Source organism: Streptomyces arenae (assembly GCF_022343545.1).
Lineage (GTDB): Bacteria > Actinomycetota > Actinomycetes > Streptomycetales > Streptomycetaceae > Streptomyces > Streptomyces humi.
Window position 1 is genome coordinate 1 of the sequence record NZ_JAKQYH010000058.1, and the last position, 43117, is coordinate 43117.

Annotated in this window: 31 protein-coding genes, 1 tRNA gene and 1 pseudogene; 25 read left to right on the plus strand and 8 right to left on the minus strand. The window is 72.7% G+C overall.

Annotated elements, in window-relative coordinates:
* Window positions 1-528: 528 nt before the first annotated feature.
* Window positions 529-1791 carry a hypothetical protein gene (locus tag MB828_RS25835; protein ID WP_301650286.1) on the plus strand — a complete coding sequence of 421 codons (1263 nt, stop codon included), beginning with the start codon at window positions 529-531 and terminating at the stop codon, window positions 1789-1791.
* Here MB828_RS25835 and MB828_RS25840 read toward each other — a convergent pair.
* Window positions 1781-2761 (minus strand): ATP-binding protein, encoded by a 981-nt coding sequence (locus tag MB828_RS25840; RefSeq protein ID WP_301650287.1) that lies wholly within the window; start codon window positions 2759-2761, stop codon window positions 1781-1783. The genes MB828_RS25835 and MB828_RS25840 overlap by 11 nt on opposite strands.
* A 100-nt stretch (window positions 2762-2861) precedes the next feature.
* Between MB828_RS25840 and MB828_RS25845 the strand changes: the two genes are divergently transcribed.
* Window positions 2862-3686, plus strand: a complete 825-nt coding sequence (locus MB828_RS25845) for a Fic family protein (protein ID WP_301650288.1) — start codon at window positions 2862-2864, stop codon at window positions 3684-3686.
* A 380-nt stretch (window positions 3687-4066) separates the two neighbouring features.
* On the opposite strand, the gene MB828_RS25850 is transcribed toward MB828_RS25845, so the two are convergent.
* Window positions 4067-4891, minus strand: coding sequence for an HAD family hydrolase (locus MB828_RS25850; RefSeq protein WP_133023379.1), 825 nt, complete (start codon window positions 4889-4891; stop codon window positions 4067-4069).
* Between the two features lie 583 nt (window positions 4892-5474).
* On the opposite strand from MB828_RS25850, the gene ssd reads away from it, so the two are divergent.
* The 7 genes from ssd to MB828_RS25885 all read left to right on the plus strand — a co-directional run bounded on the left by ssd (window position 5475) and on the right by MB828_RS25885 (window position 10663).
* The gene (ssd, locus tag MB828_RS25855) at window positions 5475-6572 is read left to right on the plus strand and encodes a septum site-determining protein Ssd (RefSeq protein WP_133023378.1); all 1098 of its coding nucleotides are present in this window, start codon (window positions 5475-5477) and stop codon (window positions 6570-6572) included.
* The gene (locus MB828_RS25860) at window positions 6569-7774 is read left to right on the plus strand and encodes a TadA family conjugal transfer-associated ATPase (RefSeq protein ID WP_301650289.1); all 1206 of its coding nucleotides are present in this window, start codon (window positions 6569-6571) and stop codon (window positions 7772-7774) included. The genes ssd and MB828_RS25860 overlap by 4 nt, the downstream gene beginning before the upstream one ends.
* Window positions 7775-7846: 72 nt before the next feature.
* Window positions 7847-8707 (plus strand): type II secretion system F family protein, encoded by an 861-nt coding sequence (locus MB828_RS25865; protein ID WP_301650290.1) that lies wholly within the window; start codon window positions 7847-7849, stop codon window positions 8705-8707.
* Window positions 8704-9483: a type II secretion system F family protein gene (locus tag MB828_RS25870; protein ID WP_301650291.1), complete on the plus strand. Its 780-nt coding sequence runs from the start codon at window positions 8704-8706 to the stop codon at window positions 9481-9483. The genes MB828_RS25865 and MB828_RS25870 overlap by 4 nt, the downstream gene beginning before the upstream one ends.
* Before the next feature lie 58 nt (window positions 9484-9541).
* Window positions 9542-9721 carry a DUF4244 domain-containing protein gene (locus MB828_RS25875; protein WP_133023323.1) on the plus strand — a complete coding sequence of 60 codons (180 nt, stop codon included), beginning with the start codon at window positions 9542-9544 and terminating at the stop codon, window positions 9719-9721.
* On the plus strand, window positions 9708-10079 hold the full coding sequence (locus tag MB828_RS25880) for a TadE family type IV pilus minor pilin (protein WP_301650292.1): 372 nt from the start codon (window positions 9708-9710) through the stop codon (window positions 10077-10079). The genes MB828_RS25875 and MB828_RS25880 overlap by 14 nt, the downstream gene beginning before the upstream one ends.
* A 71-nt stretch (window positions 10080-10150) precedes the next feature.
* Window positions 10151-10663 carry an Rv3654c family TadE-like protein gene (locus MB828_RS25885; protein WP_301650306.1) on the plus strand — a complete coding sequence of 171 codons (513 nt, stop codon included), beginning with the start codon at window positions 10151-10153 and terminating at the stop codon, window positions 10661-10663.
* On the opposite strand, the gene MB828_RS25890 is transcribed toward MB828_RS25885, so the two are convergent.
* Entirely contained in the window at window positions 10605-13001 is a 2397-nt protein-coding gene (locus MB828_RS25890; RefSeq protein WP_301650293.1) for a DEAD/DEAH box helicase, read from the minus strand. The genes MB828_RS25885 and MB828_RS25890 overlap by 59 nt on opposite strands.
* Window positions 13002-13162: 161 nt before the next feature.
* Between MB828_RS25890 and bldG the strand changes: the two genes are divergently transcribed.
* The 11 genes from bldG (at window position 13163) to MB828_RS25945 (ending at window position 29886) form a co-directional block, all read left to right on the plus strand.
* On the plus strand, window positions 13163-13504 hold the full coding sequence (gene bldG / locus MB828_RS25895; RefSeq protein WP_010986038.1) for an anti-sigma factor antagonist BldG: 342 nt from the start codon (window positions 13163-13165) through the stop codon (window positions 13502-13504).
* Window positions 13505-13742: 238 nt separating this feature from the next.
* Window positions 13743-14177 (plus strand): ATP-binding protein, encoded by a 435-nt coding sequence (locus MB828_RS25900; protein ID WP_046733327.1) that lies wholly within the window; start codon window positions 13743-13745, stop codon window positions 14175-14177.
* A 328-nt stretch (window positions 14178-14505) separates the two neighbouring features.
* Window positions 14506-16911 carry a sodium-translocating pyrophosphatase gene (locus tag MB828_RS25905; protein WP_301650294.1) on the plus strand — a complete coding sequence of 802 codons (2406 nt, stop codon included), beginning with the start codon at window positions 14506-14508 and terminating at the stop codon, window positions 16909-16911.
* 280 nt (window positions 16912-17191) lie between these two features.
* The gene (locus MB828_RS25910; RefSeq protein ID WP_207920560.1) at window positions 17192-17821 is read left to right on the plus strand and encodes a small secreted protein; all 630 of its coding nucleotides are present in this window, start codon (window positions 17192-17194) and stop codon (window positions 17819-17821) included.
* Between the two features lie 210 nt (window positions 17822-18031).
* Window positions 18032-19561, plus strand: coding sequence for a class I SAM-dependent methyltransferase (locus MB828_RS25915; RefSeq protein ID WP_301650295.1), 1530 nt, complete (start codon window positions 18032-18034; stop codon window positions 19559-19561).
* A 236-nt stretch (window positions 19562-19797) separates the two neighbouring features.
* Complete coding sequence (locus tag MB828_RS25920; RefSeq protein WP_133023317.1) at window positions 19798-19995, plus strand: hypothetical protein; 198 nt, start codon at window positions 19798-19800, stop codon at window positions 19993-19995.
* 255 nt (window positions 19996-20250) lie between these two features.
* Complete coding sequence (topA, locus tag MB828_RS25925; RefSeq protein ID WP_301650296.1) at window positions 20251-23091, plus strand: type I DNA topoisomerase; 2841 nt, start codon at window positions 20251-20253, stop codon at window positions 23089-23091.
* 190 nt (window positions 23092-23281) lie between these two features.
* Entirely contained in the window at window positions 23282-26539 is a 3258-nt protein-coding gene (tmk, locus tag MB828_RS25930) for a dTMP kinase (protein WP_301650297.1), read from the plus strand.
* Window positions 26540-26771: 232 nt separating this feature from the next.
* Window positions 26772-27977, plus strand: coding sequence for a DNA polymerase III subunit delta' (locus tag MB828_RS25935; protein ID WP_301650298.1), 1206 nt, complete (start codon window positions 26772-26774; stop codon window positions 27975-27977).
* A gap of 108 nt (window positions 27978-28085) precedes the next feature.
* A complete protein-coding gene (locus MB828_RS25940) occupies window positions 28086-29702 on the plus strand; it encodes an alpha/beta hydrolase (protein WP_430381425.1) in 1617 nt (538 codons plus the stop codon).
* Window positions 29703-29809: 107 nt separating this feature from the next.
* Window positions 29810-29886 (plus strand) — tRNA-Thr (locus MB828_RS25945).
* Window positions 29887-30141: 255 nt separating this feature from the next.
* Here MB828_RS25945 and MB828_RS25950 read toward each other — a convergent pair.
* Together MB828_RS25950 and MB828_RS25955 are read right to left on the minus strand one after the other, a co-directional pair.
* Entirely contained in the window at window positions 30142-30831 is a 690-nt protein-coding gene (locus tag MB828_RS25950; protein WP_301650299.1) for a GAF and ANTAR domain-containing protein, read from the minus strand.
* Between the two features lie 82 nt (window positions 30832-30913).
* Window positions 30914-31315, minus strand: coding sequence for an ANTAR domain-containing protein (locus MB828_RS25955; protein ID WP_301650300.1), 402 nt, complete (start codon window positions 31313-31315; stop codon window positions 30914-30916).
* Between the two features lie 240 nt (window positions 31316-31555).
* Between MB828_RS25955 and MB828_RS25960 the strand changes: the two genes are divergently transcribed.
* Both MB828_RS25960 and MB828_RS25965 read left to right on the plus strand, forming a co-directional pair.
* Window positions 31556-32509 (plus strand): helix-turn-helix transcriptional regulator, encoded by a 954-nt coding sequence (locus MB828_RS25960; RefSeq protein ID WP_133023311.1) that lies wholly within the window; start codon window positions 31556-31558, stop codon window positions 32507-32509.
* A 194-nt stretch (window positions 32510-32703) separates the two neighbouring features.
* Window positions 32704-34845 (plus strand): SpoIIE family protein phosphatase, encoded by a 2142-nt coding sequence (locus MB828_RS25965; protein ID WP_301650301.1) that lies wholly within the window; start codon window positions 32704-32706, stop codon window positions 34843-34845.
* 22 nt (window positions 34846-34867) lie between these two features.
* Here MB828_RS25965 and MB828_RS25970 read toward each other — a convergent pair whose 3' ends face one another.
* The gene (locus MB828_RS25970) at window positions 34868-36016 is read right to left on the minus strand and encodes an FUSC family protein (RefSeq protein ID WP_301650302.1); all 1149 of its coding nucleotides are present in this window, start codon (window positions 36014-36016) and stop codon (window positions 34868-34870) included.
* A 453-nt stretch (window positions 36017-36469) separates the two neighbouring features.
* On the opposite strand from MB828_RS25970, the gene MB828_RS25975 reads away from it, so the two are divergent.
* On the plus strand, window positions 36470-36661 hold the full coding sequence (locus MB828_RS25975) for a hypothetical protein (RefSeq protein WP_301650303.1): 192 nt from the start codon (window positions 36470-36472) through the stop codon (window positions 36659-36661).
* Between the two features lie 271 nt (window positions 36662-36932).
* On the opposite strand, the gene MB828_RS25980 is transcribed toward MB828_RS25975, so the two are convergent.
* Window positions 36933-38402, minus strand: coding sequence for an aminotransferase class I/II-fold pyridoxal phosphate-dependent enzyme (locus tag MB828_RS25980; protein ID WP_301650304.1), 1470 nt, complete (start codon window positions 38400-38402; stop codon window positions 36933-36935).
* A 71-nt stretch (window positions 38403-38473) separates the two neighbouring features.
* Between MB828_RS25980 and MB828_RS25985 the strand changes: the two genes are divergently transcribed.
* Window positions 38474-38845, plus strand: a complete 372-nt coding sequence (locus MB828_RS25985; protein ID WP_301650305.1) for an STAS domain-containing protein — start codon at window positions 38474-38476, stop codon at window positions 38843-38845.
* Window positions 38846-38948: 103 nt separating this feature from the next.
* Complete coding sequence (locus MB828_RS25990) at window positions 38949-39245, plus strand: hypothetical protein (protein ID WP_343236195.1); 297 nt, start codon at window positions 38949-38951, stop codon at window positions 39243-39245.
* 60 nt (window positions 39246-39305) lie between these two features.
* Here the strand turns inward: MB828_RS25990 and MB828_RS25995 are convergent.
* Window positions 39306-43117, minus strand: a pseudogene (locus MB828_RS25995) (hypothetical protein); the annotation flags it as partial.

Consider the following 43117-nt stretch of genomic DNA (forward strand, 5'->3'; position numbering starts at 1 on the left):
GGCGGGGGTGTGGACGGGGGCGGGGGCGGGGGTGTGGACGCTGGGGTCGCCGAGGGGGTGACCGACGTGGTCGGGGACGTGGCCGGGGGCCGTGAGCGGTCAGCACGACTCCCGCGGTGGGGAGTTGCGGCTTCGGCGCGGGCCGGTCCCGGGGTCTCGGGGTGGGTGGGTACGCGGGCTGATGACATGTTTCCCGTCTCCTCCGGGCGGCGCGGTCGCGGAACAGGTGGGCCCCCTCGCCCGGGGGGCGGGGGCTCGGTCGCGGCCGTGGGTCACGGCGTACAGCGGCGGGATGGATCAACAATCGGTAAACGAATCGTAATGCAGAGTAAAGTCCAGGCATGGATTTTCTGCGCAAATGGTGCACATGTTCGCCCTCTTGGGTGAAGTGAGCAGTTCATCGGCTTGTCGTATTAATCCCTCTCTCGGTCCTATGCGACCTTGGCCGCGCTGTCGGCACATACCCGGCACACCGCCATGAAACGCCGTCATGGGCGTTCGCCGAGAGAAGGAAGAAGGTGGGCGGAATTGGCCGCCACCCAGAGGATCGCCGTCGGCGCCGTGGCCGCCGCGGCCTGTGCCGCGTCGCTGGCCGGTTGCGCGACCGGCACCAACTCCGAGAAAGGGGCGTCCGGGCCGCAGAAGGGAGCACCGGCGCCCCAGAACGTGGTCCGTCTGATCGGTGACGGTTCCACCGCCTACACCGGGGTGCAGCCGCATCTGCCCCGGCCGGAGAAGCTCAAGCCCGGTGAGAAGCCCCCGCAGTTCGTGGTGTTCTCCTGGGACGGCGCGGGCGAGGACAGCCAGAAGCTGTTCTCGCACTTCCGCAAGGTCTCCAAGGAGAACCACGCGACCATGACGTACTTCCTCAGCGGCGTCTACATGCTGCCCGAGGAGAAGAAGGACCTCTACCGCCCGCCGCAGCACTCGCCCGGCAGCTCCGAGATCGGCTTCAACGACGAACAGGGCATCACCGACACCGTCAGGCAGCTACGGCTGGCCTGGCTGGAGGGCAACGAGATCGGCACCCACTTCAACGGCCACTTCTGCGGCCCCGACGGTGGGGTCGGCGAGTGGTCGGTGGCCGAGTGGAAGAGCGAGATCGCCCAGGCCAAGCAGTTCGTCAAGACCTGGAAGACCAACACCGGGATGAAGAACGCCGCGCCGTTGCCCTTCGACTACGAGAAGGAGCTCATCGGCGCCCGCACCCCCTGCCTGGAGGGGCAGAAGAACTTCGTGAAGGCGGCGAGCCAGTTGGGCTTCCGCTATGACACCAGTGGCGTCAACAACCAGGTGTGGCCCAAGAAGAGGGAGGGGCTGTGGGACCTGTCCATGCAGCTCGTCCCCTTCCCCGGCCACTCCTACGAGCAGCTGACCATGGACTACAACTTCATGGTCAACCAGTCGGGCACCCGGACCCAGGGTGACCCCGACAAGTTCGACTACTGGGGCGACCAGATGCGTGACGGGCTGCTCCAGGGCTTCAACCGGGCCTACGACGGCAACCGCGCACCGCTCGTCATCGGCAACCACTTCGAGTCCTGGAACGGCGGCACGTACATGCGCGCCATCGACGACGTCGTCCAGAACGTCTGCAACAAGCCGGACGTGCGCTGTGTCTCCTTCCATCAGCTGGCCGACTGGCTGGACGCCCAGGACCCGCGGGTCCTGGCCCGGCTGCGGAGCCTGAACGTGGGCGAGGCCCCGCGGCAGGGCTGGGCGTCCTTCATGTCCGGCGGTCCCGCCCCGGCGCCGAAGGGGGTGCCCGGGGCGCCGGCGGTCAGGCAGTAGCCGCCACTTCCTCACCGAGCACGAAGCCGGGGTCGATCTGCGCGGCCAGGTCGGCCCCGGTGCGCTCGTTGCCCCAGGACAGGGCGTTCTTCAGGTGGAAGTGGGCCATCTGCCGGGTGTAGCGCTCCCAGTCCCGCAACTCGTGCGTCGCGTCAGCCGCGGCCTTGAGGCTGGTCAGGGCACGGGAGTTGGAGTCCTCCAGGAGCTCGAACCGGGGCGGCCGGCCCTTCTCCATGGCCCGCACCCAGTCCGAGTGCCCGACCGTGATCAGCAGGTCGTCCCCGACCTCCGCGCGGAGGAAGTCGATGTCGTCCTGCCCCTGCACCTTGTTGCCGACGACCTTGAGCACGACGCCGAAGTCCCGGGCGTACTCCTTGTACTGGCGGTAGACGGAGACTCCCTTCCGGGTCGGTTCGGCGACGAGGAACGTGATGTCGAAGCGGGTGAACATGCCGGAGGCGAAGGAGTCCGAACCTGCCGTCATGTCGACCACGACGTACTCGTCGGGGCCGTCGACGAGGTGGTTCAGGAACAGCTCCACCGCTCCCGTCTTGGAGTGGTAGCAGGAGACTCCGAGGTCGGCGTCCGTGAAGGACCCGGTGACCATCAAACGGACGGCGCCGCCGTCGAGTTCCACCGGTCGCGCACAGGCGTCGTACACCGGGTTGGGCTCCCGCACCCGGACCAGCCGCGAGCCCTCGCCGGGCGGGGTGGTCTTGATCATCGTCGCGGCGGAGGCGATACGCGGGTTGTTGCCCCGCAGGTAGTCCTTGATCAGGGACAGCCGCTCGCCCATCGCGGGCAGTGCGGCCGACTCCGACTCGTCGAGGCCGAGCGCGGGACCGAGGTGCTGGTTGATGTCGGCGTCGATGGCGACGACCGGCGCGCCGGCAGCCGCGAGATACCGGATGAACAGGGAGGAGAGCGTGGTCTTGCCGCTGCCGCCCTTCCCGACGAAAGCAATTTTCATGTTCACGAAGCGTAGTCGTCTGATAGCTGTGTGTGTCAGACGGAGTGAAGAAGACCACTCCTTCGTGGTGCCCGCGGTGCTGGTGCGTAGGGTCGTACTCATGAGTACGACAGGTGCGACCGCCGATCCGCTCGCGGCCCTGGGCGCGTTGCCCGGGGTGGCCGAGTCCGTGGAGTCCGTGCGCAAGGCCGTGGACCGGGTCTACGGGCACCGGGTCATGCGGCGCCGCAGCAACGCCGTCACCTCCGAGGCCGCGCTGCGCGGCGCCCGGGGCAGTGCCGCGCTCTCCGGCGCCGACTGGGCGCTGGAGGAGGTGCGGCGGCGGTCCGACTTCGGCGTCGACGATGAGGCCCGCGTGGTCGGCGCGGCCCTGCGGCTCACCGCGGAGGCGGGCCAGCTGCTCTCCATCTGGCGGCAGTCGCCGCTGCGGGTGCTGGCCCGGCTGCATCTGGTGGCGGCGGCGACCGACGGCGACGAGGTGGGCAGGCCGCGGCAGGCGGGCGAGCGGGTCGACGAGCCGCTGGTCGAGCTGCCGTTGCCGGACGCCGGCGAGGTGGCGGGGCGCCTGGAGGGCCTCTCCCAGCTGATCATCGCGGGGACGGAGGCCCCCGCGCTGGTGACGTCCGCGGTGGTACACGGCGAACTGCTCGCGCTGCGGCCCTTCACGACGGGCAACGGGCTGGTCGCGCGCGCGGCCGAACGGATCGTGCTGGTCGGCAGCGGTCTTGATCCCAAGGCGATCTGTCCCGCCGAGGTCGGCCACGCCGAGCTGGGCAGGGCCTCCTATCTGGCGGCCCTGGACGGCTACGTCTCCGGCACCCCGGAGGGGATGGCGGCCTGGATCGCCCACTGCGGGCGCGCGGTCGAACTCGGAGTCCGGGAGTCGACGGCGGTCTGCGAGGCGCTGCAGCGCGGCGCGGCGTAGGGTCCGCGGAAGCCTCGGAAAAGGGTTGCGGCGGTACGAGTACTCGTACCGCCGCTGGCATGTTCACCGGGTTACCAAGCGTCCTCGATGTGTCGCCCATCAGGTCGGGTGCTTTGCCCGTCACCTGGTGCGGCTGGCCCGTAATCGACGGGTCGACGTCGCGTGGGTGCTCGGTGTCCATGCTGGGTCCGTGGGGCCAAATGCGTATTAAAGGTGATCCTCTCGGATGTCCTTTGGTCTCGCGGGCCGCTAACCCCTTTGTACTGCAAGCCCGGAGCAAGCGGAAGCCCTGCCTACAGTTCTTTACTTTTACGTTCAAAGGCACGCGAAAAGGGCGTCGATCGGCCGAACGGGTGAATGCGGGAGCCGGGACGGCCGCGTCAGGCGACCGTGCTCCGGCGCCGGCTCGCGTACCAGACCAGTCCCGCGGTGGCGGCCGCCGCGCCTATGGCGGCCGCGGCGACCAGGGCCGGACGCGGAGGCGCGGAGATCCGCTGCTTGAGCCGTACCGGGCGGTGGAAGTCCAGGATCGGCCAGCCCTGCGCCAGGGCCTCGCGGCGCAGCGCGCGGTCCGGGTTCACGGCGTGCGGGTGTCCGACGGTCCGGAGCATCGGCACGTCGGTCGCCGAGTCGCTGTACGCGTAACAGCGCTCCAGGTCGTACCCCTCGGAGGCGGCCAGCTCGCGCACGGCCTCCGCCTTCGTCGGACCGTACGCGTAGTACTCCACCTCGCCCGTGTAGCAGCCGTCGTCGCCGACGACCATCCGGGTGGCCACCACCCGGTCCGCACCGAGGAGCTCGCCGATCGGCTCGACCACCTCCGCTCCCGACGTGGACACGATGACGACGTCCCGGCCGGCCCGGTGGTGCTCCTCGATGAGGGAGGCGGCCTCGTCGTAGATGATCGGGTCGATGAGGTCGTGCAGGGTCTCGGCGACGATCTCCTTGACCTGCTGGACATTCCAGCCGCGGACGAGATCCGACAGGTACGCGCGGGTGCGCTCCATCTGGTCGTGGTCCATACCGCCGACGAGGAACACGAACTGGGAGTACGCGTTGCGCAGCGCGCCCCTGCGGTTGATCAGACCGCCTTGGTAGAAGGACTTGCTGAAGGTGAGCGTGCTCGACTTCGCAATGACCGTCTTGTCCAGGTCAAAGAAGGCCGCTGTGCGGGGCAAGGAGTGGTTTTCCACGTCCCTGAGCATAGGCGCCCACCATTCGGCGTAAGGTGGGGCGCGTGGGTTTGCCTGAGAGGGCTCTCGGGTACACCATGGAAGTCACGGATCGTTCGCGACCGTGCTAACCCGGTCCGGCTCCTCCCCCCCCGAGTCGGCCGTGGAGACGACCCCCACTCTCCCCCCCGGTGGGGGTCGTCGCATGTCCGGATGGGTTTCTCCTCTCTCCCATGGGCCGTGAGGTCTTGGTCGGGCGGCTTCGGCCGCCCTTTTCGTATGTCCATGATCCGTCACGCTGGGTAGTCGTGGCGCTGCGCTGTGGATGTCGCACACCGCCCAGAACGGGGCTCACCGGTATGGGTGATGCCGATATTCACAAGCCCCGAGTTGTCCACAGTTTTGGACCAAGATCCACACGATTTCCGGGTTCGCTGCACCGTGATTCCTGTGCGCTCCGGCGGCGGCGAGTTCATGGCCGGTTCCGATTGCGGAGCGCCAATGGCCGGTTTCTACCGGCCGTGCATATGGAGGCCGCTTGCCGGTTCTTCACACGTTCGGGAATCGCGGGGCCGCAGGGGCCACGCGCCAGAACTCAGCCAAGGGGGAAGCTCACGTGGCCGGAACTGTCACCCAGGAACCGCCGTCCGCCGACTCGGGACGGCCCGGACGTCCGATGATCGTCACCGAGGACGCCGAACTCCTCGACGACCTGTTGCGCCTGTGCGCCGCGGCCGGTGCCAAACCAGAGGTGCACCACGGCCCACCGGAACGCGGCGGCGGCTGGGAGTCCGCCCCGCTCGTCCTGGTCGGCGACGACGCCGCAGGACGGGTGCGCGGGGCCGCGCGCCGGCGCGGGGTGGTGCTGGTCGGACACGACCAGGACGACCCCGACGTGTGGAAACGGGCTGTCCAGATCGGCGCCGACCACGTCCTCATGCTCCCCGACGGCGAGCAGTGGCTCGTGGACCGGATCGCCGACGTCGTCGAAGGAGTGGGCCGCCCGGCCCTCACCGTCGGGGTGATCGGCGGCCGGGGCGGCTCCGGTGCCTCCACGCTCGCCTGCGCGCTCGCCGTCACCTCCGCGCGGGAGGGACTGCGCACCCTCCTGGTGGACGCGGATCCGCTGGGTGGCGGAATCGACGTACTCCTCGGCGGGGAGACGGCCGAGGGGCTGCGCTGGCCGGCCTTCGCCGCCTCGCGCGGCCGGCTCGGCAGTGGCGCCCTGGAGGAGTCGCTGCCCGAACTGCACTCGCTGCGGATCCTCAGCTGGGACCGCGGCGACTGCGTGGCGATCCCGCCGCCCGCCGTCCGTGCGGTGCTCGCGGCCGCCCGGCGGCGCGGCGGCACGGTCGTCGTCGACCTGCCCCGCCGCCTGGACGACGAGACCGCCGAAGTCCTCACCCAGCTCGACCTGGCCCTCCTGGTGGTCCCCGCCGAACTCCGGGCGATCGCGGCCGCCGGACGGGTCGCTGCCACAGTCGGCATGGTCGTCCGCGACCTCAGGGCGGCCGTACGGGGGCCGTACGCGCCGGGACTGGACGACCGGGAGGTGGCCCGGCTGCTCGGCCTGCCGCTGGCCGGCGAGGTCCCCGTCGAACCGGGCCTGTCCCGTCCGCACCGGAAACCGCCTGGCTCGGTCGCGCGTGGACCGCTGGCCCGGTTCTGCAAGGACTTCTGGGAGCGGACCCTGGTCGAGGCGGGCGGCGCATGAGGCCCGGCACCGCGGTCGGGAACGGCCCGGCACCGCCGGACGGCGACGGCTCGGCCCTGCTGGACGGGGTACGGCGCTGGCTCGCCGAGAGCGGCGCCGAACCGACCCCCGCGCGGGTGGCGCAGGCGCTGCGCGCGCAGGGCCGGGTGCTCGGCGACGCGGAGGTCCTCGGCGCGGCCGAACGACTCCGCTCCGAACTGGTCGGCAGCGGCCCCCTGGAGCCCCTGCTCGCCGATCCCACGGTCACCGACGTCCTGGTGACCGCCCCCGACCGGGTCTGGGTGGACCGCGGCGGCGGCCTCGAACTGACCAGGGTCGCCTTCCCGGACGCGTCGGCGGTACGGCGCCTCGCGCAGCGGCTGGCCGCGGTGGCCGGCCGACGCCTGGACGACGCCCGCCCGTGGGCGGACGCCCGGCTGCCCGACGGCACCCGCCTGCACGCGGTCCTGCCCCCGGTGGCGATCGGCTGCACCTGCCTGTCCCTGCGGGTGGTACGGCCCCGGGCGTTCACGCTCGGCGAACTGGTCGCGGCGGGCACCGTTCCGCCCGGCGGCGACCGGATCCTGCGAGCCCTCCTGGCGGCCCGGCTGTCCTTCCTGGTCAGCGGCGGCACCGGCACCGGTAAGACGACCCTGCTCAGCGCCCTGCTCGGGCTGGTCGGCCCGGGGGAGCGGATCGTGCTCGCCGAGGACTCCGCGGAGCTGAGGCCCGAACACCCCCATGTCGTACGGCTGGAGACCAGACCCGCCAACCAGGAGGGCGCGGGCCTGGTCAGCCTGGAGGACCTGGTCCGGCAGGCCCTGCGGATGCGGCCCGACCGGCTCGTGGTCGGCGAGGTGCGCGGCCCCGAGGTGGTGCACCTGCTCGCCGCGCTCAACACCGGCCACGAGGGAGGCTGCGGCACCGTGCACGCCAACGCGGCGGCCGACGTACCGGCCCGCCTGGAGGCGCTCGGTACGGCCGCCGGGCTCGACCGGGCCGCCCTGCACAGCCAGTTGGCGGCCGCCCTGTCGGTGGTGCTGCACCTCGTGCGGGACCGGGCGGGCCGGCGGCGGATCAACGAGGTGCACGTGCTGGAGCGGGACTCGGCGGGCCTGGTGCGCACGGTACCGGCACTGCGCTGGGGCGCGGAGGCCTTCGCGCGCGAACGGGGGTGGGAGCGGCTGCGGGAGCTGCTTCGAAGTGACGTGAGTGGTGTGTGAGCCGGCGGGGGCTGAGATGGCCGCCCTGTCCGATGTGACGTGAGTGATCCGGGATGTGAAAGGAAGTTCGTGATGGGCGAGACAACGGTGGGTGCGGCCGTGGTGTGCGGCGGGGTCATGGCCTGGCTGCTGGCCGAGCGGCAGCGCGGGGTACGGCGGGCGCGACTGCTGCTCGCCGGCGGCGGGGTGGTGGCCACCGGACCGCCCTCCTGGGAGCGCGCGGTCGGGGAACTGCGGCGGCTGCACGGCCGTTGGCGGAGTGAGTGGTGGGCCCTCGCCGTCGGGCTGGCGCTCGCCTTGCTGGCCGGCTCGCCCGTTCCGGTCCTCGCGGGGGCCGCCGGGGTGCCGGTGCTGCGCCGGCTGCGGCTGGCCCGCCAGGCGCGACGCGCCCGGGAGGCACGCGCCGACGCGGTGATCGCGCTGTGCGGGGCGCTCGCCGGAGAGGTGCGCGCGGGACGGCAGCCCGGTGAGGCGCTGCCACGGGCCGCGCGGGACTCCGGGGGACTCGGCGATGCCCAGGGGGCCGTGGTCGCGGCCGCCCGCTTCGGCGGGGACGTGCCCGGCACGCTCGCGGTGGCGGCCCGGCAGCCCGGCGCCGAGGGGCTGTTGGGGCTCGCGGCCTGCTGGCGGGTGGCGGTCGACCAGGGCGCGGGACTGGCCGCCGGACTCGACCGGCTGGACGCGGCCCTGCGCGCCGAACGGGACCAGCGGGCCGACCTGCGCGCCCAGTTGTCGGGTGCCCGGGCCCCCGCCCTGATGCTGGCGGCCCTGCCCGTCCTCGGCCTGCTGCTGGGCTCGGCGATGGGTGCCGACCCGCTGCGCGTGCTGCTGCACACCGGGGCCGGCCTGGGCTGCCTGGTGGCCGGTACGGCGTTCGAGGGCGCCGGGATGTGGTGGGCGGCCCGGATCGTACGGGGAGCTGAGGCGCCATGAGCGCGGAAGTTGTCCACAGGCTGGGGGTAACGGTCGGGGTGCTGCTGGCCCTGGGCTGGTCGGCGTGGCGGACCGAGCGCGCGAGGCGCGGGCGTCGGACTCGGCGCCGGGTGGCCGCACTGCTGGCCCTCGGCACGCCGGCGCAGCACTCCGACGTCAGCGGCACGGTCCGCAGGTGGCTGCCGGTCGTCGGTGTGGTGTGCGGCGGCTGGGTGCTGATCGGCGGGATCACCGGAGCGCTGCTGGGGCTGGGCGCCGCCGTGGGGCTGTGGCGGTGGCGGCGCCGGGAGGGCGACGGGGACCGGGCGGCGCGGGCGGAGGCGGCCGAGGCCGCTCGCCAACTCCCGCTCGCCTCCGATCTCCTGGCCGCCTGCATCGCGGCCGGCGCGGGTCCGGTGGTCGCCGCCCAGGCCGTCGGCGAGGCCCTCGGCGGACCCGTCGGCGAAGGGCTCGCGCGGGGTGCGGCGGAGGTGCGGCTCGGTGGCGAACCGGCGCACGCCTGGCGGAGGTTGGCGGCGCTGCCGGGGGCCGCCGGCTTGGCCCGGCTGCTGGAGCGCGCGGGCGAGTCCGGGCTGCCGGCGGCGGTCCCCGTGGCCCGGCTCGCCTCGGACGCCCGCGCGGAGTGGGCGCGGGGCGCCACCACGCGGGCGCGACGGGCGGCGGTGCTGATCTCCGCACCGGTGGGGCTGTGCTTCCTGCCCGCGTTCATCGCCATCGGGGTCCTGCCCGTGGTCATCGGGCTGGCGGGCGGGGTGCTGCGAGGGGGTGGTGGCTGAGAGGGACGACAGCAGGCCGTCAACAGCAACTGATCTCAGAGGAGTCGAGGGAGTCGAGATGTACAGGAAAATGCGGAATCTGTTGCGCCGGGACGAGGGCATGGTCACGTCCGAGTACGCGATGGGGATCATCGCCGCCGTCGGGTTCGCGGCGGTTCTCTACGCGGTCGTGACGAGCGGGGAGGTCAGTGCGGAGCTCCAGGACATCGTGAAACGAGCCCTCAGTGCGCGGATGTGAGCGGTGGCGGGGCGCGGACCGGGGGTTCGTGACGGCGGAGGCGGCCGTGGTGCTGCCGGTGCTGGTGGCGTTCACGATGGCGCTGGTGTGGGGGCTGCTCGTGGTGGCCGCCCAGATCCAGTGCGTGGACGCCGCCCGCACCGGGGCGCGGGCCGCCGCGCGGCAGGACGCCGAGGACGAGGTGGTCGCGGTGACGAAGGAGGCGGCGCCGGACGGGGCGGCGGTGACGATCGGCCGGGAGGGCGACGAGGTCCGGGTGACGGTGGTGGCTGGGCCGCCGCTGCTGGGGGCGTTGCCGTTCGAGGTGCGGGAGTCGGCGGTGGCGTTGGCGGAGGGGCCGATGGGAGTGGCGCCGTGAGGGGCCGCGCGGTGTTCGGGCGGCTGCGGGCCGGTGGGGGCTGGTCGCGCAGTTCCCCGCGCCCCTTTGGGGTGCGTCCTGGCGGGGGTCGGTTCGAGAGGCGACGCTACTCGGATCGAGGGTCCGCCACCGTCTGGAGCGTGGGGGCGATCGCCGTGTTGTGCGTGGTGTTCGGCGTCGTACTGGGCCTTGGGCAGGCCGTCGTCGTCCGGCACCGCGCGGCCGGGGGCGCCGACATGGCGGCTCTCGCTGCGGCGGACCACTGGGCGGAGGGGACCGCGGCGGCCTGTGCCCGGGCCGACCGGGTGGCGCGGGCGCAGGGCACGCGGCTCACGCGGTGCGTGATCGTGGGGGACGTCTCGGATGTGACGGCGGCGTCAGGAACGAGGTTGTTCATGGCAGAGGTCAGGGCCAGAGCGGCTCCAGTCGGCGACGCCTGCAACGCGCCCCGAAGGGGCGCGGGGAACTGCGCGACCAGCCCGCACCGACCCGCAGCCGGCCGACAACCCCAGGCCCCGACGGCGCCTAGCCCTCCGGCGCCCCGTCCGGCGGCCCCTCCGGCGCCCCCTTCAGCAGCACCGTGAGGAGTCGCACCGCCCCCCGCTTGTGCAGCGGCTCGTTCCCGTTGCCGCACTTGGGGGACTGGATGCAGGACGGGCACCCGGCGTCGCACTCGCACGCCGCGATCGCCTCGCGCGTCGCCGTGAGCCACGCGCGGGCCGTGTGGAAGGCGCGCTCCGCGAAGCCCGCGCCACCCGGATGGCCGTCGTAGACGAAGACCGTCGGCAGGAGCGTGTCGGGGTGCAGCGGGATCGACACGCCGCCGATGTCCCAGCGGTCGCAGGTCGCGAAGAGCGGGAGCAGGCCGATGGAGGCGTGTTCGGCGGCGTGCAGGGCGCCGCCGAGGATCTCCGGGCTGATCCGGGCCTCGTCCAGCTGGTCCTCGGTGACGGTCCACCACACCGCGCGGGTGCGCAGCGTACGAGGAGGGAGGTCGAGTTTCGTCTCGCCCAGGACCTCGCCGGTGATGAGCCGGCGGCGCAGGAAGGAGACCACCTGGTTGGTGACCTCGACGGAGCCGTAGCAGAGGCGGCCGTCGCCCCAGGGGACCTCGACGTCGGTCTCCAGGACGGAGATGGCCGTGGTGTCGCGGGCGACCGTGGAGTACGGCGGCTCGGCCTGTTCGACCAGGGCCACCGAGTCCTCCAGGTCCAGGGACCGCACCAGATAGGTGCGGCCCTGGTGGAGGTGGACCGCGCCCTCGTGGACGGTGGAGTGCGCGGCGCCCGCGTCGACCGTGCCGAGCAGGCGTCCGGTGCCCTCCTCGACGACCTGCACCGGACGGCCGCCCTCGCCGCGGATGTCGGTCAGGTCGGCGGCCCGCTCCCGCCGGGTCCAGTGCCAGGCCCTGGTGCGGCGGCGCAGCAGCTTCGCGGCCTCCAGCTGCGGCAGCAGTTCCTCGCAGGCGGGGCCGAAGAGCTCCAGGTCGTCGTCGGTGAGCGGGATCTCGGCCGCGGCGGCGCACAGGTGCGGGGCGAGGACGTACGGGTTGTCGGGGTCGAGGACCGTCGATTCAACCGGTTGGTCGAACAGGGCCTCGGGATGATGGACGAGGAACGTGTCCAGCGGGTCGTCGCGCGCGACCAGCACCGCGAGGGCGCCCTGACCGGCGCGGCCGGCGCGGCCCGCCTGCTGCCACACAGAGGCCCTGGTACCCGGGTACCCGGCGATCAGTACGGCGTCCAGTCCGGAGACGTCCACGCCCAGCTCCAGGGCCGTCGTGGCGGCAAGCCCGAGCAGTTCCCCGGAGTGCAGCGCGCGTTCCAGGGCGCGCCGCTCCTCGGGGAGGTAGCCGCCGCGATAGGCCGCGACACGCCGGGCCAGGGAACGGTCCACCTCGGCGAGCCGTTCCTGGGTGATGACGGCGATCAGCTCCGCGCCGCGTCGGGAGCGCACGAAGGCGACCGAGCGCACGCCCTGCACGGCTAGGTCGGTCAGCAGGTCGGCGGTCTCCGCGGTGGCGGTCCGGCGGACCGGGGCGCCCTTCTCGCCGTGCAGCTCGGTCAGCGGCGGCTCCCACAGGGCGAAGACCAGTTCGCCGCGCGGGGAGGCGTCGTCGGCGATCTCCACGACCGGCAGGCCGGTGAGGCGGCGGGCGGCGACGGCCGGTTCGGCGGCGGTGGCGGAGGCCAGCAGGAAGACGGGGGAGGCGCCGTAGCGGGCGCACAGGCGGCGCAGCCTGCGCAGCACCTGGGCGACGTGCGAGCCGAAGACGCCCCGGTAGGTGTGGCACTCGTCGATGACGACGTACTTCAGCGACTTCAGGAAGGAGGACCAGCGCGGGTGCCCGGGGAGTATCCCGCGGTGCAGCATGTCCGGGTTGGTGAGCACGTAGTTGGCGTACTGGCGCACCCATTCGCGTTCCTCGTACGGCGTGTCGCCGTCGTACACGGCGGGGCGTACGGCGTTGCCGAGCGGATGTGAAAGTTCCTTCACGGAACGGCACTGATCCGCCGCTAGTGCCTTGGTGGGCGCCAGGTAGAGGGCGGTGGCACCCCGGCCGTTCGGGGCCTCGGAGCCCTCCAGGAGCGTGGACAGGACGGGCACGAGGTACGCCAGGGACTTGCCGGAGGCGGTGCCGGTGGCGACCACCACCGAGTCGCCGTCCAGGGCGTGCTCGGCGGCCAGGGCCTGGTGCTCCCAGGGATGCTCGATGCCGCACGCCCGTACGGCCGCGATCACCTCCGAGCGAATCCGGTCAGGCCAGACGGCATGCCGACCCGCGCGCGGGGGCAAGTGCTCCGTATGAGTGATGCGCGAAGCCCGGCTCGGCCCGGAGGCGAGCCGGTCCAGGACCGTGCCCGGAGCGAACCCGGACACGGCCGGAACCGGCGGTCGATCGGATCGGTGATTTATGGCCATCGGGACCGAGTGTGTCACCGGCGTGACGGACAATGGGGCCAAGGCGTCGTGCACGCCTGCCGTAAGTGATTGAATGCCATCGCGGCTGGCGAACGTCCCGAGGGTCGCAAGCCGAGGTGTCCCAAGGGGCGACCGCTCGATAGCAAGGTGCTGGAGGATCCGTGGACCTGTCCCTGTCGACCCGTACCGTCGGCGATCGTACGGTCGTCGAGGTCGGTGGCGAAATCGACGTATATACCGCGCCCAAGTTGCGCGAGCAGCTGGTCGAGCTGGTGAACGACGGGAATTTCCACCTCGTCGTAGACATGGAGGGCGTGGACTTCCTCGACTCCACCGGGCTCGGCGTGCTGGTCGGCGGCCTGAAGCGGGTGCGTGCCCATGAGGGTTCGCTGCGCCTGGTGTGCAACCAGGAGCGCATTTTGAAGATCTTCCGCATCACCGGCCTCACCAAGGTGTTCCCGATCCACACCTCGGTCGAGGAAGCGGTGGCGGCCACCGACTGACCCGGACCGGCCGACGCGTCCCGGACCGCCCATCGGTCCGCGGCGTCCGGCCGGTCCCCGGCACGGCCCTGTGCGCTTCGCGCGCGTGTCCGTGCCACCCCAGCCCGCTCGGGCCCGTGTGCCTGTGCCGGCAGCCGTTCACGGGTCGTGGTGCCCGTGGCGGACGCAATTCATCGGGGGGTCCGGGCACTCGGCGGCCCGGCCTCCCATCGCACGCCCGTAGTTCCGAGGGGGACGTATGGCCACCGTTGAACTCCGCTTCAGCGCGCTGCCCGAGCACGTCCGCACCGCCCGACTGGTGGCGGCGGCGGTGGCGCGCAGGGCCGGAGTGGACGAGGCCGTCCTGGACGAGGTCCGGCTGGCCGTGGGCGAGGCCTGTTCCCGGGCCGTAGGTCTGCACCAGGGCGCCGGCATCACCGAGCCGGTGCGGGTCGCGCTGATCGAGGACGAGAAGCAGTTCTCCATCGAGGTCGGCGACGACGCCCCCCGTTCCACTCCCGGTGACGGGGCATCCGGTGCCTCGGCGGAGGCGGACGTGGAGGCCGAGGAGGACGAGATGGGCCTCGCGGTCATCAGCGGCCTCGTCGACGACGTGGAGGTCACCGCCGGAGAGTACGGCGGCCTGATCCGTATGACCTGGCCGACCGTCCCGCCCGGGGTCGGGCTCACCTGAGAGCCACCCGACCGAAGACAGAAGGGCCCTGCGAGCAGGGCCCTTCTTCTTATTTTCCGCCGGATGTCATCCGGTCGCCGAATTCGTGAAATGATTCACGATCAATGCCTGGAAGATCGCCCGATAATTCGATCAAGCGTCGATTGCTCCACTGGTGATCGTCAATGCTTTTAGGGCGTTACCACTTTTGGGTTGGGTGGCATGACCTCGATCATTTGCTGAAGAGCACGAGAAGGCCAATTCCGTTTACCGTCCCCTGTTTAGATCACTCCGGGGTACCTAGAATCCGTCCACATCTTGAGCTCAGCCCAAGCGTCAAGGAGGACGAATGGCGGGGCTTTCTACCCCTCATCAGTTGGGCCACACCACAACCGTCGCGGCCGCGGTCCTGACCGACGACAACCGGGTCCTGGTGGCGGTCATCGCCGCCGTGGCGCTGGCCGCGCTCGTGGTCGCCTGGATCCTGGTCCGTCAGGTACTCGCGGCCGGCGAGGGCACCGACAGCATGAAGAAGATCGCGGCGGCGGTCCAGGAAGGCGCGAACGCCTATCTGGGCCGACAGTTGCGCACCCTCGGCGTATTCGCCGTCGTGGTGTTCTTCCTGCTCCTGCTGCTGCCCGCGGACGACTGGAATCAGCGCGCCGGCCGGTCGATCTTCTTCCTGATCGGCGCGGCCTTCTCGGCGACCACCGGTTATATCGGCATGTGGCTCGCCGTACGCAGCAATGTGCGGGTCGCCGCGGCGGCCCGCGAAGCCACTCCGGCGGCCGGCGAGCCGGAAAAGGATCTCACCGCCGTCTCGCACAAAGCCATGAAGATCGCTTTCCGCACGGGCGGCGTCGTCGGCATGTTCACGGTGGGGCTCGGCCTGCTCGGCGCCTCCTGTGTGGTGCTGGTGTACGCGGCCGACGCGCCGAAGGTGCTCGAGGGCTTCGGCCTCGGAGCAGCCCTCATCGCGATGTTCATGCGGGTCGGCGGCGGCATCTTCACCAAGGCCGCCGACGTCGGCGCCGACCTGGTCGGCAAGGTCGAACAGGGCATTCCGGAGGACGACCCGCGCAATGCCGCGACCATCGCCGACAACGTGGGCGACAACGTCGGCGACTGCGCGGGCATGGCGGCCGACCTCTTCGAGTCGTACGCCGTGACCCTGGTCGCCGCGCTGATCCTCGGCAAGGCGGCCTTCGGCGACTCCGGACTGGCCTTCCCGCTCCTGGTGCCGGCGATCGGTGTGCTCACCGCCATGGTCGGCATCTTCGCGGTCGCCCCGCGTCGCACCGACCGCAGCGGCATGAGCGCCATCAACCGCGGCTTCTTCATCTCCGCGGTGATCTCGCTGGTGCTCGTCGCGGTCGCGGTCTTCGTCTACCTGCCGGGGAAGTACTCCGACCTGGACGGCATCGGTGACGCGGCCATCCGGGCCAAGGACGGCGACCCGCGGATCCTCGCGCTCGTCGCGGTCGCCATCGGCATCCTGCTGGCGGCCGTCATCCAGCAGCTGACCGGGTACTTCACCGAGACCAACCGGCGTCCCGTCATGGACATCGGGAAGACCTCGCTGACCGGCCCGGCCACCGTGGTCCTCGCCGGTATCTCGGTCGGCCTCGAATCGGCCGTCTACACCGCCCTGCTGATCGGCCTGAGCGTCTACGGCGCGTTCCTGCTGGGCGGTACGTCCATCATGCTCGCGCTGTTCGCGGTCGCGCTGGCCGGCACCGGCCTGCTCACCACGGTCGGCGTGATCGTCGCCATGGACACCTTCGGGCCCGTCTCCGACAACGCCCAGGGCATCGCCGAGATGTCCGGGGACGTCGAGGGCGCGGGCGCGCAGGTGCTCACCAACCTGGACGCGGTCGGCAACACCACCAAGGCCATCACCAAGGGCATCGCGATCGCCACCGCCGTCCTCGCGGCGTCGGCGCTCTTCGGGTCGTACCGGGACGCGATCACCACGAACGTCCAGGACGTGGGCGCGAAACTGACCGGTTCGGGCTCCCCGTTGACCCTGTCGATGGACATCTCGCAGCCCAACAACCTGGTCGGTCTCATCGCCGGCGCGGCGGTCGTCTTCCTGTTCTCCGGACTCGCCATCAACGCCGTATCGCGGTCGGCTGGTTCGGTGGTCTTCGAGGTGCGGCGGCAGTTCCGCGAGCACCCCGGGATCATGGACTACACGGAGACGCCCGAGTACGGCAAGGTCGTCGACATCTGCACCAAGGACGCGTTGCGGGAGCTGGCCACGCCGGGACTGCTCGCCGTGATGGCGCCCATCTTCATCGGGTTCACGCTCGGCGTCGGGGCCCTCGGTTCGTACCTCGCGGGCGCGATCGGCGCGGGCACCCTGATGGCCGTCTTCCTGGCCAACTCCGGTGGCGCCTGGGACAACGCCAAGAAGCTCGTCGAGGACGGCCACCACGGTGGCAAGGGCAGTGAGGCCCACGCCGCCACGGTGATCGGCGACACGGTCGGCGACCCCTTCAAGGACACCGCGGGACCCGCGATCAACCCGCTGCTCAAGGTCATGAACCTGGTGTCGCTGCTCATCGCGCCCGCGGTGATCAAGTTCTCCTACGGCCACGACAAGAGCATCGGGGTCCGGATCCTGATCGCGGTCCTCTCGCTGCTCGTGATCGTCGGAGCGGTCTACGTCTCCAAGCGCCGCGGCATCGCCGTGGGCGACGAGGAGAACGCCGAACGGGTGGCCAAGCCGGCCGATCCCGCGGTGGTTTCGTAGGCGGTCTTACGACGCCCACCGGGACCCTCCCGAGAGGTCCCGGCCAACGAGCGGGCGGACGGCGCGTGTTGACGCGCCGTCCGCCCGTTCCGTGTTCCCGCGCCCGCGCACGGCTCCCGACGTGCGCGCCCTGTGCCCGAATTGCGGGACAAGAGTCCTGTGTGCGCCGTTTCGTCGTGAGCCTTCTCTCCCGCGAGCAAAACATCATAAAAGCGGACTAAAAGGTGCCGATCGTGAGGGTGGCGGCCCTCCGCCGTGTAGATTCCGGGGGCCGAGAGCCATGGAAGGGACCGATCCGGTGAACAAGAAGCTCGCGGCCGCACTGTCCGGCGGTGCGGTACTGGCAGGGGCGCTGTCCGGGTGCAGCAGCGGCGACAAGGGCCCCGACCCGAAGCTGATCGCCTGGGCCAAGACCGTGTGCGACGCGGTCCCGGCGCAGGACGCGAAGATCAAGGCGGCCAACGAGGCGATCGCTCAGACCGCCTCGAACACCACGAGTTCGCCCGCCACCATCCAGAAGACCGACTCCCAGGCCTTCCAGGACATGTCCGACGGCTACAAGGCGCTCGCCGCGGCCATCAGCGGTGCCGGGGCGCCGCCCGGGATCGACGACGGCGCCAAGCGCCAGCAGGACGTCGTCAAGAACCTCGACAGCCTCTCCGCGTCCTACGCCGACCTGAAGAAGAAGGTCGACGCGCTGAACACCAAGGACCAGGCGAAGTTCGCCTCCGGGCTGCACGACGTCGCCGCCCAGATGGCCGACCTGGAGACGCAGAACAAGAGCGGCACCCAGGCCCTGGAGGCGCTGGAGCAGGGCGAGGTCAAGAACGCGATCGCCGAACAGGCCAGCTGCAAGAAGGTCGCCACGACGTCGGGAGCCTCGGCCTCGGCCTCGTCGACCGCAGGCTGACGCCCCAGGGAACCCCCGGACCCGCTCCCGCCCCGGCCCACCACGGCCGCGCCGCGGTGTCGCGGCGGTTTGGGTCGTGGGCCGGATTCGCGGAGCCGCGGGCCCGGCGGTCGTGTGACGGCGCGGTGTCGTGGTCGGGGGTGTCGGCCGGTGGGTGGCGGTTCCGTGGGGGTGTGCTGAGGCCGCGTTGCCGGGTGGGGGCGGGCCACAATGGAGGGCGTGACTGACTCCGGCCTCGCCAACCTGCCCGCCTCCGACCGCCCCGACGTCGCCGCCCGGCTGCGCACCGCCCTGCTGGGCGCCTCCTTCACCGCCGACGGGCTCCTGGAACTGCTCGGCGCCCCCGCCTACGCGGCGCTGGCCCGCAGCGAGACGGTGCCCGCGCTCCGGGCCACCCGCGGGGACACGCCGCTGGAGACACTCGTACGGCTGTTCCTGCTCCAGCAACCCGTGCCGCACGCGCGCGCGGCGGACTTCCTGCCCGTCGGCGACCTCCTGGAGACCGGCTGGCTGACCCGTGCGGGCGGTGACGAGGTCGCCGCCTCCGTGGACGTCCGGCCGTACGGCGGGCCCGACGGGGAGGACTGGTTCATCGTGTCCGACCTCGGCTGCGCGGTCGGCGGAGCCGGCGGCATCGGACAGCGGAACGAAGAGGTCGTCCTGGGGGTGGGCGGCGCCTCCACGACGCTGGCCGGCATCACCGTCCGGGCGCCCGTCGCCGCCGCCCTCGACCTCGGCACCGGCTCCGGGATCCAGGCGCTGCACGCCGCCCGGCACGCCACGCGCGTGACGGCGACCGACCTCAACCCGCGCGCGCTGCACATCACGGCACTCACGCTGGCGCTGTCCGGCGCACCCGCGGCCGACCTCCGCGAGGGCTCGGTCTTCGAACCCGTCCGGGACGGCGAGACGTACGACCTCATCGTGTCCAACCCGCCGTTCGTGATCTCGCCCGGAGCCCGCCTGACGTACCGGGACGGCGGGATGAGCGGGGACGATCTGTGCCGCTCGCTCGTTCAACAGGCCGGGGAGCGGCTGACCGAGGGCGGGTTCGCGCAGTTCCTCGCCAACTGGCAGCACGTCGCGGGGGAGGACTGGCAGGACAGGGTCAGGTCGTGGGTGCCGCGCGGCTGCGACGCGTGGATCGTGCAGCGCGAGGTGCAGGACGTCAACCAGTACGCCGAGCTGTGGCTCAGGGACTCCGGCGACCACCGCGGGGACCCGACGGAGTACCAGGCGCGGTACGACGCGTGGCTCGACGAGTTCGAGGCGCGCAAGGTGAAGGGGGTGGGCTTCGGCTGGATCACGCTGCGGAAGACGGGCGCCGCTGTGCCTTCCGTCACCGTGGAGGAGTGGCCGCATTCGATCGAACAGCCGCTCGGTGACACGATCCGGGCCCACTTCGACCGGCTCGACTACCTCCGTGACCACGACGACGCCGATCTCCTCGAAGGGCACTTCAGGCTCGCCGTCGAGGTGGTCCAGGAGCAGGTCGGGCTGCCCGGTGCCGAGGATCCCGAGCACGTGGTGCTGCGCCAGCACCGCGGGATGCGCCGCGCGACCAAGGTGGACACGGTGGGCGCCGGGTTCGCAGGGGTGTGCGACGGCACCCTGAGCGCGGGGCGGATTCTCGACGCCATCGCACAACTGATGGGTGAGGACCCGGTGTTGCTGCGCGACCGTACCCCCGCGCAGATCCGGCTCCTGGTGGAGCAGGGGTTCCTGGAGCCGGCCGGCTGACGCGGGCTCCGCGTACGGTCCGGCGCGCTCGGCGGCCGGCAGGACACGCCGGAAAATGAAAAAGGCCGGAAAAATGTGGCCGAACGATCACCGAATCCCCGATCGACCGGATGTTCGAATGGAGGGCGGCTCCTCGTTCACCTGGATTTCTCCCACCGGCCGCCCGCCCGCCGCCCGCGCGTGCAAGTCTCCGCAGGCTGGGCAGTCGCGGACGGCAGGGAAGGGGCGCACGGGCCATGGAGAGCGGACCGGCGATCTTCGCGGGGGCGGTGTTCGCCCTGTTCGGAGGCGCGCTGCTGGTGTGGACCGGCGTCCGGGTCCGGCGTGGCGAACCCGTCGCCCAGGGGGTGGGACAGGTCACCTCGGCGGCCCTCGCGGGCCTCGCCGCGGTGGCGTCGCTGGCTCTCGGGGCGTACTGCCTGACCCGCCTGTGAGGGCTGCGCGCGGGTAAGGGGAGCGTGCCGCTCCGGGCTGGCCTGGGAGTGCGGCCGGGGACTCCGGGCGGCAGGAATGGCGGTAGTCGGGTTACCGTTCGAGTGGCCGTTGTGGGCTTTTCCCGTTTGACACGGGGGCGGGATGTACCGTCACACTCCGCAGCGTCACCAAGTGAGCGGACATCCGTGTCCGTGCCACGGCCCCGGGACCAAGGCCTGGGGAGGCCCCAGCGTCGACCGGAGAGAAGAGCGAAGTTGTCCCCGACCAGCGAGACCGCACAGGGCGGCCGCCGACTCGTCATCGTCGAGTCGCCTGCCAAGGCGAAGACGATCAAGGGCTATCTGGGCCCCGGATACGTCGTCGAAGCGAGCGTCGGGCACATCCGTGACCTTCCCAACGGCGCCGCCGAGGTGCCCGAGCAGTACACCGGCGAGGTCCGGCGGCTCGGCGTGGACGTCGAACACGACTTCCAGCCCATCTACGTGATCAACGCCGACAAGAGGGCGCAGGTCAAGAAGCTGAAGGACCTGCTGAAGGAGTCCGACGAGCTCTTCCTCGCCACCGATGAGGACCGCGAGGGCGAGGCGATCGCCTGGCACCTCCAGGAGGTCCTCAAGCCGAAGATCCCCGTCAAGCGGATGGTCTTCCACGAGATCACCAAGGACGCGATCCGGGCCGCCGTCGCCAACCCGCGCCAGCTCAACCAGAAGCTCGTCGACGCCCAGGAGACCCGGCGCATCCTCGACCGCCTCTACGGCTACGAGGTCTCGCCGGTCCTGTGGAAGAAGGTCATGCCGCGCCTGTCGGCCGGCCGTGTCCAGTCCGTCGCCACCCGGCTCGTGGTCGAGCGGGAACGCGAGCGGATCGCGTTCCGTTCCGCCGAGTACTGGGACCTGACGGGCACCTTCGCGACCGGCCGGGCGGGCGACCCGTCGGACCCGTCCTCGCTGGTCGCACGCCTCCAGGCGGTCGACGGCAGGCGTGTCGCCCAGGGCCGTGACTTCGACTCGCTCGGACAGCTGAAGACCGCGAACACCCTCCACCTCGACGAGGCGAACGCCCGCGCGCTCGCCGCCGCCCTGGAGAACACCCGGTTCGCGGTCCGCTCGGTCGAGTCCAAGCCGTACCGCCGCTCGCCGTACGCCCCGTTCCGTACGACGACCCTCCAGCAGGAGGCCTCGCGCAAGCTCGGCTTCGGCGCGAAGGCCACCATGCAGGTGGCCCAGAAGCTGTACGAGAACGGCTACATCACGTACATGCGTACGGACTCCACGACGCTGAGCGACACGGCGATCGCGGCCGCCCGTGCCCAGGTCACGCAGCTGTACGGGGCCGACTACCTGCCCTCCGCCCCGCGGACGTACGCGGCGAAGGTCAAGAACGCGCAGGAGGCGCACGAGGCGATCCGCCCCTCGGGTGATCGTTTCCGCACGCCCGCCGAGACCGGCCTGACCGGCGACCAGTTCAAGCTCTACGAGCTGATCTGGAAGCGGACCGTCGCCTCCCAGATGAAGGACGCGACCGGGAACTCCGTCACCGTGAAGATCGCCGGCACCGCCGCCGACGGCCGGGACGTCGAGTTCAGCGCCTCCGGCAAGACGATCACGTTCCACGGCTTCCTCAAGGCCTACGTGGAGGGTGCCGACGACCCGAACGCCGAGCTGGACGACCGGGAGCGCCGGCTGCCCCAGGTCGCCGAGGGCGACGCGCTGTCCGCCGAGGAGATCACGGTCGACGGGCACGCCACCAAGCCCCCGGCCCGCTACACCGAGGCCTCGCTGGTCAAGGAGCTGGAAGAGCGCGAGATCGGCCGCCCGTCGACGTACGCGTCGATCATCGGCACCATCCTCGACCGGGGCTACGTGTTCAAGAAGGGGACGGCCCTGGTGCCCTCCTTCCTGAGCTTCGCCGTGGTCAACCTGCTGGAGAAGCACTTCGGCCGGCTGGTCGACTACGACTTCACCGCCCGCATGGAGGACGACCTCGACCGCATCGCCGCCGGTCAGGCGCAGGCCGTGCCGTGGCTCAAGCGCTTCTACTTCGGCGAGGGCACTGCCGTCGGTGGCGCTGCCGACGCCGGCAACGGCGACGGGGATCACCTCGGCGGCCTCAAGGAGCTGGTGACGGACCTGGGTGCGATCGACGCGCGCGAGGTGTCGTCGTTCCCGGTGGGCAACGGCATCGTGCTGCGGGTCGGCCGCTACGGGCCGTACATCGAGCGCGGTGAGAAGGACTCCGAGGGCCACCAGCGCGCGGACGTGCCGGAGGACCTGGCGCCCGACGAGCTGTCCGTCGAGCTCGCCGAGGAACTGCTCGCCAAGCCGAGCGGCGACTTCGAGCTGGGCGCCGACCCGGAGACGGGCCACCAGATCATCGCCCGTGACGGCCGCTACGGCCCGTACGTCACCGAGGTGCTCCCCGAGGGCACCCCGAAGACCGGCAAGAACGCGGTGAAGCCGCGTACCGCGTCGCTCTTCAAGACCATGTCCCTGGACACGGTCACCCTGGCGGACGCGCTGAAGCTGATGTCGCTGCCACGGGTCGTCGGCGCCGACGCCGAGGGCCAGGAGATCACCGCGCAGAACGGGCGCTACGGGCCGTACCTGAAGAAGGGCACGGACTCGCGTTCGCTCACCTCCGAGGACCAGCTCTTCACGATCACCCTCGACGAGGCGCTGGCGATCTACGCCCAGCCCAAGCAGCGCGGCCGGGCCGCGGCCAAGCCGCCGCTGAAGGAGCTGGGCACCGACCCGGTCAGCGAGAAGCCGGTCGTGGTGAAGGACGGCCGCTTCGGGCCGTACGTCACCGACGGGGAGACCAACGCGACCCTGCGCTCCGGCGACAGCGTCGAGACGATCACCCCGGAGCGCGGCTACGAGCTGCTCGCCGAGAAGCGGGCGAAGGCGCCCGCGAAGAAGACGGCGAAGAAGGCGCCTGCCAAGAAGACGGCCGCCAAGAAGGCCGCGCCGGCGAAGAAGGCGGCGGCCAAGAAGACCGCGGCGAAGAAGACGACGACGGCCACGGCCGCGAAGAAGACGACCGCCGCGGCGAAGAAGGCGACGGCGTCTCCCCGGACGACAACCGCGGAGGACTGAGCCCGGCGGACAGGGGTGAGCCTCGCGGGCCGGCGGCCGGGAAAGCCACCGGGTTCACAGGGGTTCACGATCGTCACATCGGTCACATCGGCTTCGCAATGCGAACGCCCCGGCATCAACTTGGTGTCGGGGTGCGCGTACCTGTGGACGGTCGCGGCGGGCTGTCGGCGGCTGCCGATAGGCTGAAAGCATGACGCGAGCCGAGCAGCCAACGGCCCCCAAGACAGACCCCGACGACGCGCTGGTAGCGGATTCCCGCGAGCGCGCCGTCCGCTCGCTGTTGCGCCGACCAGAGTTGAGGCGGTTGTGGAGCGCCCAACTGGTGAGCGGCGTGGGCGACAGCCTGGCACTGCTCGTGCTGGTGGTGCTCACGCTCCAGGCGGCCATCGCCGAGGGCTCGTTCGGCGGCGGCTACCGAGGTGTGGCGTTCGCGGTGGCGATCGTCTTCGGGGTGCGCGTTCTCGCCACCCTGCTCTTCGGCGCGGTCCTGCTGGGCCCCCTCACCGCTCTGACCGCGGCCGACGGCCCGCTCGACCGCCGCTGGACCATGGTCGGCGCCGACGGACTCCGTGCCGTCCTGCTGATCATCGCGCCCCTGTGGATCGACTGGACACCCCAGAACGCCCCGGCGCTGCTCCTGGTGACCGCCTTCGTCACCGGGATCGCCGAGCGCTTCTGGACCGTCTGCCGGGAGAGCGCGGCCCCCGCGCTGCTGCCCGCCCCGCCCCTGGAGGGCGCGACGGTACGACCGCTGCCCGACCACCTGGACGCCCTGCGCCGGCTGTCGCTGCGCACCACCTTCCTGGCGGTCCCGGTCGCGGCGGCCGCGCTCGTCGCCGCCTCGCTGGTCAACAACCTGCTGGGCACCGGCATCGCCTGGTTCGCCCAGCACCAGGCCGCCCTCGCCTCGTACGTGGCGGCGGGCCTGTTCGCCGGATCCCTGTCGGTGCTGGTGTACCTGGAGGTGCCCGGCACCCGCACCCCGCGCGCGCGGTCGCCGCTCGAGGGCCTGCGCCGCCCCAGGACCGGCACCGGCACCGACACGGGCCGTACCGGCGTCATCCCGCTGCTGGTGCTGGCCTGCGCGGCCGTCGCCGGCGCGGTCTCCGCGGCCGTCGCCGTCTCCGTGCTGCACGCCAAGGACCTGGGCGGCGGCCCGGTCCTGTACGGCCTGCTGGTGCTCGCCCTGACCGGCGGCGTCGCCGTCGGCATCCGCACGGCGCCCCAGCTGCTGCCGACGCTCTCGCGCCGCCGGCTGCTGTCCCTGGCCATCGCCTTCACCGGTATCGCACTGCTGGCCGCCGGCCTGATCCCGGACGTCACCACCGTCCTGCTGGTCGTCGCGCTGGCCGGGATCGGCGCGGGCGTGGCCGCCAACACCGGGCACACCCTGCTCGACCAGGAGACCGAGGACTTCCGCCGGGCGCGCACGACCGAGCACCTGCACGCGGTGGTCCGGGTCGCCATAGCGCTCGGCGCGCTGATCGCGCCCCTGGTGGCCGCGCTGATCGGGCCGCACCGGCTGGAGAACGGCAAGTTCGTGTTCGCGCACGGCGGCGCCGCGTTCACCCTGATGCTGGTCGGCGCGCTGCTGCTGCCGGTGGCCGCGCTGGTGCTGGCCAAGGTCGACGACCGGGCGGGCGTACCGCTCCGCCTCGACCTGCGGGACGCGCTGCTGGGCGGCGACGACCCGGCCGAGGCGCCCACCGCCAACGGTTTCTTCATCGCCCTGGAGGGCGGCGACGGCGCCGGCAAGTCCACCCAGGCCGAGGCCCTCGCCGAGTGGATCCGCGCCAAGGGCCACGAGGTCGTCCTCACCCGCGAGCCGGGCGCCACCCCGGTCGGCAAGCGGCTGCGTTCGATCCTCCTCGACGTGTCGTCGGCCGGTCTGTCGCACCGTGCGGAGGCGCTGCTGTACGCCGCCGACCGCGCGGAGCACGTCGACACCGTGGTGCGGCCCGCCCTGGAGCGCGGCGCGATCGTCATCTCCGACCGGTACATCGACTCGTCCGTCGCCTACCAGGGCGCGGGCCGCGACCTGTCCCCGACCGAGGTGGCCCGCATCAACCGCTGGGCGACCGACGGGCTCGTACCGCACCTCACCGTCTTGCTGGACGTGCCGCCGGAGACCGCCCGCGAGCGGTTCACCGAGGCCCCCGACCGGCTGGAGTCGGAGCCCGCCGAGTTCCACGCGCGCGTGCGGGCCGGTTTCCTCACGCTGGCCGCCTCCGACCCCGGCCGCTACCTGGTGGTGGACGCGGGCCAGGAGGCCGAGGCCGTCACCACCGTCGTCCGGGCCCGCCTGGACACCGTGCTGCCGATGTCGGAGGCCGAGATCAAGGCCGCCGAGGAGGCTCGCAAGAAGGCCGAGGAGGAGGCCCGGCGCAAGGCCGAGGAGGAGGCCGCCCGCAAGGCCGAGGAGGAGCGCCTGGAGCGCGAGCGCCAGGAGCAGCTCGCCAAGCTGCGTGCCGAGGAGGAGGAGCGCAAGCGCCGCGAGCTGGAGGAGGCGCAGCGCAGGGAGGCCGAACGGCAGGCGGAGGAGGCCCGGCTGCGTGCCGAGGAGGCGCGTAAGCGGGCCGAGGAGGAGCAGGCCCGGCTGCTCGCCGAGGAGAAGGCACGCGCGGAGGCCGAGGCCCGCCGCAAGGCCGAGGAGGAGCGGCGCCGCAAGCAGGCCGAGGAGGAGGCCCGGCTGCGCGCCGAGGCCGAGGAGCGGCGCCTGGAGAAGCAGCGCAAGGCCGAACAGGCCCTGGTCGCGGCCGAGCAGGCGCGGCGCGCCGCGGCGGAGGCGGCGGCAGCGGCGGACGTGGCCGCCCACCAGTCGGCGGCCCCGCAGCCGAAGGCCCCCGGCGTCACTCCGGAGGCGATGACCGTGCCGACGCCCGTGGTGCGGCCGGAGGGCCGGGACGACGAGACGAAGGTGCTGCGTCCGGTCCGGGACGAGCCGGCGCCCGCGGCCCGGGAGTCCGAGTCGGAGGTGACGGCGAAGCTGCCGCAGCCGCTGGTGCCGGCCGAGGAGCCCGGGGGAGCCACGGACGAGACCGCGGTGCTGCCTCCGGTGACCCCGGGCGCCGCGGACGAGACAGCGGTGCTGCCGCCCGTGGGCGCGGCCGACGAGACGGCGGTGCTGCCTCCGGTGCGTGACGGCGCCCCGGGGCCCGGGGACGACCCGGCGGACCGGGTGCCGCGCGGCTTCTTCCGGGACGAGCGGACGGGCGCCGGCCCCGACGGTTCCGAGGACCGCACGCGCGAGATGCCGCAGCTCGACGCCGACCACGGTGCCGGTGCCGAGGCTCCGGCCCGGCGGGAGCGTCCCCGGCCCGACTGGGCGGAGGAGACCCCGCTGGACGACCTGCCGTCGCTGGCGGACGAACTGCTGGGGTCCTACGACGAGCAGGGGACCGACTCCGACGACGACCGGGGCCGCAGGGGCCGCGGGCGGCGCGGCTGAGGCACCGCCGCGCCGGGCGGTACGAGTGCGCGGGGGTGGTGCCTACGGGTGCCGCCCCCGTTGTCAGTGGGCGCCCGCACAATGGAAGCGGGACAGGGAAGCCGGACCGGACGCGTGTACCGGTGGCGTTTGTACGCGTGCAGCGGTGACGCCCGTATCGGTGAGGTTCGTTAGGTGATGTTGTTCGGTGGTGTTGTTCGGTGGCGTTTGTGAGGAAAGGGCGGCGTGACCCATGACCGTATGGGACGACCTCGTCGGGCAGGAGCGGGTGAGCGAGGTGCTCACCGCCGCCGCCCGGGACGCCGACGCCCTCGTCACCGCGGCGGCGGCCGACCGGCCGTTGCCCGAGTCGTCGAAGATGACCCACGCCTGGCTGTTCACGGGCCCGCCCGGCGCCGGCCGTGACCAGACGGCGCGGGCCTTCGCGGCCGCCCTCCAGTGCGTCAGCCCGGACCGCGCCCTCGGCGGCACCCCCGGCTGCGGGTTCTGCGACGGCTGCCACACCGCGCTGGTCGGCACCCACGCGGACGTCACGACCGTCGCCGCCGTCGGCGCCGAGATCCTGGTCAAGGACATGCGGGACACGGTCCGCAAGTCGTACACGTCCCCGGCGAACGGCCGCTGGCAGATCATCCTGGTCGAGGACGCCGAGCGGCTGAACGAGAAGTCGGCGAACGCCGTCCTCAAGGCGGTGGAGGAGCCCGCCCCCCGGACGGTCTGGCTGCTGTGCGCCCCCTCGCTGGAGGACGTGCTGCCCACGATCCGCTCCCGATGCCGTCACCTGAACCTGCGCACGCCGTCCGTGGAGGCGGTCGCCGACATGCTCGTCCGGCGCGAGGGAATCGAACCCGAGGCCGCCGCGAGCGCCGCCCGCGCCACCCAGGGCCACGTCGACCGGGCCCGCCGGCTGGCCACCGACCCGGCGGCCCGCGAGCGCCGCGCGGCCGTACTGCGGCTGCCGCTGCGGCTGGACGAGGTCGGTGCCTGCCTGAAGGCCGCCCAGGAGCTGGTGGACGCGGCGGGGGAGGACGCCAAGCAGCTCGCCGAGGAGATGGACGGCAAGGAGACCGAGGAGCTGAAGGCGGCGCTCGGCGCGGCCCAGGGAGGCAGGCTGCCGCGCGGCACGGCGGGCGTGATGAAGGACCTGGAGGACATGCAGAAGCGCCGCCGCACCAGGACCCAGCGCGACAGCCTCGACGTCGCCCTCACCGACCTCACCGGCTTCTACCGCGACGTCCTCGCCCTCCAGCTGGGCTCCAGGGTCGCGATCGCCAACGCGGACGCCGAGGACGTCCTGGAGCGGCTGGCCCGGGCCGGTTCGCCCGAGTCGACGCTGCGCCGGATCGAGGCGATCGCCGCCTGCCGGGACGCCCTGGACCGCAACGTGGCGCCGCTGCTGGCGGTGGAGGCCATGACGATGGCGCTGAGAGCGGGCTGATCGCCCCGGGGACCCGGTGCGCACGTATGCGGTTGACCGGGGTCACCCGTACGAGCCACGCTCGCGACGCACGGCACGGAGATCATTCCTCGGCGTTACGCTCGATTGATGCACATCAGGCGAATCCCCCGCCAGACCCGAAATCGCCCACGGCCCCACCGCACCCGGACTATGGCGGCCGCCCTGCTCTCGGCCGCCGCCCTCCTCGCCTCCGGATGCTCCGCCTCGAGGAGCGCGACCACGTCGACGGCGGCGACCGCGGCCGGTACCGCCCAGCTGGCCGCGCTGCCCCGGGCGACGCCGTCCGCGCTGGCGTCGTACTACGACCAGAAGCTCAGCTGGCGCGACTGCGGTGTCCCCGGCTTCCAGTGCGCCACGATGAAGGTCCCGCTGGACTACGCCAGGCCCGGCGCGGGTGACGTGCGGCTGGCGGTGGCCCGGAAGAAGGCCACCGGCAAGGCGAAGCCGCTCGGTTCGCTGCTGGTCAACCCCGGCGGGCCGGGCGGTTCGGCGGTGGACTACCTCCAGCAGTACGCCGGCATCGGCTACCCCGCCGAGGTGCGCGCGCGCTACGACATGGTCGCGGTGGACCCGCGCGGGGTCGCCCGCAGCGAGCCCGTCGAATGCCTGAACGGCAGGCAGATGGACGCGTTCACCGAGACCGACATGACCCCCGACGACCAGCGGGAGACCAACCAGCTGGTCGACGCGTACAAGAAGTTCGCGGAGGCCTGCGGGACGCATTCGGCGCAGTTGCTGCGGCACGTCTCCACCGTCGACTCGGCGCGGGACATGGACATCCTGCGGGGGGTGCTGGGCGACCCGAAGCTGAACTACGTGGGGGCGTCGTACGGCACGTTCCTCGGCGCGACCTACGCGGGGCTGTTCCCGGAGCGGGTGGGTCGGATGGTGCTGGACGGCGCGATGGACCCGTCGCTGTCCGCGCGCCGGCTGAACCTGGAGCAGACGGCCGGGTTCGAGACGGCGTTCCAGTCCTTCGCGAGGGACTGCGCCAAGCGCGCCGACTGTCCGCTCGGCGCCAAGGGCAGCACGCCGGAGCAGATCGCCGACAACATGAGGACGTTCTTCCAGAAGCTCGACGCACACCCCGTCCCGGCCGGCGACGCGGACGGCCGCAAGCTCACCGAGTCCCTGGCCACGACCGGCGTCATCGCGGCGATGTACGACCAGGCGGAGTGGGAGCAGCTGCGTGACGCGCTGCACGCGGCGATGAAGGAGAACGACGGCGCGGGCCTGCTCGCTCTCTCCGACAGCTACTACGAGCGGGACTCCGACGGCCGCTACTCGAACCTGATGTCCGCCAACGCGGCGGTGAACTGCCTGGACCTGCCGGCCGCCTTCACCGGCCCCGCGCAGGTCGAGAAGGCGCTGCCCGAGTTCGAGAAGGCGTCCCCGGTGTTCGGCCCGAACCTGGCGTGGGCCTCGCTGAACTGCGCGTACTGGCCGGTGCGGGCGACCGGGCAGCCGCACCGCATCGAGGCGAAGGGCGCCGCTCCGATCGTCGTGGTCGGCACCACCCGAGACCCGGCGACCCCCTACCGCTGGGCGCAGTCCCTGGCCGCCCAGCTCAGTTCGGCCCGCCTCCTCACCTACGTCGGCGACGGCCACACCGCCTACGGCCGGGGCAGCGCCTGCATCGACTCGGCGATCGACACCTATCTCCTCAAGGGCACTCCGCCGGCGGAGGGAAAACGCTGCTCATAGCCCCTGCGGCAGGCCCCGGAGCACCCGCTCCGGGGTGTGTTCGGAGCACCCCCGGAAACTGTGTAGACTTACCGACGTCGCTGATCGCACCATAGTGCGGGCGACGCGCCGCTTTAGCTCAGATGGCCAGAGCAACGCACTCGTAATGCGTAGGTCTCGGGTTCGAATCCCGAAAGCGGCTCCACCAAACCCCAGGGCACGCAGCCAGTGACCTGGGGTTTTTGCGTTCTTCTGGGGGATCGGCGTTCCTGGGGCTTCGGCCGGCCGGTCGTGACGTGTGAGATCGCCGATGTTGTTTGTGGGGTTGGAGGTGTGAGGCGGGGGTTCGGGGGTAGTCGGGGCGGGTTGGCGGGGGGAGCGGTGCTTCACCTGGGGAGGTCGGGTGCCGCCCCCCTGCCGGAAACGCGACCGGGTGCGCGGGTGACGGGGAGCGTGGTGTTCACGACAGGGCGCCTTCTTCGCAGACCCGGCGGGCCACCTCGCTCAGCTTGAGGTCGTTGGTCCGGGAGTAGCGGCGCATCACGTTGAACGCCTCCTCCTCGGTGAGCCGGTGGCTTCCCATGATGATGCCCATCGCCTCGCCGATGAGATGCCGGGTGGCGACCGCCCGCTCCAACTGGGCGTGCGTGCGGGCGGAGGAGAAGGCCACCGAGGCGTGGGACGCGAGCAGCACCCCCGCCAGCTCGCTGGTCTCGGTGAACGCGCCGGGCCTGTGGGAGTAGAGGTTCAGCGCGCCGAGGTCCTCGTCGCCGGTGAACAGCAGGAAGCCCATCATGCTGCCCACGCCGAGCTGGTGGGCCTGCGGGGCGAAACCGGGCCAGCGCTGCTCCGCCGTCGTGAGGTCGGGGATGCGGAAGACGCGCTCGCCGTGTGCGCTGTGCGCGGCGTCGAAGCAGGGGCCCTCGCCCAGCCGCTGTTGCAGCAGGTCGCTCTCGCCGACCAGCCGGTGGGTGGGGGCGACGGTCTCCACCTTCGCGTCGTGCAGTATCAGGATGCCGGCCGCGTCGCAGCCGTCCACCAGTTCGGTCGCCGACGCGGTGATGCGCTCCAGTGTGGCCTCCACGGTCTCCTGCGCCAGCAGGTCACGTGCCATGGTCGCCATCTGGTGCGCGAAACGGCTCCAGTCCACCCCATTCACCTCATCCTTCGCCCCGGCCGAAGCAGCCTCGTCTCCGCACTTCTGCCCACGTGCCGACCGAGAAGTCACCCGCTCAGCGAGGCTGTGCGTCGGTGCCGACGCAGCGCGTACCGGGCTCCGGGGGCCGCGCTTCCGGCTCCTCGGACGGGTGCCGCCAGGGCGTGAGGGCGGGCCTGGACGGAGTCGGGCCCGCGGCGGCCACCGCCTCCCGCAGGGCCGGGCCCGTCCGAGCCGGCAGCCGCCCGGAATCGGCCCACCGCAGGACGTCCGCCGCCACTTCCCGCAGCTTGACATTGAGGTTCTGGGAGACCTGCTGGAGCACGTCCCAGCTCTCCTGGCCGCCCAGGCCGTGCACCGCCCGCAGCACACCGATGGCCTGGTCCACGACGGCGTGCGAGACCAGCGCGTGGCGCAGCTGGTCGACTTCCCGCTGGAGTACCGCGATCTTGTCGTGCAGGTCCTGATGGCCCGTCATGTACGGCCGCTCCGCCTCTCCCGTGCCCACGAGCGGTGGTCCGCGCGATCCGGAACCCACATGTTCCGATCCACCCTCCGCCGCCGCGAGCGGCACCCACCAGCCGCGCAGCGAACGGTTTGACGAGCGGTTGTCCGGAAAACGAAAGGCCGCCGGTCCGGCCGGAACGGCCGTGTGCGACGACGGACCGTCGTAGCCTGCGAGGGTTGGACGAACCGTGGCCAAAGAGGTAGGGACCGCGTGCAGACGCTCACTTTCGACAGCGACGACCTGGGGCGCACCGAGGAGTTCCTCAGCCGCGCCTACGCCAGAATGCGCATCGGCAACGGCAGCAGCGGGACCAGCCGGGCCCGGATCGACCGCAGTGCCATCGACTCGGTCAGCGTCGACGAACTCGACCTGGACTTCGACATGAGCTACTCGGTCACGCCCCTGGGCCGGATCTGTCTGTGCGTCGTCCACGAGGGCACTATCGAGGACCACGCGTTCCAGGGGGTGCGGGACTCCTTCGGCCCCGGTGACGTGGTGTCCTTCGCGCCTCCCGAGCTGCCGTACGCGGGACGGATCTGCAGTGCCCGCTACAACATCACCATGCTGGACCCCGCGCTGCTGACACAGGTCGCCGCGGACGCGTCCGGGTCCGGGACGGTCCGGCTGACCGGGCACCGGCCGCATTCGCCGGCGGCGGCGGACCAGCTGCGGCAGGCGATCATCTACCTCCGCGACCATGTGCTGGCCGTGCCCGCCGTCGCCGACCAGCCGCTGGTCGCCGCCACGGCCGCCCAGCACCTCGCCGCGAGCGTCCTGGCCGCCTTCCCGAACACCGCGCTGACCGAGCCGACCGCCGCCGACCGCAGGGACGCCCACCCGGCCGCGCTGCGCCGGGCCCTCGCCCACATCGACGACCACGCCGACCAGCCCGTCACCGTCGCCGAGATCGCCGCCGCGGCCCATGTGACCGTCCGGGCGCTGCAGTACGCCTTCCGCCGGCACCTCGACACCACACCGCTCGCCCACCTGCGCAGGGTGCGGCTCTCCCACGTCCACCAGGCCCTGCTCGCCGCCGACCCCGGCCAGGGCGCCACGGTCACGGAGATCGCGGCCCGCTGGGGCTTCCACCACCCCGGCCGCTTCGCCGCCCTCTACCGCAGCTGCTACGGCCACTCACCGCACCGCACCCTCCACGGCTCCTGACCCTCCACGGTGCCCTGAGCCACCTCGCGGCTCCTGACCCTCCACGGCTCCTGACCCGCCGCGGCCCGCGGGGCGTGGCTCTCCCAGGGAGGATGGGTCGTTCTGTCCGGGGAACCCGGTATGCGGTACGGAATGGCACTGACCGGTGGACGGGTGCCCCGCCCGAGCCGGGCGGGTGATTCCTGGGAGGCGGCGTGAGCCGACGCGTGGCGCAGCACAGCGGCGCCACCGAGTCGCTGGACGCGGCCCTCCTGCAAGTGGTCCAGGAGAGCGCGGCCTCCAGAGGGCTGCTCTACGTCCTGCCGCCCGGCGCGGACGCGCTGTGGCTGACCGCGCTCACGGGCGGGCCGCGGGAGATGGCGGTCCCGTGGACCAGGGTCGGTCTGACCGACCGGGTGGCGGTGGCGGACGCGGTGCGCGACCGGCGGCTGGTGTGGGTTGGTGACATGGAGGAGATGGCGCGCCGCTACCCGCGTACGGCCCTCGTCCTGCCGTACGACTTCGCGCTGGCCGCCGGGCCCCTGCTCGCGGGGGACGCACCCGTCGGCGGCCTGGTGCTGCTGTGGCCGGGGGCCCACCCGCCGCGGCTCGGCGCCGGTGAACGCACCGCCGTCGAGGCGGGCTGCCGTCGCCTCGGCGAACTGCTCGGGCAAGCACCCGAGGAGCGTGTCCGCCCCGCCTCCCAGCCGCGCAGCCTGCCGCACCCCTCGTGGCCCCGCACGCCGCCCGCCGACGCCGGCGAACTGGCCGCGTTCATCGAGCGGCTGCCCGGCGGTGCCTGCGCCCTGGACGGGACCGGCCGGTTCACGTTCCTCACACCCGAGGCGGCCCGGATCCTCGGGGCGGACCCGGCCGACCTGCTCGGGACCCTCCCCTGGGAGGCGCTGCCGTGGCTGGACGTGGCCGAGGTGGAGGACCGCTACCGCCGCGCCGTGATGAGCGAACAGCCGACGTCCTTCACGGCGGTCCGGCCACCGGGCACCCTGCTCGTCTTCGAGCTCTACCCCGACCCGTGCGGCATCAGCGTCCGGATCATCCGGGCCGGTCTCGGCGCCGATCCGCTGCCCGAGCCGCCCCGCCTGGCGGCCGATCCGGCCGACTCCACCGCCGGACCCGGCCGGGCGAGCCTCCTGTACCACCTGATGCACCTGGCCGGGACCCTCACCGAGGCCGTCGGCGCGCAGGACGTGGTGAACCAGGCCGCCGACCAGCTGATGCCCGCGCTCGGCGCCACGGCGATGGCCCTCATGGCGCAGCGCGACGGCCGCCTGCGGATCCTGGGCCACCGCGGCTACGAGGCGGAGCTGATGGAGTACTTCGACGATCTCCAGCTCACCGAGGACACGCCCGCCGTGCGTGTGCTCGAGACGGGCGCCGCGGAGTTCTTCACCAGCTTCGAAGAGCTCCGGGAGGCCTACCCGCACGCCGTCCACCTGGACGGCAAGTCGTCCTGGGCGTTCCTGCCCCTCGTCGCCTCCGGCCGTGCCATCGGCTCCCTGGTCCTCGCCTACGACCGGCCCCAGCACTTCCCGCCCGCCGAACGGGCCGCGCTCACCGCGCTCGTGGGGCTGGTGGGGCAGGCCCTCGAACGCGGTCGTCTCTACGACACCCAGTACGCCGTGGCCCACCGGCTCCAGGGCGCCCTGCTGCCCCAGCGCCTGCCGTCCGTCCCGGGGCTGAGCGCGGCGGCCCGCTACCGTCCGGCCGGCCACGGACTGGAGGTGGGCGGCGACTTCTACGACCTGATCCGGCTGGACGACGACCGTGCCGCCGCGGTGATCGGCGACGTCCAGGGGCACGACATCGACGCGGCGGCGCTGATGGGCCAGGTCAGGACCGCCGTGCACGGTCACGCGGCCACCGGCGCCGCTCCCGGCGAGGTACTGGGCACCACCAACCGGCTGCTCGGCGGCCTCGACTCCGACCGGTTCGCCAGCTGCCTGTACGCCCACCTGGACCTCGCCCGCGGGCAGATCTGCCTGGCCAGCGCCGGCCACCCGCCCGCCGTGCTCCGGCACCCGGACGGCCGTACCGACGTACTCCGCGTCCCCGCGGGCCTCCTGCTGGGCATCGAGCGGCAGGCCGACTACCCGGCCGTCCAGCACCGGCTGCCGGCCGGTTCGGTCCTCGTCCTCTACACGGACGGGCTCATCGAGCACCCCGGCCTCGATCCGGACGACGCGGTCGCGGCCCTCGCCCGGCTCGTCGCCCGTACGGACCCCACGGACCTCGACCGGATGGCCGACCGGCTGCTCGACCACGCGGGCGATCCGGCCGACGACGTGGCCCTGCTCCTCATCCGCCCGGAACCGCCGGATGCCCCGGACGCCGGTTAGCGGGGGTGGGTGGAGGCGCCGGTCAGTCAGGGTGGGCGGCGGGTTCGGCGGGGTCCGGGCGGGCCCGTTCCAGAGCCGTGAGGACGTGTCCGGAGGCGGCTCGGAGCGCTGCCTGTTCGGTGTCGAGCGCACCGGGGGAGGCGAGGCTCCCGAGGAGTTCACGATGGGCCCGGCGGGCGCGGTCGAGGCCGTCCGACGCGTCGGGCCGGGCACCGGACGTACGGGGGTCGTCGGGGCCGCTCACCGCGAGGGCGGCGCCCCGCAGGAAGGCCAGGAGCGGGTCCAGGGCGTCCGGCGGCAGGGCGTCGGGGCGGGTCTCGATGTCCATGAGGGCGCGCATCAGGGCGAGCAGCCGGTCGGTGAGGTCGTACCAGGCGGTGTCCGGGACGGCGGGCCGCGGCGGCGCCGTCCGCCCGGGGTCCGTGCGGTGCCGCAACCGCCGCAGGGGGTTGAGCCGGAGGCTCTCGTCGGACCAGCGGCGGGCCGTCCGGAGGTCGGTGAGGACGTCGCCGAGCCAGCGGGCCCGGTCGTCCCAGTCGTCCGGTGCGTCCGCCGCCTCGCGGGTCGCCAGCCGGTCCGCGGCGTCGGTGAGGAGCCGGGCGCTCTCGGCGGCCAGCTGGCGGCGCAGCCGCCGGACCCGGCGGTCGTGGACCGGGGGCAGCACCAGAGCGTTGACGCAGAGGCCGACGGCCGCCCCGAGGGCGGTCTCCAGCAGCCGGTGCACGATGTCCATGGGCCCGTAGGAGCCGTAGGCGATGACGAACAGGGCGGCGGTGGGGGCGTAGAGACCCTGGGCGCCGAAGCGTGCGTACGTGCCCAGGAGGACGGTGGCGGGGAGGGCGAGCGCGAGCGCGGCCAGGGTGTCGCCGGTCACGACTCCCGCGAGGGCGGCCAGCAGTGTGCCCAGCATCACCACCGTGAACTGCTGAAGAGCGGCGACCAGGGAGCGGTACACGGTGTCCTGGACGAGGAACAGGGCGGTCCACGGCGCGAGGAGGGCGAACGGGGCGTGCCACCACCAGCCGGCCAGCGCCCAGGCGAGGACCGCGGCGGCCGCCGCCTTCAGCGACTGCACGGCGGTCTCCCGCTCCGGTCCCCGCTCGGTGACCGACCTGCGGATCGAGCGGCCGACCGTGCGCAGCTCGCCGAGGGTGAAGCCGACGAAACTCATGAACCCCTTCCTCATCGGGTTGGCCGGGACGGTGCCGTGGACGAGCCGACCCGCCGGAGGGCCGGCCGGATTCGTCCTGGGCGGCCGGATCCGCCGGGGGCGGACCAACCCTCGCGGGCGGGTGGACTCGGCGGGGGCGGACGGACCGTCGTGGGCGGGTGCACTGGTCGGGGCGTGCTCGCCCCGGTGGGTCGGTTACCTCGTCCGGGCGGCGCAAACCCGGCCGCGGTGCTTTTCGGACCGCCGCCGTGCGGCCGGGTCCCTGGGACGGAGGGCGTGTGATCGGGTCGCTCGGACGGGGGGCGTGTGATCGGGTCGCTGGGACGGGGGGCGTGTGATCGGGTCGCTGGGATGGGTGGGCGTGTGATCGGGTCCTGGGATCGGTGGGTCGGACGGGGGCTTCTGGGAACTCGGGACGGCGATCCCCTTCCGGAGCGGAGAAAGGAACCGGACATGTCCAATCCCCAGCAGCCCGAGCAGAGGCGCAGCCGCAAGGGCGGTGCCACCCCGCAGGACAGCGGTGAACTCAAGGCACGGCAGACCGAAGACACCGGTGAAGGCCACGCCCACGGCACCGACAAAGGGGCCAGGGGCGGCGGCGAAGGCGGCGGAGTGCCGCCGGACCAGCGACCCGATCACCCCTGAGCGGCCGACCCCCGCAACCGACTGACACGGCCCTCGTACCCCGAACCGGCGTCCGGGTCGACTCGTACCCCGATTCCGGCGTCCGGGGCGACTCGTGCCCCGAACTCGGTGTGCGGGCCGAGTGGTGGAGTGGCAGGGGTCCACCGCCTCGGCCCGGGCACCGGTCTGCTCGGCCTCGCCGTCGCCTGCCAGTCCCGGAGCCCTGTCCCGGACCCCGCGTCCGCTTCGCTGGAGCGACGCGGGGCTCGCGGTGCCGGAACGGGTGGTGGCGTCACTCTGTCACTACCCGGACGGTCTTCAGGTGGGGGTCGGCCGCGTCGGGGAGGTTCATGCCTGCCGCGACTCCGGTGGTCAGGTAGCGCAGCACCGGCTCGGTGAGGCGTTCGCCGGGGAGCACGGCGGGAATGCCGGGCGGGTACGGCGTGATCATCTCGCCGGCCACCCGCCCCGCCGCGCCGTGCGCGGGGACGTCCTCATGGTCCGCGAAGTACGCGTCGCGGGGCAGCAGGGCCTGGGTCATCCGCAGTTCGCCCGGGGCGGGTACCTCGACGCGTGGTGCGTCGCTCAACTCGGCCGCGTGGTCGGCGAGATCACGCAGCGCGGTGAGGAGCCGGGCGGTGGTGCGGTCGTCGTCGGCGTGGGTGAGCTGGGCGCTGATCCGCCGGTGGTCGAAGAGGTGCATGTCGAGCCGGTGGTGCTCGCGCAGCCAGTCCGCGGCCCGGTAGCCCGTGGTGCCCAGGGACCCGATGTCCATGACGACCGGCAGGGGGTCGAAGGCGGCGGCACGGCCGGGTCCGCAGAAGTCGTCGGCGTCGTTCACGTGGAAACCGTCGATCTTCTCGATGTCGGCGCGGGTGCGGTCCGCGAGCTGTAGCGCGTCGTCGATGAGGCGGTGGCCGTGCTGGACCATCTGCCGGCGCCAGCCGTCGATCCCCGCGTACAGCAGGACGTTGGGGCTGGTGGTGCCCAACAGATCGGCGCGGGAGGCGAGTTCGGCGGGGTCGAGCAGATCGCCCTGGAGGTGGAACACCGAGCCCTGTTCCAGGCCGCTGCCCATCTTGTGGATGCTGGTCACGCAGACGTCGGCGCCCGCGTCCATCGCCCAGGAGGGCAGCGCGTCGTGAAAGGGCAGGTGGGCGCCCCACGCCTCGTCGACGATCAGGGGCCTGCCCCGGCGGTGGCAGACCTCGGCGATGCCGCGCAGGTCGGCGGCCGTGCCGTACGGGGTGGGACTGGTGACGAGGGCGCCGTCCGCCTCGGGGTGCTCGGTGAACGCCTTCTCGTAGGCGGCGGCCGACGGGGGATGCGCGAGGTGGCGTTCCGGGTCCCACTCGGGTTCGACCCAGATCGGTTCGACGCCGGACAGGATGAGTCCGGCGATCACGGACTTGTGGGCGTCCCGGCCGACGATCAGGCTCCGGCCGTGACAGGTCACGGTGAGCATCGCTGCCTTGACGGAAAGTGAGCTGCCGCAGGTGGAGAAGAACGTGTGGTCCGCGTGCACGGCGTCGGCCATCAGCTTCTCGGCCCGCTCCAGCACCTCGCGCCGGGAGAGCCGGTCGTCGAGCCCCCCGCTGGCCAGTACGTCACCCAGGTACACGGCGTCGCCGAGGACCGCCCGCGCACGTGGGTCCGCACCGCGGGCCTGTTTGTGCCCTGGTGGGGAGAACCCCAGCTCATCGGCGTCGTGGTAGCGGGCGAGGGCGTCCAGAACCGGTGCTTCGTCGTGGTTGAGACCCATGGCCGCGGAGTTCCCAGGACAGCGGCCGCCATGCCGGTCGCCGTCCTGGGACGGCGCGGGATACTGGGGGTATGAGGCACTCGGCCGGGAGCGACGACGGCTCCGCCCGGGGCGGCCAGGGGCGCTCGGGGCCGCTCGAGGTGGTGCAGTACGAGTTCCGGGGCGTCCCGGTCCTCGTGGCGCACGGCGATTACGACCCGGCCTCGATCACGCCGCTGGCGGACGCCCTGCTGTCGGCCGCCGAGAAGTACCCCACGGTGGTGGTGGACGCCGCCGGCGTCGGCTTCGCGGACTCGACCTTCCTGAACCTGCTGATCAGCGTCCACCGGACGACCGACCTGCGGGTGGTCGCGCCGCCGGCGCAGCTGCGGCGCCTGCTGGAACTCACCGGCTCCGACAAGGTCCTCAAGGTGCGGGCGGACCTGGCGGACGCCACGTCGTGACCGGGCGCGACCAGGGGGGCGGCCGCCCGGGAATGCGGACCTGCCGCCGGGGGAGCGGCCGCCCGGGAATGCGGACCGGCCCCGACGGCGAGAAGCTGAGTCCATGGTGCAGCGTTCCGCGTCCGTGGCCGCGCCCGGTGGGTCAGGAGGCCGCCGGGTCTGCCTCGACGGCCGGTTCCTGGGCACGGCGTATTCGCTTCGCGAGCTGACGCTGCTCCTGCGGGACGCCGGGCTCGTGCGCGGCGACGAACTGGACGTGGCGGAGTCGGGCCTCATCGAGTGGTACGGCGGCGGTCCCGAGGTCTGGCCGCGCCAGGGCGGCGGGCCGGACTGCTGGGCGGTGCCCGGTGACACCCTGGTGAGGGGCTCGTCCTCCCGGACGGCTCTGGGTGGGAAGTAGCGCCCGTGTCCATGACCTGCCCGCCCAGGCGTGGCGGGTTCTTTCGTGGCGGGCCTCCGGTCAGGGGGTGGCGTCGTGCTGGGCGCGCCAGTGGTTCACCTCGAAGGTGACCTGGCGGGTGCGGGGCCGACCGTCGCCGGTGTCGAGGCCGGTGGTGAGGGAGACGGTGAAGGCCTCGGGGTCGGTGGATGAGCCACGGGCGTGCAGGAGGGCCGCCAGCCGGGCGCGCAGTTCGGCGCGGACCCGGGTGGCCATGGCGGTGGTGGTCCCCAGGTCCGGACGGGGCCCGGGGGCACCGTCGTAGGCGGTCAGCCGCACGGTGGGCAGGGGGAGGCCGTGGGCCTCGTTCCAGAGCCCGGTGCGGACCAGGTGTTCGGCCAGGAAGTCCAGTTTGAAGCCCGCGGAGTCCGCCATGTCGCCCGACTCGTCGAACGGGATGAACCGGTGCTCCGGCGCGGACTCGGCGTGCCCGTGCAGGACGACGAGGGTCAGCGGGTTCGCCTCGGCGGAGACGTGGTCGGACAGCAGCTCCGCGTGCGACTCGTGCATGGTCTCCCCGGGCCGCTTGCCGTACGAACGGAAGTACCACTGGGCCTTCCCGTCGATCATCGGAGCGGTGCCGAGCATCGCGGAGGCGGCCTGCCGCCGGGCGTTCTCCTGTTCCGCCGCGGGCGCCCGCCGGTCGTGGGCCTCCCTGGCCGTGACCAGCAGGTCGGCCACCCGGGCCCAGGACTTGAGGGTCTTCAGGCGCTCCGCGGGCGCATCCACCTGTGCCGCGTACCGCGCGCGGTCGTGCAGCGAGGCGGCCAGTTCGCGCAGGTCGGCGGCGGAGCTGCGGAGGTTCTCCGCGACCGCCCGGTTCATCTCCGTGCGGCTCCTGCCGACCCGGGCGTGGTTCTCCAGGGTGAGCTGGGACCGGCCGTCCTCGCTGGCCAGCACGACGGACGCGAAGTGGTAGCCGAAGTGCGAGCCGTTGCTCGCGCCGGGCTTGGCGTAGTTGAACTCCAGCGTCGGCCTGCCGTACGCGTCCGCCGCGTTGATCGACTGGACGAGATAGCCCTCGCCCACCTCGGCCCAGGCCCCCTCGTTGAACCCGGTCTCCCGGGCCGCCCGGGACAGCGCGGACCGGCGCGGATCGTCCGCCCGCTGGTAGCTGAGCGCACTGCCGTACTCCCGGCCGGGCGTCGGCGAGCCGCCCTGCCCGCCGACGACCCGGGTGTCCCGGGCGATCTGGGCGGCGGCCCAGGCCGGACCGGTGGCCGCCGGGTCGATCCCGCCGTCGGCGACCCGGGCGAGGGACTCGGCGAGATGGTGGGTGCCGGTGACCTCCGCGGTGTCCAGCGCGCTGATCCGGCCGGTCGCCACCCGCCGCTGCGCCCGGAACACCACGTCCGAGGCCCTGACCTCGCCGGACACCATCTGGGCGAAGTCCCGGCAGGCCTCCTCCTCGGAGCGGCCCGACCGGGTCAGGAACCTCGGGGTGACCCGCAGGAGCGGTGGCCCGGCCTGCCCGTCGGGCCGGGGCAGGGTGAGGGAGACCTCGGGGTCCGCGTCCAGCCGCACCTTGCTGCCGGCGGCCGCCAGTTTCGCGTTGGCCTGGGCCACGGCCCGCTCGGTGGCGTAGGCGTGCTGGCTCAGCCCGCCGGCGTCGATGGCCAGGGTGCGGTCCCGTGACATCCGGACCGGCGGGTGGTCCCCGGCTCCGACCACGCCCAGTTCCTGGGTGGGCAGGCGCAGTGCGGGGGAGTCCGGACCGGTCCGGACGGAGTGCACGGCCCTGATCCGGGTGGCGGGCAGCCGGTGGAAGAGCACGGCATCGGCGTCGGAGGTGTGGACCGTGTACGCGTCCGTGACCAGCGGCTCGGGCCGCAGGTGCGCGAACTCGTCGCGGCCTGCCGCCGTGGTGGCGGCCCAGTGCGGGTCGGCACCGGAGAGCTGGATCCGCTCCACCGTCGCCCCGTGCGTGCGGACGGACGACAGTTCGAGGGCGCCGTCCGACGGTGTCCACACCCGGTTCCCGGTGGCCCGGAACACCGCCTCCGGCAGCCCGGCGGGGGCGTCCGCGAAACCCCGTACGGCCAGCACGATGTCGGCGTCCCGCGGCCTGACCGGGTCGTCCGCCAGCAGCGCGGCGAAGTCCTCGGAGCTCGTCAGCCGGACCTTGCGGTTCGGGGTCTCCAGGGTGATGTGGCCCTGCGTGGCACGGGCCAGGACGACGTAGGCGTCGTCCCGCCAGGGCACCTCGTGCTGCTCCCGGCCCCCGTCCGCACGGTGCACGTGGTACCGGGCCGGGTCGAAGCGGGGCCGTCCGGGCCCCCTCCAGTTGCGTCCGCCGCCGTCCATGGCGGTGTTCTCGTGCCGTACGTCGCGGACCAACTGCGCGACGTACGCGGCGGAGTGACCGGTGAACGGTGCGGCGGCGGGCGGCCGGGCCGGGTGCGCGTGCGCTGCGGACGGGTCCTGGTCCGGTGCCGGGTGCGGGTCCGGTGTCAGAAGGGACTCGCGGGCCGCGGCGCCGGTGAGTCCGGGGGCGGTGACGGCCGGCTCTCCGTCCTCGGTGTACGGCAGGTCGCGCAGGACCGGGCCGGAGTCGGTGACCTCGGCTATGGACCCCAGATAGGTGTCGGGTACGTCGATGGTGTCGATGTCCGCCATGAGGCCGGTCCGGTCGGCCTGTTCCTCGTTGCGGCGGAAGAGCGTCGTGGCGTCGTGGTAGCGGTCCGGCAGGCCGCTGTAGTGCAGCAGTTCGTGAACGGCACGGGCGTCGTCACGGACGCCCTCGTGCGTCCCGAGGGGGAACGTGAACTGGTCCCAGGCGTGTTCGGGGCGCTCGCTCCGGCTGATCTCGACGGCCTCCGGATGGTCCGGGCGGTGCGCCAGGTCCACGTCGATGTGCAGCTGGTCGCCCGAACCGGGCAGCCGGCGGCCGTTGTTGACGTGTGTGTCCAGCAGCGACTGGAGGCGGTCCCGGTACGGTGCCAGGTCGGCGGGGCCGAATCCGTGGCCGAAGCGTACCGGGAGGTGCAGGGAGATGTTGCGGACCCAGCGCCCGTCGTCCGCCTGGATCCGGGTGACCGCCGCGCGGATCACGACGTCCTGGCCGGCGAGGAGGCCCGGGGCGGGGCGGTCGGTCGCCGGATCGCGGGCCGGGTCGTAGCGCTCCGTGCGGAGCACGGCCCAGGCCGCCTGGTCGCGCCGGTGGCGCCACTGGGCGGGGCGCAGGGGCGGAGTTTTCGGGGGTTCGTGGGGTGTGGCCGGGTTGGCCGGGGTGGCCGGGGGGTGGGTGACCGTGACGACCGCGCGGTGGGGGGAGTCCGGGGTGGTGTGGGTGAGGTCCGGGGCGTGGGACTCGGTGCTGATCGTGAAGGCGGAGGAGGTGAGGGGGGAGCCCAGGTCGAGCAGGTGGGCGTCCAGGCGGCGGGTGAGGAACTCGCGGACGCGTGCGGCGTGTTCGGCGGCGAGTTGGAGGGAGCGGCCGAAGTGGGGGCGGCCGGCCAGGGACACGGTGGCGTGGCCGGTGATCTGGATGGTGGGGAGGTCGGGTCCGGTGTGGTGTGCGGCGCGGTGTGCGGCGCTTTGGGCCGTGTCGGAGGCGAGCGTGTCGAGGCGGGCGATCTGGGTGGGGGTGAGGGTGGTGGTGTGTTCGGTGGCGAAGGTGATGTCGTGCGTGTCGCCTTCGGCCTTCGTGTTCCCGCCCGCACCACCCGTGACGGTCTCGCGGTCGGGTGCGGGTGGCCCCTGTGGGGCGGACTCGCCGCCGGCGGCCGCGGGTGGCTGGGTTTCGGCGGCCGCGGGTGGGTGGGTTTCGGTGGTTGCGGTGGGGTGGGGTTCGGYGGCCGCGGGTGGGTGGGTTTCGGTGGTTGCGGTGGGGT

Coding starts and splice junctions, on each gene's coding strand:
- MB828_RS25840 (WP_301650287.1), bottom strand. CDS start 2,761: ATGAAAATTGCTTTCGTCGGGAAGGGCGGCAGCGGCAAGACCACGCTC.
- MB828_RS25845 (WP_301650288.1), top strand. CDS start 2,862: ATGAGTACGACAGGTGCGACCGCCGATCCGCTCGCGGCCCTGGGCGCG.
- MB828_RS25850 (WP_133023379.1), bottom strand. CDS start 4,891: ATGCTCAGGGACGTGGAAAACCACTCCTTGCCCCGCACAGCGGCCTTC.
- MB828_RS25860 (WP_301650289.1), top strand. CDS start 6,569: ATGAGGCCCGGCACCGCGGTCGGGAACGGCCCGGCACCGCCGGACGGC.
- MB828_RS25865 (WP_301650290.1), top strand. CDS start 7,847: ATGGGCGAGACAACGGTGGGTGCGGCCGTGGTGTGCGGCGGGGTCATG.
- MB828_RS25870 (WP_301650291.1), top strand. CDS start 8,704: ATGAGCGCGGAAGTTGTCCACAGGCTGGGGGTAACGGTCGGGGTGCTG.
- MB828_RS25875 (WP_133023323.1), top strand. CDS start 9,542: ATGTACAGGAAAATGCGGAATCTGTTGCGCCGGGACGAGGGCATGGTC.
- MB828_RS25890 (WP_301650293.1), bottom strand. CDS start 13,001: ATGGCCATAAATCACCGATCCGATCGACCGCCGGTTCCGGCCGTGTCC.
- MB828_RS25900 (WP_046733327.1), top strand. CDS start 13,743: ATGGCCACCGTTGAACTCCGCTTCAGCGCGCTGCCCGAGCACGTCCGC.
- MB828_RS25905 (WP_301650294.1), top strand. CDS start 14,506: ATGGCGGGGCTTTCTACCCCTCATCAGTTGGGCCACACCACAACCGTC.
- MB828_RS25910 (WP_207920560.1), top strand. CDS start 17,192: ATGGAAGGGACCGATCCGGTGAACAAGAAGCTCGCGGCCGCACTGTCC.
- MB828_RS25915 (WP_301650295.1), top strand. CDS start 18,032: ATGGAGGGCGTGACTGACTCCGGCCTCGCCAACCTGCCCGCCTCCGAC.
- MB828_RS25920 (WP_133023317.1), top strand. CDS start 19,798: ATGGAGAGCGGACCGGCGATCTTCGCGGGGGCGGTGTTCGCCCTGTTC.
- tmk (WP_301650297.1), top strand. CDS start 23,282: ATGACGCGAGCCGAGCAGCCAACGGCCCCCAAGACAGACCCCGACGAC.
- MB828_RS25935 (WP_301650298.1), top strand. CDS start 26,772: ATGACCGTATGGGACGACCTCGTCGGGCAGGAGCGGGTGAGCGAGGTG.
- MB828_RS25940 (WP_430381425.1), top strand. CDS start 28,086: ATGCACATCAGGCGAATCCCCCGCCAGACCCGAAATCGCCCACGGCCC.
- MB828_RS25955 (WP_301650300.1), bottom strand. CDS start 31,315: ATGACGGGCCATCAGGACCTGCACGACAAGATCGCGGTACTCCAGCGG.
- MB828_RS25970 (WP_301650302.1), bottom strand. CDS start 36,016: ATGAGTTTCGTCGGCTTCACCCTCGGCGAGCTGCGCACGGTCGGCCGC.
- MB828_RS25975 (WP_301650303.1), top strand. CDS start 36,470: ATGTCCAATCCCCAGCAGCCCGAGCAGAGGCGCAGCCGCAAGGGCGGT.
- MB828_RS25980 (WP_301650304.1), bottom strand. CDS start 38,402: ATGGGTCTCAACCACGACGAAGCACCGGTTCTGGACGCCCTCGCCCGC.
- MB828_RS25985 (WP_301650305.1), top strand. CDS start 38,474: ATGAGGCACTCGGCCGGGAGCGACGACGGCTCCGCCCGGGGCGGCCAG.
- MB828_RS25990 (WP_343236195.1), top strand. CDS start 38,949: ATGGTGCAGCGTTCCGCGTCCGTGGCCGCGCCCGGTGGGTCAGGAGGC.